The sequence below is a fragment of the Gemmatimonadaceae bacterium genome, assembly GCA_037721215.1.
Classification (GTDB): Bacteria; Gemmatimonadota; Gemmatimonadetes; order Gemmatimonadales; family Gemmatimonadaceae; genus UBA4720.
The window spans coordinates 1-57671 of sequence record JBBJNV010000004.1 but is presented as its reverse complement, the minus strand read 5'-3'; the positions used below and the strand labels follow the sequence as shown (position 1 = coordinate 57671).

Sequence of the window (57671 nt, the reverse complement as noted above, 5' to 3'; positions counted from 1 at the left end):
TGGGAGTTCTGATTGAGGGGAATCCGTACCGACCGCGTCTGTTCGGCCAAGGCCTTGAGCACTGCCTGACGAACCCACCAGACAGCATATGAAATGAACTTCACACCCTGCTCAGGGTCGAACTTCCGGACCGCCTTGAGGAGCCCCTCGTTGCCAATGGCAACCAGTTCACTCAAGTCGAGTCCGTGTCCCTGATATTTCTTGACGTACGAAATGACAAAACGCAGATTCGCGGTGACCAGTCGCTCGGCGGCTTTCTCATCTCCACCCTGTGCGCGTCGCGCGAGCCGACGCTCTTCTTCGGCGTCGGTTATGAGGGGGAGTTTCTGTATGTCCTGAAGGTACTGGTCGAAAGCGGTGGAGGGGGAAGAACGAAAAAAGCCTTTAGACTTGCTCTCAGCCGAAGTCTGCATGGACCCCTCTCAAAATGGTTTGACGAGCCGAAGTTTGCTCGCGAATGACCTGTGAGAGCCACGTTAATGGCGGGGCTGGGTCTGGTCAACAGCCATGTTTCGTGCCAGCGGCAAACCGCCCGAATCAGGGCATGGGCGGCGGATCTTTGGTCTTGGTCCGGCTGGTACCGGACAGGATCCCGATGCCGATCATCACTATGACCCCCACTCCAATCCAGAGCGGCGGCGCTCCGAGCAGGTAGGCCGCAACCGCCAGGCCAATGATGAGAACAATGAATCCGATCAGGTAGGTACTGAATGATGACATTCGTAAATCCCGGTTACGGTTGAGCGCACATCGAGCAATTACAGGGCCAGCGGGTGCAGCACGGCTTCGTGCAGATGCGGTCCAGCCTAGGGCGTTTCGCGTCTCGCAGCGGCTTCAAAAATAGCGGAAACAGCGCTTAGGTCGGGAACCAGGTCGAGCTCCAACATCGCCGAGAAGGGAAGGTGCTCTGTCTCTCGCGCAACGAGTACCGCCTTGCCGTGCTGTCTGCCGAACCTCGTCGCTTCCCGGCACGACGGAGTCCAGATGTCCAGGGTAGCTCCGATCACGTTGCCGCCGGTGTCATCGACAAGGAAACGGCCAATGTACTTCTTTCCCATGAAAACCTCGACGTACCGGGAGAGGGGGAAGATGCGCGGATCCGCGGCCACGATCCCGGGACGCACGAAGCGGCCACGCCTGGTCGTTCCTTGCAGGCAGTACTGCGTGAGCGACACCGGGATCTCTTCTCCAGCTCCGGCCCGGGCGAACCGGCTCGGGTCGGGAATGATGCCTGCGGCTCGCATTCGGATTGCCTCGCCCGCGGTGGCTCTCCTGAACTGCCCTCGCTCCTGAATCACCTTCCGCGCGGTCACTACCAGCGGATCCAACAGCGGCTCGGCGAAAACCGCGACTGGTGAATGCCTGACGACAGTCTGGCCAATCGGCAGCCGTACGGCGCCCGTCTGGATGAAGATGGTGGCAACGACCAGCGCCAGCGCCAGCTGGATCACATTGCCACGTTTCATGCGAAGGCCTCCCTGACGGTGTTCTCGTCTATCGCGACAGCCCAGCCGGAATTGGCCCCGGCCATCGCGCCAATGCGCTCTGGAAGAGCATACTCGATTCTTCCAGAGCGTACCTTCTTGTCGCTCCTCATGAGCTCCATAACACGATCCACAGAGATGCCAGGCGGACACCTGAACGGAAGCCCGGCTGCCCTCAGAACATGCACGATGGCGTCGGCAGTACCCGCTTCCGCCACCCCCGCGAGCTCCGCCGCCCGGGTTTCCACTGTCATCCCGATTGCGACTGCGTCACCGTGGGACACGTCATACGCACTTGCGGCTTCGATAGCATGCGCAACCGTGTGACCAAAATTCAGAATCTTTCTGAGAGCGCCCTCGCGCTCATCATGCAGCACGATCGACGACTTTATTTCTATACTACGGACGACAAGGGCAAACACCGCGTCACTTGCCTCCCCACCACCGGAAAGGATCGCGGGGATCGCTCTTCCTACGCTTTCAAAGTATGCGCTGTCGGCGATTACGCCATGCTTGATTGCTTCGGCCAACCCCGCCCTCAACTGTTCGACCCCAAGGGTGACAAGGGTTTGCGGGTCCGCAACCACCGCCGAGGGCGGGTGAATCGACCCCACCATGTTCTTGCCATGGGGCGTGTCCACACCCGTCTTTCCGCCAATCGAGGCGTCGATCATCGCCAGCAGAGTCGTGGGAACCTGCACGACCGGCACTCCCCGCATGTACGTGGCGGCCACAAATCCGGCCACATCACCCACGACGCCGCCGCCGAGCGCAACTAGGGTAGTATCGCGTCCAAAACCCAGAGAGAGCAATTCATCCGTGAGGCGCCCCCATGTCTCACGGGTCTTGTGCACCTCGCCCGCGGGAATCGTCAGTGTGCCTACTGCTTCGCCGTCAAAGCTTTCCTCCGCCCTTAGAGCGTACAACGGGCCCACATTCGAATCGGTGATGATTGCGTACCTGTGCGCCGGTGCGGCACGCCGTACTATCCTGCCCAGCCGCGCCAGTACTCCATTCTCGACGATGGTCGGATACGGGAGTAATCCCGCCGGGTCTACCAGGTGACTTCCCCGGCACCAGCCCGCGCGTTTGCCAGCCGGGCGAGCGTGAACAGCAGGTCGGAAAGGCGGTTGAGATACACCACCACGATTTGCGGAATCTCCACCTCTCGCTGCAGGTGAATCACCCGACGCTCGGCGCGCCGGCAAACGGTGCGCGCAACGTGCAGCGAGGCAGCTTTCGGAGTACCCCCCGGGACGATGAATGCCCGGAGCGGCTCGAGCTCGCGATCGCACTCGTCCATCTGCTGTTCGAGCTCAAAGATGCGAGCGTCATGAATCTGAGCCTTGTCGAGGTGCTGGTGCATCTTCACGATGTCAGGTGTGGCGAGAAGGGCGCCGATACTGAACAGGTCTCGCTGGATTGGAACGATGACCTCATCGATGCGGGGCATGACATCGGCGGCGCGAACCACGCCGAGCACGGCATTCAGCTCATCGACGTCACCGTAGGCTTCGACGCGCGGGTCGTCCTTGGAGACCCGGCCGCCGCCGAACAGGCCGGTTTGGCCCTCGTCTCCAGTCTTCGTGTAGATCTTCATTTGGAGTAATGTCGCGACAACCTGGCTGCTGCACGAGGGAACGCCGATACCAGACCCATACAACGCGGTCGCCTGAACGTGACTTGTGGGACCGATCATTGGCCTTTGCGCGGCGTTCCGTGAGTGCCTGGGACGCCGCGTCGATCCCGCTCCGGCGGGTTCGCACGGCCACCCTCTGCAGCCATAATCACATGCGCTTCATCACTCGTTTTAACCGGCACCATTTCTTGCGTTTTGTCGGGCGTCGCCGGCCCGCGATGCCACGGTTGGCCCGCATGGCAATAACCGCGGCTGCCGCTTTCGTGGCCCTGGCCGCCCACGTCGCGCCTATTGGCGCACAGGGTACGGATGCATCGGTCATGGGTACGATCCGCGCGTCGGATGGTCAGCCTGTCGACGCAGCACTCGTAATAGTGCGCAACGTCTCGACGGGATTCCAGTCGCAGCAGCAGACTCGCCCCAATGGCGGATTTCTTTTCCCCCAGCTGCCGCTGGGCGGCCCCTACACCGTGTCTGTCCGTCGCCTGGGCTTCCGCGCAGAGGCGAAGCAGGGGTATCAGGTCAATCAGGGCGAGCGCGTTCAGGTCGACTTCACGCTCACGCCGGCGGCGGCCGACCTTGCCGCCGTTGTCGTCAGCGGTGAAGCCGCAACAGGCGCGCGCAAGGAACGGCTGGGGGCAAGCACCAAGATCGGCAGCGGCGAAATTCAGGAGATCCCGACGGCCAACCGGAATTTCACCGACCTCGTGAGTCTCGCCCCGACTGTCAGCAACGGTCTGAACATCGGCGGCAACCGCACGACCGCCGTTGACGTCCGTGTCGACGGCGTGCAGGCGCGCAGCCAGCTCGGCGGAGGAGAGGTCGGTCGCGGCCCGTTCACACTCTCACTCGAAGCCATCCGCGAGTTCGAGATCGTCACGAACTCCTACGACGTTACGCACGGTCGAGGCGGGGCCGGATCGGTCAACGCGGTTACCAAGACCGGTACCAATGATTTTCAGGCGGCCGTTTTCGGCTATCACCGCAACGAAAATCTCGCTGGAGCCCGTGACTTCATTGGGCGTGGTCGCGAATTGCGCCAGCAGGACATAACTCAATGGGGCGGCAGTGTCGGCGGTCCGATCGTGCGGAACAAGGCGCACTACTTCTTCACGTTTGATCGCCAGGATCAGAAAGAACCCTTCTTCGTGCTTGACTTGCGCACACCACAGGACGAGAACGACGCGGGCATCGCGAAGGACTCACTTACCCGCCTGATTGATATCTTGGGGCGCAAGTACGGGATGACCACGAGCGAGCAGGCAGTCGGAGCGTACACTCGCGCGCCGGTCGCGAACACCATCTTCGGTCGGATCGACTGGGATCTCAATGGACGGCACCGGCTGACCATGCGCCACAACTTCAGCAACTGGACCAATCCCCAGAACGGCACCAGCGACCAGGGGCGCCAGCTGCTTTATGAGGCGCGGCACAGTTTCTGGTCGCAGGAGAACCAGGGGCTCGTGTCGCTGAGATCAAACCTGTCGCCGAGCGTTCAGAACGAGCTCAAGTTCGCCGTAACCGACGCCCAGCGCCGATGGTCGCCGAACGTGATACTTCCGCGGGGCGACGTGCGCATCCGCTCGACGTTGCCCAACGGCTCGCAGCGCGAGCAGACGGTCCGCTTCGGCGGACATCGCTATGCCCCGGAGCGCAATCGCGAAGTGCAGTACCAGCTCATCAACACGACCTACCTGCAGCGCGGAAATCAGATCTTTACGTTCGGCGTCGACAACTCCGTCACCTACCTGAACACATATCTGTCGATCGAGACCGGAGGCCTTTTCGACTTCAACAGCCTCGCCGATCTCGAGGCGATGCGGGCTTCGCGCTACCGCCGTGATGTACCCCTCCTCTCGCCGGAGCCGACGTCGAAACAGTACGTGGCCGATTTGGCCGCGTTCGCGCAGACCGAGTGGCGTCCCAGTCCGTGGGTCACCGCAACCGCCGGCCTCCGATACGACGTGACGAGCTTCCTCACCAAGCCGGCGCGCAACGAGATCGTCGAGCGCACGCTCGGGCTCCGAACCGATGTGAGCCCCAGCGACTGGAACAATCTGCAGCCACGCGCCCAGGTTACGTGGGACGTCACGCGCGATGGACGCAATGTCGTTCGCGTTGGCGGAGGCGCTTTCACCTCCCAGGCCGCGTACTACAATCATGTCAACCACATCCTCAAGAGCGGCGAGGAACTGGCCGGCGTCGACCTTCGTGGTGCCGACGTCCCAGTTCCGGACTTTCTGCGCTACCGCGAGGACCGGGGGAGTATTCCCGGCGTTCCCGCCGGAGCGGCGACGACGACTTCGATCGATCTCTTCAGTGAGAACTTCCAGATTCCGTCAACATGGAAGGCGAACGCCACCTATCAGCACCTTTTCGGGCGCTTCCTCTCGGTCTCGGGCACGCTTCAGTATTCCCGCACCGCCGACAACTATCATTACATCGACCGGAACCGGGTGGAGCAGCCTTTCTTCACGCTGAGCAACGAAGGCGGCCGGCCGGTGTGGGTTCCGGCGAGCAGCATCACATCCGCAGGGCAGACATTTCAGCCGGCTTCTTTCAAGACGCAGGAGGTTGGGCGAGTCCTTCAGCTCGTTTCGGCAGGAAAACTCCAGCAGAAAGCGGCAATCCTGGAGGCAGGGCTGAGCCTGCCGCGATCGAGCTCGCTGAATGCGTCGTACACGCTGAATGACACACGCGACAACAGCTCGTACAACTGCTGTGTTTCGCGTACCGCGACGCTGTTCACGCCGAACACGGGTGATCCGAATGACCTCGACGCGCTGCGGGCTCCGTCGGACAACAGCTTTCGACACAAGCTCGCCGTCTTCGGAACGCTGCCGAATCTCTGGGGCTTCCAGATTGGTGGTCGCTACGTCGGAAACAGCGGCCGGCCTTTCTCGCTCGTCGTCAATCGCGACATAAATGGTGATGACGCGGCGGCGAACGACCTCGCGTTTATCTTCGATCCGAACAGTCCGTCAACACCCCGTGATGTCGCCGACGCGCTCCGGCGAGTGATGGCCAACGACAGCAGCATTGCCCGCCACTACATCAGCAGTCGAATCGGTCAGTTTGCGGAGCGGAATGGCCTCCGTGCTCCGTGGGTTAATCGCTTCGACATCGGATTGACGAAACGTCTTGCGACGATCCGCGGGCAACAGGCGGAGCTTTCGGTCGATGTCTTCAATTTCCTTAACCTGCTGAACAAGGAGTGGGGCGGACAACGATTTGCTGGCGGCACACAGTCGCTCTACGATGTCGTCAGCTTCGATCAGACTACCCGACAGTACAAGTACCGGGTGAACGAAAATGTGGGCGTGCTTCGCAGGACCGGTGACCCTTACCAGCTTCAGGCAGGCGTTCGCTATAGTTTTTGACGATAGTACTCCATGTTTCCGCAAGCCCGGCTTCATTCGGCCGGGCTTGCGCCGTGCATGTCACAGGTGCGACAGTGATCGACGCTGCCGCTGGCGTTCGGAGCCTCCAGTGCGCGCTAACGATTGAATCACACCGCATGGCGACGCGCATGCGGGCCACACAACGGGTTACGGGCGACGGGCGTATATTTCCCCAAAATGCACGTCATCTCCGACATCACAATTATCGGCGGCGGTCCGACGGGGCTTTTCGCTTCGTTCTACGCGGGCATGCGCGGCGCAACCGCCCGGATCGTCGACACGCTGCCTCAGCTTGGCGGCCAGCTCACCGCGCTTTACCCTGAGAAATACATCTTCGACGTCGCGGGGTTTCCGAAGGTGCTCGCCAAGGATCTCGTCCGCGATCTGGCAGCCCAGGCGGCCCAGTTCGCGTTCCCGTCTTTCCTGGGCGAGCATGTAACCGGTCTGGAAGAAGAGGATGGTCATTTCGTTCTCGTCACCGATACTGACCGGTTCCCCACCAGGTCGGTGCTGATCGCTGCCGGGATCGGAGCTTTCTCACCGCGGCGCCTGCCACAGCAGTGCGCTGAGCCGTGGTATGGGCGGGGAATCTTCGACAACGTCGCCGATCCCGAAAAATTCCGGGGCCAGAAGATCGTGATCATCGGCGGCGGCGATTCCGCTTTCGACTGGGCGCATCAGTTGAGCGATCGTGCTTCAGCGGTGACGCTCGTTCACCGGAGCGACAAGTACCGCGCTCACGGAGCCACTGTCGCCGAGGTGAATGCTGCGGCGGCGGCGGGACGAACGACGATGCTGCCCTTTCATGAGCTGCACGAGGTCATCGGCGAGGGGGGCCGGCTCACGGGGATCACCCTTCGCGAAGTGAAGACGAAGGAAACGCGGCATGTGGACGCCGACGCGGTGCTGCCGATGCTCGGGTTCATCAGCGACATCGGTCCGCTCGCGGAATGGGGGCTCAACCTCGAAAAACACGAGATTGTCGTGAACTCCCTCATGGAGACCGGCCGGCCAGGTATTTACGCAGCGGGAGACATCACTTCATATCCCGGAAAGCTGAAGCTGATTGCGACGGGATTCGCGGAGGCTGCGACCGCCGTGAACCAGGCCTTCCACTGGATCTATCCGGAAAAGAAGGTGAATCCGGGTCACAGTTCCAATCTGGCGGTGTTCGGGCAGAAGGACGACTAGGGCCTGCGGAAGCGCCGCTACTTTTCTCACATGCAGCCACGTATCGACGCGCACGAGGCAGTCATCATTGCCGGCGCCGGACCAATCGGACTCGCCTGCGCCATTTCCGCCCGCCGGCGCGGCATCGATCCGCTGGTGATCGACGCAGGCGCCATCGTGAACTCAATTGTCCGATATCCGACCGGAATGATGTTCTTTACAACGCCGGAACGGCTCGAAATAGGCAACCATCCGATCGTCTGCGCAGGCGCCAAGCCGAACCGCGAGGAGGCGATGATGTACTACCGCGGAGTCGCGCGAGCGGAGCAGCTCCGCGTGCGGACATTCACACGCCTGGCGAGAGCCGAACGCACGGGTGGTCATGTCATCTGTACTCTCGAGACCGCAACCGGCCCTCAGCACATCACATGCGACCGGCTGGTGCTTTCCACCGGTTATTTCGACCGGCCCAACCAGCTGAACGTGCCGGGCGAAAGTCTTCCGCACGTCCGCCACTATTTTGATGAGGCACACATCAGCTGGGGACTCGATGTCGTCGTCGTCGGCGGCAAGAACTCGGCGGTTGAAGCGGCGCTGCAGCTCTACCGGGCGGGCGCGAGGGTCACGCTCGTCTATCGCGGTCACGCGCTCAAGCCGAGCGTCAAGTTCTGGCTTCGGCCCGACCTCGACAATCGGATCAAGGCCGGCGAAATACAGACACGGCTCGGCGCGACGGTTGACTCGATCGAACCCGGGGCGATGACGATTCGGACCAGCGATGGTGAAACGGAGCGACTGGCCGCGGATCGAGTCTACGCACTGACCGGGTTCACGCCGGAATTCGACTTGTTCCAGTCGATGGGGATCGATCTCGATCCAGTTACCCAGCGACCCTCACTGAATCCGGATACGCTCGAGACCAACGTCGAGGGTATTCACATGGCGGGCAGCATCGTGTCAGGCCGCGCCATCTCCGAAGTGTTCATCGAGAATGGGCGTTACGATGGAGAAAAAATCTTCGGTGGACCTGACGCTCGCAGGCGCGCCACCGAGCTCTACGAGGAAACGCCAAGACCCCTCGGGGAATAGGCGGTCTGCTCCATGATCGGCAGCGCGAAGGCAAGCAGGCCCCGAGCGCTGAGGAGATGCGAATGCGCATCCCCAATCCGGCCCCCCGCGTTCGCGGTCGCTGCCAGGTACGCGTCGACTATCTCCGCGAAAAAACGATCTGGCCAGTTTGCGTGAGCACCGGTGGAGGATGTATCGAATTCCTCCATGTCACGCCAGACCCGCTCACCGTTGACTGCCACTGGAACCTTGAAACGGGCCACCCGCTTTTCCGGGATCTGCACAATGTGCTCAGCGTAGTGCAGAAACGTGACTGTGTCGTGATCGGAGCCGAGCAGCAGGATCTTGCCGTCGAGATCGACAAATCGCTCGAGAGGGGAACCGTGTCCGAACGCATAATCCCACGGCTGCCTGGCAAATAATTCGTCCGCGCGTGCGCCCCACGCAACAAATCGCGCGACGTGATTATTGACCCGGGCTCCGGGATACGTTCTGAACAGCTCGACCAGAGCGCCGTTGCTTCGATCCGAGCGAGCGGTGGCGGCATCGAATGGCGGGAGCTTCTCGAGGATTTCCAGTTCCTGTTCGGGGGTCAGCCCACCGCGGCCAACTTCATCGACGTAGCGCGGGCAGCTGGCGTACATCATCAACGTGCCCGTCGGAGTGAGGACGTCCTTCAGTGCGAGATGAATGTCGTCCGGTCCTCCCGCAAGCTCACCAAACGAACGCACTGAAGCATGCACCATGACGACATCCCCGGCTGACACGCCAAGCGATCGAAGGTCGATACTGAGCTGGTCTCGGCAATACATGACAGTGGCAGGGTGGGCAGTGAGTTGCCGGCAATGTACCAGCGATATCTAACAGCCGGCACCGGGTTTGACGGCCAGCGGTCGCTGGCGCGGTCTGATAAACGCCTGAACGTGTGTTCTGGCTCGAATCTTTCATTCATGACAATCACCGATACACCGACACTCAACCAGCGGCTGGAGCCGACACAATGAATACCATTTACGACTCAGTGATGGATCAGCTCGGAGGCTCGAACATGACGCAACTGAGCCAGCAGCTCGGCGCCGATGAGGCAACGACCCACACGGCTGTGCAAACTGCTTTGCCCATGCTCCTCGCCGGGCTTGCCCGAAACAGCGCCCAGCCCCAGGGTGCCGCGGCGCTAAGCACAGCGCTCGAGGACCACAGGGGTGGAGTGCTCGGCGGTCTTGGAGGGCTGCTCGGTAACGCGCAGTCCGGGCCGGGCGGCGCAATCCTTGGACATATCTTCGGGAGCAGGCGCACGCCTGTCGAGGCGGGCGTGAGCAAGGCGACGGGACTCGATCCGTCGCAGATCGGGAAGCTGCTGATGGTGCTCGCACCGATCGTGATGTCGGTTCTGGCGCAGAAGCGCGCCCAGGCCCCACGGGCTTCGATGCCGGGAACACCGGCGCCCAGCGGCGCACCGGGAGGATATCAGGAAGCCGGAGACCTTGGCCCGATGCTGGACAACGAAGCGCGCGAGGCGACACGCCGTGCTCCGGGCGGACTCGGCGGTCTGATCGGCATCCTCGACCGGGACGGTGACGGCAACCCGCTCAACGACCTTGGCAAGCTGGGAGGCATGCTCGGGCGCTGAACGGTCGCGCTCACGCGCCGGTTCCGCGGGATAAAGCCTGCGTTTGGCGATATGCCGGGCGGCCCGGCAATTGGTTGGCTGATGCCGGCAGTGGACAAAGGTGAGCGTGCTCATATAATTAATGAGCACGCTCACCTTTGTTTTTGTCCTGTGACAAATGCCGATGCCTGAAAACTCAGCCCCCGGAACCCGAAACACATCTGTTGCTCGCGGACGCCCTGCGCGTTCAACGAAAAAGGTCGCGCCCAAAGGGAAAAAGGCTGCAGCCGGACGGAGAAAAGTCGCGCCTCGGGCAAAAAAAGCTGCGTTCGGAACGAAAAAACCTGCGCTCGGAACCAAGAAAGTCTCGCCGGGACGGAGAGAAACGAACAGGGAAGCAACGCGACAGCGGATTGTTGCTGCAGCCCTGCACCTGTTCGAGACGCGGGGATTTGAAGCCGCAACGACCCGGCAGATAGCGCGCCGGGCGAAAATCGCGGAAGGCACGGTATTCAATTACTTCGCAACGAAGGAGGATATTGCACTTCATTTCTTCGAGCTCGAGGTAGATCACGCAATTGCTGCTGTCCGGGCCAGAAAGTCGCTCCGCAAGGCACCTCTCGAAGAAAAGCTGTTCGCCCTCATCCAGAGTCAGATCGAGTATCTCACCCCGTACGAAAATTTCATCGGGGCGGCTTTCGTACAGGCACTCCGTCCTTCGTCAAGGCTCGGATTCAGTCTCCAGGCAATGGCCCTTCGAACCCGGTACATGGCATTCGTTGAGGAATTGATCGAGGAATCACTGCCGAACAGAAGCATCAGCTCCATGACCTGGGTCGCGCCGCATGCGTTCTGGATCTACTACGTGGGTGTGCTGCTGTACTGGCTGCACGATTCGTCTGCGTCGAAGCAGAACACTCTGGCCTTTCTCGAGCGCTCTTTGCGCCTCGGAGTCAGCGTGCTTCGCAAGGGGACGATTGTATGAGCGTCAGCGACGGACCCGCCCGCAGGGGCACTTCGAATGGCAGCGATGAGCGCCGGCGTCACAGGCAGCTATCTCGGGTATCTCGCGCAGAGTGCGTTTCTCTCCGAGGAGAAACGCGGCAGGAAGCTGAAAGCCACCCACACGAAGGCGGCGAGACGAGTCAGCGAGGATCTCATGGCGCTCCGGGGTCCGGCGATGAAACTCGGTCAGACCTTGAGCCTGCACACCGATCTGCTTCACGCGGAAACCCTGGCCGAGCTGTCGAAGCTGCAGATGCAGGCTCCCGGAATGCACCCGTCGCTGGTGCGCGCGCAGTTCAGAAGCAGCGTCGGCCGGGACCCGGAGGAAAGCTATAAAACGTTCACGCCAGAACCGTTTGCCGCGGCTTCTCTGGGGCAGGTGCACTACGCGACGCTGAAAAATGGCGAGCAGGTGGCGGTCAAGATTCAGTATCCGGGTATCCGCGACGCAATCGAGAACGACTTCAAGTGGTTTCGGGCCGTGTCGAAGCCCGCGCAGTTGTCGCAATACCTGCCGGAGAGTGCTGTTGACGAGCTACGGGCGCAGATCATCGCCGAGTGCGACTATGAACGGGAGGCAGAGAACGTGGCCTTCTTTCGGAGGCATCTCGCGCGCCTGCCTTACGTCGATGTGCCGTACGTCCATGCGAAACTCTCGACAGACAAGGTGCTGACGATGTCTGTGGTACGCGGCGAGTATCTCGATTCGTTTCTGGCGAAGCGTCCGTCGCAGCGGTTGAGAAATCTGGTTGGCGAGCGCCTGTTCGAGCTGTTCTATTTTCAGCTGATGGAAATGCAGGCGCTGCATGCGGATCCCCACTGGGGAAAGGCGCGTTCGTACCCTGAAGAAACGTCACTCCCAGGGGCGCCGAGTGCGCCTGGATCCCCTTCGATATCCGGTCCGCCGTCGCGCAGTCCAGACGCGACCCGTCCGCGTTCTGCTCCACATCCCGGTCAAACGGCATCCCGTTCATTCCCGAAGGACTGTCCGGGTTCGGATTGCAGAACGGCCAGCCGTAGTTCCCGCCGTCCCTCACCTTCGTGAACTCCTCCGGCGGATGGCTGTCCACGTACGACTGCATCACCTTCCTGTAGTCGTTCGTCCCCTGAGGCGGGCACCATCTGAGAGTAAGGCCACTTCATTATGACGAAATGCGATATCCCGCCACCTACCGATCTGCGCTTCAACTCGTGGCGTGCATGACGCTCCGTCTGCTCCAACGCACGTGATATGACGGCTAATAGAAGATCGACCCAGCTCATCGCGGGAAGGTCCGCTCAATCGTAGAGCAAACCATTCCAGTGGCGTGTAATGAGTTTCCAGTCTTTCCGTTCAGCGTTATTCCGTTTCGAGGTATAGCGAGCCACTGTACAGACCGACGCAGTAGGAGCGACACGCTCTTGCGGGCAACTCTCCGCCAGGTGCTTCACACGGAAGGCGGCTCGTCGCGATTCAAGGTGTCCTGAAACCGTGCGCGGCGTTCCTGCCCTTCAGTCGGCGAGAGCTTCATCGACGCCCAAACCTTTGCGGCAGTCTCGTCGGACACGAGCGAGACAAGGTCGAGAAACGCTGCCGAGTACACCCGTGGATCACCGACGTAACTTGGCGGAAACCACGGAACGCCGTTTTCGTCGACCTCGTCAATGGGTGCGCTCATGATATCTGCCTGCTCCTCGGTGTCATCGGGAAGGAGCACCCTCTGGAACGCAGCGATGCGCTCGTCGCGCGAGAACGTATTGATGATCTTCACTGGACCTCCCCCTCAGATTCGACGCCACTGAAGGCATGGTGATTGTCGACGAGACGGGATAGGTGACACAAGACCATAAGTCAGCCGACCCGCCGGATGCGGACCTGCATGTCCGGTGGTGTGGGAGGGCAGTAGGAGAGGATTCTCTCCTACTGCCTATCCCGATCGCTCGTTAGCATCAGCGTGTGTTTAGGCATCGAGCACGAGGCACATTCGACCTTGAGGCCTTCCATTGCACGCTGGCGGCGCCACCAAGGTATCGACATGCCACCTAAGGCCAAGCCCCATCCCAACGCAAGAAAGACAGGATCCCACCCGTCGCTCCACCTAAAACGATCACCAGCGAGCATTAGGAGTAAGCCAACCGAAAGGCCACCAACGAATAGCGCTGCCCCCCCACCGATCGAACTTTCGGGTTTCGTTTCGATACGTCGCGGTTACCGCGGCAAGGTCCTCCCGGGTCAGTGCGGAGGTGTCGGACATCGGCGTGATCGGAGGCGTCACGTGGGACAAGAGAAAGGAACCGGCTACGAGGATTGGTTCGGTGAAGCCTAACGATCAGTTAGGACGAAAGCCCGGAGCGGAGCCCCGCCGACGTTGTTGTCCGCCGCGACAATCGTTCGCCCTGTCCCGCCCGCAACCGTGACAGGCGACAACGTGATCAGAACGGCCGCGGCGCGGTTTGCTGGTGCGGTGCCGGCGGGAACGGCGCGGTATTGATAAGTCCCTGGCGCCACGGTGAAATAGGCGGACTGGCCTCTATAGGCCAGTGCAGTCGCACGCGGCGTAGCCGTCGCCAGATCGGCACCCACAGCAGTGAAGAACACGTCTACAGCGCCGGCGGTTGGACTCATGTTGACGAGACGAATCCGGGTCTCGGTAGATGCCGCCGCTGTGTTGATGTCTGTTGTCACGACCGATGTGATCGCGCTTCCGCCCACCCCTCCAATTGCATAAACGGTGACATCCTGGCCATCCGCTACAGCGAAGCTCAGCGTCGCCACGGTTACGGTGGTGTCGGCCGTGCGCTTGAGAACAAAGGCGCGATTCCCCGCCAGCACTGCGGCGTACGGAGCGGTGGCCGGCGCCCCCAGATTTGCGGGCGCACTTACCGCATAGTTGATATCGACTCCGAATACGAGCCCCTCGAGCGAGGCGTTGACGCGGCCCCGCGTTGCATCCGTAATGACGTTGACCAGTCGCACCCGCCCCTGCGGGCCCGACGGTACAAGGGCATCCGGTGCCGTCGTAGTTCCGCAGGCAGACAGGAAAATGGCGAGACATCCCGATACGGCTGCCTTTGCCCGATTCGACATATGCGATTTTCCCATGGTAGTCGATTGTATTTTCATGTTCTATTGAAGCGCGCAGCCGGAGGGGAATGACGAAGGCTCTGTCGGATCTGCGGGAACGTTTGGATTGGCATTCCGGTCGCCAAGCGAGTAGGGGAGCCAGCAGCGCTGGCCGTCGATCGGAACCGCGGGAGCAGCCGCTGGACCCCGAATCGCGTTACGCCGGCGAACGTCTTCCCATCGCAAACCGGTACCAAACAGCTCGTAGCGCCGCTGCACATAGATCTCGGCGAGCAGCTGACTCTGAGTGAGCTGTGCACCAAGAGCCGGCAGACATGCCTTGGGATCGTCGACCCCGCGGCCACCCGTGCAGTCGGTGCGAACAGAATCGAGCGCCGCCTGCGCTGCGGAAAGCTGATTCTGATTGGCCAGCGCTTCGGCTTTGATTAGCAGCGCCTCGTCGGGGTAATAGACGGGGAGAGGCGCCTGCGGATTCGCAAGACGGCTGAACGGATCGAGCTGCGCACCCACCCGGCCGCTGAGAGTCGACGACGGAATAACGAAGTACGATGCCCTCTGGTCCTGCGGGCTCATTGAAAGCCTGAACTGGCGGCGCGGCGCAATACCGAATTCACCGCCCGTCACGCTCGCAAAAAAGTTCACTGTTGGAGACGGAAACGTCAGCACCGACAGCGCTCCCGAACCCGTTCGGGCCACGAGGTTTGCCGCCGCAAGCGCTGTCGCGTCATCGCCACCGATGCGTGCGTAGCGTGCCCGAAAAAGCTGTATGACATTGGGAAGATTCACGCCCGGCGTCAGAATGCTGTTGTTGAAGAACGCACTCGGCGGGGTCGTCGCAATTCCGTTGGCCGCTGAGTCGAGCAGCTGACGAATCACTGTAAGCGCCTCTGCCCGGCTGACGTACACCGGTGTCGTCTGTCCGAAGGTCGCGACCGGAATGCGTTGGTAAGATTGCAACGCCTCGCCAAGCGCCTCGGCTTTGAGCGCGAAGGCGAGCGCGCGAAGTCCGCTGCGTGTTCCCGCGTCGAAACTGCCGGATAAGGCGTCGGCTCCGATGAGCAAATCGTCGGCCGTTCGCACCGTGCGGTAGACAGAATTGAACACGTTGTCCGCTATCGCAGTACCGGGGGCAACCGACCCCTGCTCGGAGTCGCTGATGGATATCAGTGCCGCCGAAACGGACGCGAATTCATCGGTCACGAGCCCCGCCATGTAGGCAAAGTTGCCGTATGAGGTCGCAAAACGTCCCTGAAGCCCGGTTGCAAGTGCGATCACCCCGTCGGGGCTCGTTGTTACCTGGCCTTCGGTTGGTGAGTTGGGATTCTGAAGATTCAGCTCGCATCCCGCGACCGCTGCCGCCGCGCCCACAGCCGCGCAACGCATCATTTTTCGCATGGTGACGTTTCTCCGCGGATCAGAAATTGAGTCGCGCACTTACGGACCACACGCGCGGGATGGGATAGCCCCCGAAGTCGAACCCGCGGTCGGCCGCTGTCGTCTGTACCGACTCCCGGCCTCCCGCGTTCGTGCCGAACAAGTTGATCTCCGGATCGAAACCACTGTAATCGGTCCAGACATAGAGATTGCGGCCGGAGACCGTGACATCCAGGCCTTCCCTGAAGAACCGGCGCACCGGCGCGCCATCGAACTTGTAGCTGGCTGATACCTCGCGGAGTTTCACAAAGGTGCCATCCTCCACCCAGTATTCGAAGATTCCCTGAGTACGCGAGTTAAAGGTCGGCGGCAGCTTCCGCGGGTCTCCATATGGAAGCAGCTCCCGCTCGTATTCCTTTGAGTTGCTTGCAATACCGGCATTCTGCGCACGCGTCGACAGGTTCATGACGTCGTTGCCGAACACGCCATCGAGCAAAGCACGCACGCGCAGCTTTTTGCCGATTGTGACTTCATTCAGCAGGGATCCCATGAAATCCGGATTCGGATCGCCGATGACCTTGTTGAGTGAATCGTTGCAGGTTCCGTTGCTGATTGCGCGACGCTGGGCGAGCGTGCCCAGATCTGCGGTCTGGTTGCTGCGGCGGTATCGGCCGAGCGAGTCGACCAGCAACGCTCCCGTCACGCAATCGCGGGCTGCGTATGAGCCGTAGAACACTCCTGCGGGCTCCCCTGTCCGGATGCGGTTCGGATAGCCGCCGGCAGACTGGAAGTCCAGAATATCGAGCTTCTCGACGAGATTGCGGTTGCGCGTGTACGTGGCAGTGGTCGACCATCCGAACCTGGGCGTGTCGAAATTTCTGGTCTGCGCCAGAAGCTCGAATCCCTTGTTGGACATCGAGCCAATAGGGAAAAACTGGCGCGAGAATCCCGTGCTCGACGCGAGCGGGCGAAAAAACAACAGATCTGATACGAGACGATCGTAGTATGTCGCCTCGATCCCGACGCGTCCGGACAGGAGTCCGAGCTCTGTCCCGACTTCCCACTCCCTCGCGCGCTCGTTGCGTAGGTCGGGATTGCCGAAAACGACGTCGTTTACGAAACCGGGCCGGAGTGCAAATGGAGACTGTGCAAAGGTGACGTATTGTGAATACGCATTGACGATGCCGGGCTGGCTTCCCGCCCAGCCAATCGCGGATCGCAAACGGAGATTATTCAGTCGCCCAGGCTGATTGGCGACGACAACATAGGATGCCGAAAATTTCGGAAAAACCTGCCAGCGCTCGGAAGGTGCGAATGTCGACGATGCGTCGTATCGAACCGCTCCCGTCAGGAAAAGCCGGTCGTTCCATGCAACTTCCTGCTGTCCGTAAAAGCCAAGCGTGCGCAGCTCGATGTCAGTCTGAGCTGCCCTCGGCGCCGACCCGGCACTGACCAACTCTCCGACAGGGGCCAGCCCATTCGCTTCGGCTGTTGTGGTTTTCACGCGCTGCGAGGTGTAGTTGAATCCACCGGTCGTGCGCATCTCGACAGGACCCATTGGTCGCCACGTATACCCGGCCACGCCGTCCTGATTGACGACGCGCGTTCCCTGAAACACGGACAGCGATCGGCCCGTCGCAAGCGGACTGGTGCCGAGGACAGCGTTGCGCGGAATGAATTGTCCCTGTTCGAATCCGGTGTTGTCGATTCCCAGCGTGTAGTCAACGACAAGGCTGGTGATCGGCGTCCACGTCAGCTTGGTAGCACCGATGAAGCGGTCGATGGTCTGCGGATTCCGAATACGATCGATCGCCAGTAACGGGTTGGTCCCAAGGGTTGGCGGCAATGGATAGACACCGTTCACCGGCTGGAAATTCACACTGGTGGGAGCGAAGAAAAGCGAACCCAGCACTCCATAGTTGTTCTGCTCTCCGAACGCCTGAAGCTCGTTCTGAGTCGTGACGTAATTGGCCGTTACGCTACCGATGAGCCGCGACGAAAGATGCTGCTGCAGATTGACTCGCGCGCCCGCACGCTGAGACGACGTCGACCGGAGAATACCATCCTCCTTCGCGAAATTACCGCTGACGAAGTACCGCGTCTGGTCGTTACCGCCTTCGACTGTCAGGTTCTGCTCGCTCCCCATTGCGCGGCGAAAGATGTCGTTCTGATAATTGAAGCGGGCAATCGGGAGGCCTGCCGCATCGAAAGGGTAGAAGTTGAACGGCTGCTGCTCACGCAATTCGTTGGTGGTGAGACGGCTGGTGAAGCTGAAATGCGGCTTGCCGATGGTGCCGCGCCGCGTGAAGATCTGAACAACGCCGTTGTTCGCTCGCGAACCGTACAACGCTGCGGCAGCTGCGCCTCGAATTACTTCGACCCGCTCGATGTCGGCGGGGTTGATATCGGCCAGGCGGTTCTGCGGATTGGATCGCCCACCCAGATCGGCCAGCTGCGCTGACCCGTTGTCGATGATGACGCCATCGATGATGTAAAGAGGATCGGATCCGGAGATGAACGAATTGACACCGCGAAGGCGCACCGACATTCCGCCGCCGCCGGGGCCACCCGAGTTCTGTGAGATCTGCGCTCCGGGAATCTTGCCCTGCAGTGCCTGGTCGAGCGTCACCGCCTGCGCACGGCTGATGAGAGTCGAGTCGATCGACGCAACGCTGGTTCCGAGCTTACGTCGTTCAGTGGCACTCCCAGTGCCGGTGACTACGACCTCGTCGAGGTTGACCGCACTGACCCGCAGCGCGACTGTCACTGTTGCCGTAGCTCCGGCGGCGACACTGACCGGCTGAGTCACCGCCTGATATCCTATCCGCCGTACGGTAACGGTGCGAGCGCCGGCCGGAACACCAGAGAGAGTAAACTCTCCGGCGCTGTTGGTAAGCGCACCAATTCGTGTGCCCGTCACAACCACCTGCGCCTCGGCTAACCCTCTGCCGGACCCGGCGTCAGTCACTCGCCCACGAACGACACCAGGCGAGGCCTGGCTAGTCAGTAATGAAGGAAGTGCAGAAAGAACGAGCGCGAGCAAAACAGCGCAGCGTCGGACGAATGCAGTCGTCATGCGAGTGTCTCCATTTCGGTTCGTCGGTGAGAAGCTTCCCACCGGCCGGCGTATCAGGCGGGCAACGTTAGTATCGGGACTTTGCTTTAGCAATCGGATTCGGCGATGAAGATGACCGATGCAGGCTTTCCTGTAACCGGGTTTATCGGTTCCCTGATTTCGGACATGGTGAGCCCGTTGTCTTTGAATAGCTGCTGCCAGCTCTCCATCGTGCGAAAGTACCATGGTGCAGGATCGGAGAACGCCTCGCTGAAACCGGCCCACGAGCCTGTGCGCCAGCCATCCTCGTACGGCAGATCACCGCAGGCTGTAATCGGGTGCAGCGTCTGGACGATGAAAGCGCCGCGTGTGGCGAGCATCTCAGGCATACGGCAGACAAGGGCACTCACGGATTCCTTTCCAATGAGCGAAAAATTCGCAACGGCCACTTCGACGGTGACATGCAACTCGCCGGCGGCGATAGACTCATACGATGCGATACGAAAATCGCCTCCCCCGGCGCGCTGTGCATCTTCGATCAACTCCGGCACGACATCCACTCCTATTCCCTCGACACCGTGCTCGGCGAGCGCCCGCACGAGCCATCCCTCCCCACATCCAATGTCTAGCATTGTCACGGGCGATCGGCTCAACACCGCATCCACGATTGCTTTGTTCGTGACGAGCTTACGGCTTTCGATCCGGCTTTCCCGGACGGCATCCGTCCAGGGAGCCGCGTTCGTTCGCCATGATTCGATGACTTTCTCATCGCTCAGCGGATCGATGCTCATTGCTCTACGAACGCCCCTGTTGAAACCTGGCCGCATCCAAGCCAGGCATTCCGGATGTGGCGACACCCTTACCGGCGTCGGCCTCGGCCCCATTCACGATTGCGCGAGTGACCGCTTCGCGTAACGGTGTGACATCGCGGAAATAGCCGCGAGCATCAGTGCCGAGATTCTGCCTGTTGGTAAGCAGCACGATGGACAGCTTGTGCTTCGGGATCCCCGCGACCCAGGTGCCGGTAAAGCCGCTGTGGGCAAATGTGCCTTCGGGCATGCCGGCCGGGAACTGCCAGCCGAGATAATGTTCGAATTTGTCGAGCGTCAGGAACAGGTCGACGGTCGCGGGGCGAAGATATCGTCGACCGTTGTACATGCCACGATTGTTGAGCAGATCGAGGAGAACACGAAGATCGGCAGCGGTCGAGAACAGCCCGGCATGCCCTGCAACGCCTTCATTGGCGTATGCGGCGTTACCGTCGTCCACTTCTCCGACCAGAACGCCGTTCCTCCATCCGTCCCACGATGCGGGGTTGCCGCGATACACGTACGCGAAGGTCGAGTCATAAACCATGCGCCGTTCGTAGACATTGCCCGGCTCTGTTGCGGCGAATTCAGTCAGCCCCCGTTTCCGCGGATTGAACATTGTTGTGCGCAGACCGAGGGGTTGATGCAGCTCACGCTCGATAAATCTGTCGATGGGCTGCCCGCTCACTCGCTCGACGATGTAGCCGAGGAGCATGAATCCCAGATCGCTGTAGTGTCGCGCCTCACCGACGCCCCAGCCGAGCGGCATGCGGCGAATCGCTGCGTAGGTCTGGGCGCTGTTGGCAGCCTGATAATACAGTGGTTGCCACTGTACGAGACCTGACGAGTGATTGAGCAGGTGGCGGACAGTGATGCTGTCGAGGTGCGGGCCACGAAAGTCGGGAAGGTACCGGTGGACCGGCGCGTCGACGTCGACCTGCCCGCGATCAGCCAGCAGCATGATGGCGAAGGTGGTCGCCATTACTTTCGTCACTGAGGCGAGATCGAAAACCGTTGACGTACGCATCGGTCGCGGCGACGGCAGCCGCTTGACCGAGTAGTCGTTGAGCTCGGCGTAACCGTAGGCGCGTTCGTGCAGAACTGTCCCGTCTCTGGCGACAAGCAGCACGGCGCCGGGAATCAGTGTGCCGAGCGCGGCCGTGACGAGGGAGTCGGCCGCAGCGATGCCTCGTTGCAGGCCGATGCCGGAAGTCGCCGGTCGCAGGGCACCCTGATTCGCGCTGGTGCAGCCGAGCAGGAAGCACGGGGGAATAGCAGCTGCGATCGAACGAACGCGCGTCATCACGCCGCAATTATGGTGATTGTGCCCGTCCTCGCGCTACGCCCGATGTTAAACCACGGGGCCCTGGTTTCCCCCGGTGACAAGAGGGGCATACCCTGAAACCGACCAACGTTCAAACCGTACTGGCCGCAGGCGCGTCCAATAATCCGCAGGCGCAGGACGTCCACGAGGGACGACGGCGGCAGGTTTCTGAGACAACGGAGATCGCATGAGTACGACACGCAACGGTATCAGGTTGGGTATTGCAATGGCTTTCATCGTAACGGCGTCTTTCATTCCCGGCCACGTACGAGCGCAGGATGGATATACGTCGCCGCGTAACGCCGACATCGATGCACGCGGCGCGCGAAGTGCCGAAATATCGGCCTCCGCGGGGAGTCTCCGTGTCGAAGGGCGTTCCGGCCTCTCGCAGGTGCGCGTCCGCGGCACCGCACGCGCGTCGGAGCGCCAGTGGCTTGAGGGCATCAAGCTCGTCGCCGAGCGACGCGGCGACCTTGTTTTCATCAAGGTGGAAATTCCGGACGACAACCGCACCGTATGGGACGCGATGGGAGGTAACTCGCACTACCGGGGTCTCGACCTTGTGATTGAAGTTCCTCCGTCGCTTGCTCTCGACGTTGGAGACGGAAGCGGTGAGGCCGCGTTCGTGAACGTTGGCGCTCTGACACTGAACGATGGCTCGGGTGAGATCGAGATTCGCGGTGCGAAGGGAAACGTGCGGGTGCACGACGGGTCCGGCACAATCGACGTTGACGGCGTGCAGGGGAATCTGAGAATTCACGACGGCTCGGGTGAGATTCGCGCGCGGAACATTTCGGGGGACCTCACTGTCGATTCCGACGGCTCCGGGAGCATCAATGTGTCCGGAGTGGGCGGCACGATGCGGGTGGAAAATGACGGATCAGGAAACATTGACGTCGATCGCATTGGAGGCGATTTCGTCGTTGATGATGGCGGTGGACGATCGATCAGCCATTCCGGCGTAAGAGGGACTGTGGACATCCCCGACCGGAAGCGGGGCCGGCGCAGCAACCGGTAGCAGGACTGTTAGGTAGCAGGACTGTGAGGTAACAGGCATCGTCGAGCCCGTCTGAATGCTCTGCATGCCGAACGGGCAACCCGGGCGTGATCGCGGCGGATGTCGTGAATGCATTGCGCGATCCTGGGATGGGCGCCGGCGGATGCTGGCCCTCTCCTTGAGCGGCAAGCGCATGGGGCAACGACCGCGCTCATCGCGTGTAACAAGGAAGGCCGAGGAATAAAATTCGAGAAGGTGCCATCGGAGCAGAAAGCTCTGATTCAGAACGCCATGATGCAGCCGGTGGTCCGGCAAGGAGAAGATGGTATGACCTCAGACACTAACCGCAAGACCGCGAGGCGATTGAAACAATTTGCCGCAGTTGTTGCGGCTGCCGCGCTCGCCGCCTGCGCCAGCTCCGGCCAGAAACAAGCCGATGTTTTGTCAGGGGCGGTTACGCCCGTGCAGACCAACGCGGCCGGCCTCGCCGAGGCCAGGGCGGACAGTGCTCGCAATCCTTACACGATGGCCGATATCCATTTTATGTACGCGATGATCGGCCATCACTCTCAGGCCGCTACCATTGCTGCGTGGGCGCCTTCTCACGGCGCGAATGCCTCTGTCCGCCGTTTGGCGGAGCGCATCGTCAACGGGCAGAAGGATGAGATCGTAATCATGCAGCAGTGGCTTTCTGATCGAAGACAGCCTGTACCACGGGCCGGTGCCACCGCGATGAAGATGACGATGGACGGAATGGATCACTCGATGGACCACGCGTCGATGCCAGGGATGCTGTCTCAGGCTCAATTAAAGCAGCTGGACGATGCGCGCGGACCGGAGTTCGATCGACTGTTCCTCACTTACATGATCCAGCACCATCGGGGCGCCGTCTCCATGGTAAAGGACCTGTTCGGAACGTACGGTGCCGGCCAGGACGCGACGGTGTTCAAGTTTGCGTCCGACGTCAACGTCGATCAGGCAACTGAAATCGATCGCATGCAGAAGATGCTCGTCAGCCTTACACTTGGAGTACCTTTCCCTTGACCCGCCCCCGCGGACGTTCGTCTCTTCAGTCCGACCTATGTGAGGCATCATTGATGGAATCCGTACACGTTGTCCGGCGCTCGGTGGCTTTCCTTACCGCCGCCCGGCTGCTGAAGCTGTCGTTTGTCCTTTCGCTCTCGGCGTGCGCCGCCACTTCCGGTTCGGGCACTGCCGGCATGCGGGGATCGGCGCCGAGCCCTGATCCGCGTGTCGGACTTCGTCCCGGAATGATGGACGCCGGCGAAGCAGTATGGAATATGCGGGTGCTCTCGAAGACCCCGCCCTCTGAAAAGTTCGTCGGGCAGACCAATTCGGACCTTGCGTTCTCGGGGAACTACGCAATTCAGGGCAGCTACAACGGGTATCAGGTCTGGGACATTTCGAATCCGTCGGCCCCGAAACTGAAAACAGCGTACGTGTGCCCGGCATCGCAAAGCGACGTCTCTGTTTACAGGAACCTGCTGTTCATCTCTGGGGAGGGTCTGGGCGGACGCATCGACTGTGGCACTCAGGGGGTGAAGGACACCGTCAGCAGCGATCGGTTGCGCGGCCTTCGCATTTTCGACATCAGCGACATCGCGAATCCGAAAAATGTCGGCAACGTCCAGACGTGCCGGGGCTCGCACACGCATTCAGTGGTTGTCGATCCGAAGGACCCCGCGAATGTTTACGTCTACATTTCTGGCTCGGCGGGCGTGCGTTCGCCGACGGAACTCGCTGGCTGTTCACAGACTCCCAACGATCCGAACTCGGCGCTGTTCCGCATTGAAGTCATCAAGGTTCCTGTTGCGAATCCAGAGCGGGCGGCCATCGTAAGCTCGCCCCGAATTTTTGGCGACCTGGTTGCGCCCCCGGAACATGGTGACGCAGCGGAAGACATTGCAGCCGAAGTGAAGCGAGTGGCCGCAGCAAAGGCCCGAGGCGGTTTCACTGCGGTAATTGAAGGCAGAGAACGGGTTGTGTCGTCGCGGTTTATCGCGCCTCTGCTGGCGAGAATCGTCCAGGCTCGCGGTGGGACGGGTCCGGCCACGGGCGCCGACAGCGCCGCGTTGCGCACAGCACTTCCCGGGATGCTCGCCGAAGTTGCCGCCAGGCAGGCTGGGCCTCAACCGGGACCCACGCAATGCCACGACATCACGGTTTATCCGGCGATCGGCCTGGCCGGTGGTGCATGCGAAGGTTACGGCTTCCTGATCGACATCCGTGACCCGGCGCATCCGGTGCGAATGGCCGCTGTGTCCGATTCGAACTTCTCGTACTGGCATTCGGCGACGTTCAACAACGACGGCAGCAAAATTCTCTTCTCGGATGAATGGGGCGGCGGCGGCGGTGCCAAGTGCCGCGCCACGGACAAGAAGGAGTGGGGAGCAAACGCAATATTCACGGTAGTCGGACAGCAGATGCGTTTTCAGAGTTATTACAAGCTCCCGGCAGCGCAGACACCACAGGAGAATTGCGTCGCGCACAACGGTTCGCTGATTCCCATCCCGGGCCGTGACGTGATGGTGCAGTCGTGGTATCAGGGTGGCATCTCGGTTTTCGAATGGACCGACGCCGCACGGCCGAAGGAAATCGCATTTTTCGATCGCGGCCCGTCGGACGCCACCAGAATCGGTGAGGGAGGAACCTGGTCCGTCTACTGGTACAACGGCGCCATTGTGAGTTCCGAAATCGCCCGTGGTCTCGACATCCTCGAGCTGGCGCCGAGCGCGTTTATCTCGCAGAACGAGATCGATGCGTCGAAGACAGTGAAGCTGGACTATTTGAATGTGCAGGGCCAGCAGAAGTTCGTATGGCCGCCGAGCTTCGCATTGGCTCGTGCATACGTCGATCAGCTTGCAAGATCGAACGGGCTCACGGGAGCGAGGATTGCAGCGGTACGCCAGGCGCTTTCGAGCGCCGAGACCGCCTCGGGCACTCAGCGTGGCAGCGCGCTCTCGGTACTGGCGACTCAGCTCGATGGGGATGCTAAAGGCGGAAGCGCGGCCAAAGTGCAGATGCTGGCCGCATCGGTCAGGGAGTTGGCAGCCGCGTCCAGTCGGGGCGGCGGCTCTTAGGTTCTGATGCGGAGCCGACGCCTAAAGCGTCGGCTCCGGTTTTCGTCTGCGTTCGCGCAGCTTACCCAGGAACGTTGCAGCAACGACGGTGGCGCCGATCCGCAGCGGTTGCGTGATCTTGGTAAAAATGTATGCCGCCGTCCATGCGCCCGCTTGTCCCACGCCGCTACCTGGAGTCCAGCCGAGCCGGATCGCGAAATACGAGCCGACGAATACCGCGGTGAAAAGGGCAAGATAAATAACGACCGCAATCGCACCGTACTCGGCGAGAACGTTTTTGAGGGTTTTCCGCATTGTCGCGAAAGTTAGCGGTCACAGCCCAGAATCTGTGCACCCGCGCGCTGTCGGGAACCTTTTGAGTCAATTGGCCCAGTGTTGCGAACCGATAGCGCTCGCCCCCCTCAATTGAAACATTCCGCGGTGCGGCCTGCGGTCATTCCCTGCTCGAGGCCGTCCGATTGTTCCCGAGATATTTCTCGAACCAGTCGAGATTGCTCTGCATCGCAGCGATTTGCATCCTGGGTTCGTTGAGGCCATGGGGTTGCCGCGGAAAGACGATCATCCGCGTTGGAACGCCCTGGGATCTCAGCGCATTGTACAGTTCGTAACCCTGAGAGATCGGAACGCGAACGTCTGCGTCCCCATGCTGAATGAGGGTCGGTGTAGTGACACCCTTGATGTTGAACATCGCCGAATGTTTGCGGTAGGCATCCGGATTGTCCCAGAACTCGCCGCCAAAATAATCGGGGATGAATGAGGGAATGTCAGCTGTTCCGTTGAAGCTCATAAGGTTGGTTACCGGCGCGCCGGCTGAAGCGGCTTTGAAACGCTTAGTCTTCGTGATGATGGTCGACGTCATGTAACCGCCGTAGCTCCATCCCATAACGCCCAGTCGCTCGGGATCGGCTACGCCCATCGCGATCACCTTATCGACCCCGGTCATCAGATCGGCATAATCCCCGAAACCCCAGTCGTTGACATTCGCCCGGCGAAACTCTGTTCCGTAGCCGCTCGAGCCGCGCGGATTTGGCCTCAGAATCGCAAACCCGCGGGAGGCAAGCGTAGCAAGGGGATATGAACCTCGCCCACCGACGTAGCTCTGCTGAAAAACACCGGCAGGCCCGCCATGAACGTTCAGAATGAGGGGAACTCGGCTCCCTGATCGGTAGCCGGCGGGGTAGGTGAGCAACCCTTCGATCTGCTTGCCGTCGGTGCTCGTCCACCGGACAACTTCGGTTCTGCCGACAGCCATCGTGCGGTCTGTATTGGCTTTCGAGACTTGTGTCGGACTTCCGCCGTGCAGGCGAGCGACGAAAACCTCGGGCGGGCGGTCGGGTTTCTGCATCACGAAGCTGAAGGTCGAAGTTTTCTGGTCGAGGCCGATTCCCGCGATCACGCCGTCCGTTTTCTGTATTTCGGTAATGGTCTTTGCGGCGACGTTCAGCGCGTAAAGGGACGTCGCGGTGCCTTTCGCCTCGACGAAATAAATCTTCGAGCCATCGGCCGACCAGCCGGCAATCCCTGGCTGTCCATCGTGCGACATCGGTGCAACGCGCGGTGCTCCGCCGCCAACCGGATAAATGTTGATTTGATCGCTCTGTGCCCAGCGCACCGGAAGATCGCTGACAGCTGCGGCAATCCACTTTCCATCCGGTGAGTAGGAGGGTGTGCCTTCGGCCGCCGCGCTCGACGCGAATGGCCGGACGCGCCCGCTCGCGACCTCGACGATCGAGATATCCGACGAAGTCCAATCGTTGGCGACCGGCGATTTCACATGGCTGAAGACGATGTTTCTTCCATCAGGCGACCAGCTCAGGTCGTCTACGTGACGATTTTCCGCTGTGAGTTTCCGCCCTTCCCGCTTGCCGCTGGCGTCTTTCGCAATCGGGATGACATACAGTCTTGCGACCTTTGTATTTTCGTCGACCCAGCGAAAGTCATTCCTGCCCTTGTCGTCCTTTTCTTCATCGTCGGTCTTTGCATCGGTTGATGCAAATGCGATCCAGCGGCCGTCGGGCGACCACTCGAAATCGCCGACAGAAGATTTCACCTCGGTCAACGGCTCGGCTTCACCGCCATTTACGCGCAGAACATAGAGGTTGTTTCTGTTGTCTTTTCGATTCGATGTGAAGGCAATCGACCCGCCGTCGGGTGACCATTTCGGATTCGTTGACGATTTCTCGCCAAAGGTCACCTGATAATTGGTGCTGCCATCGCTGGACGCGAGCCAGATCTGCGTGACGAACTCGCTCTTGTCGGCGGTCATCACAGCATCGTTGATTGTATAGACTACCCGCTTGCCGTCGGGCGAAAGCCGCGGCGTGGCTACGAGGCGGGTTCTGACCTGCAGAGCCGGCGACCAGGAGGACGGTGCGGTTTGCGCGGAGGCTTGGCTAAATCCACCCAGCATGACCAGCAATGCGCAGGACAGGTACGAAGCTGATCGCATGATGCCATCTCCTTGGGGAAGCTTGAAGTCGTGGTGTGAGGTATACTGCAGCGGGGTCCCGCGGTTGGCAATCGACAGCGGCAGGCAGTGTATGGCCAGTGCTATGCACACATCCAGCCGCCCGCTCGGTACTATCAGTGTTCTTCACCCCTCACCATCAGAAGATGAATCCGCGCAAACTTGTACCTCTGGCAAGTCTCATCTTTGCCGCAGCATTGGACGCACAGCCGCTTGCCCGCCCTCGCACATCCCCGGCTGACTCCGCGCTGGCCCGGTCTATTATGGCCGAGGTTGTGGGAATTCGATCGGTTTCGGGTTCGCCGGAGACAGTTGTTGCGGCCCAGGCGCTCGTAAAGCGCCTGCGCACGGCGGGATTCAGCGAACAGGACGCCCTTGTCACAGGTGCGCCGGATTCTGTCGGCAACGTTGTCGCGCGTCTGCGTGGGCGCGGTAATGGACCACCGGTACTGCTCATGGCACACCTCGACGTGGTGCCCGCGCTTCGGGAGGATTGGTCGACCGATCCGTTCACGATGACTGAAAAGGAAGGCTGGTGGTACGGCCGCGGTACGATCGACAACAAGCAGGGTGTCACTACAATCGTCACCAACCTTATCCGGTGGAAGCGGGACGGATTCATTCCGGAGCGTGACATCGTCGCCGTTCTCACCGGCGACGAGGAAACTCTTTCGGATCAGATCGACTGGTTCGCGTCGGGTGGTGGACGGAAGCTGATCGGCAATCCCGGGCTTGCGCTCAATTTCGATGCGGGCGGGGGCACGATCTACGGCGGCAGGGAAGCGAGGCTAGGCGTTCAGACGAGCGAGAAAGTCTACGTCTCTTATCGCTTGACCGTCCGAAACACGGGTGGTCATTCGTCGCAGCCGCGGCCGGACAATGCGATCTATGCGCTGGCGCGTGCGCTGACACGCGTTGCCGCATATGATTTTCCGATCGAGGTAAGTGCGACCGCCAGGCTGGGGCTTCAGCGCTCGGCGGCGTTCGAGGCGGATAGTATTGCCGGTCTCATGCGTCTCGTCGCGCGAACGCCCATGGACCCGGTCGCCGCACGGCGGCTTACTTCGATCACGCGTTTCAACGCGCAGCTGCGGACTACCTGTGTGGCCACGCGTCTTACTGGCGGACATGCGGACAACGCGCTGCCGCAGATGGCTCAGGCAACAGTGAACTGCAGGATTCTTCCCGGCACCGATACCTCGGTAGTCGTTCGCGCGTTGAGGACTGCGGTGGCGGACACCACTGTCGAGTTTGCGCAGGTGAATCCTGCAACGGTGTCTCCGCCGTCGCCGCTTACGCCCGCGATTCTGGGCGCGATTGAACAGGTAGCCGTGAAGTTCTGGCCGGGGGTGGTCGTGGTACCAGTGATGTCATCTGGAGCGACGGATGGCAGTCTGGTGCGGAATGCCGGCATTCCGGTATACGGAATTGGGGGAATTTTCGCGGAGCCCGACGAGTCGCGAGCGCACGGGCGGGACGAGCGGGTCGAGGTCAGGCGGTTTTATGAGGGGCTGGAATTTGCGAAAGCGATGGTTGAGCGGCTCGCGAAGCAGTAGACGTTTCGGGAGTGCATCGACACGCGTGTACAAGCTGCCGGGAGGTTCGGCGCCTGTGCCGTTTGCCGCCGCACTTACCTAATTATACGCCACCCTCGGATCCGCCTTCGCGTACGCGAGATCGGTAATCAGATTCACCAGCACAAACACCACACTCAGAAACAACACCGACCCGTTAATCGCCGGCAGATCACGCCTCGCAATCGCGTTAACGACATACCGGCCAATTCCCGGCCAGCTGAAGATCGTCTCGGTGAGAATGCTCCCCGTGAGATAATACCCGAAGTCCAGCCCGAGTACGGTAATGATGGGGATCAATGCATTCCTCAATGCATGCCGCGTGATGACGACTCTCTCCTTCAACCCCTTGGCCCGCGCAGTCCTCACGAAATCGCCACCCAGCACCTCGAGCATCGACGACCTCGTGACACGCGCCAGAAACGCTATCGACCGCGAACCGAGCGCCAGCGCAGGCAAAATGAGAAACTTGATTCCGCCGTAACCCGATGGCGGCAGCCACTTGAGATTTACCGCAAAAATCAGGATAAGGATCAACCCTACCCAGTAAACCGGGAATGAAATCCCGATGTAGGCAAATCCCAGCGAAAGACGGTCGAACCAGCCGCCTGGGTTGCGCGCACTCAGCACGCCGATGGTGATTCCCAGCACCGAGGCAAGGAGCATCGCCGAACCCGCGAGCAGCAGGGTCTTCGGGAACCGTTCCTTGATGTCCGAGAGAATCGACCGCTGCGTAATGTAGGAGTTGCCGAGGTCGCCCCTCAGCACGCCGCCAGTGTATGACGCGAACTGTGTGTAGAGCGGTTCATCGAGCTTGAGCTCCTTTCGCAACCGCGCGATCGTTTCGGCATCCGCTCGCTCACCGACCATATCCTGGACCGGATCGCCGGGCGCCACGTACAGAAGCAGGAAGACGACCACCATTACCCCGAACAATGTCGGGATCGCGAGCGCCAAACGCCGGATGATGAAGGCGAGCAAGAGCCGACCGCCCTAACGCTGAATCTGCACGTTAGTCCACCGCTGTCCGGTGAAAATGGTCGGCACCACGAATCCCCTGATCCACGGCTGAACGGCGTACAGCTCCTTGTAAAAAAACAGATAGATCATGGGTGCGTCGGTGTACGCCATCTGATCGGCCTGAGTGTACATGGCGGTCCGCTTTGCATCGTCGAGCTCGCGGCGCGCGCTGGTAACCAAAGCATCGTACTGCGGATTGTTATAGAAAGAGACGTTTCCGCCGACTCCCTTGTTGGCACTGTGCAGCAACGGATACAGGAAGTTTTCCGCGTCGGGATAGTCAGCGAACCAGTCCTTAAGCGCGAGGTCGGTCTGGCCGGCACGTGCTGCCTCACGCATTGAAGACGCGTCGCGCTGCACGAGCTTCACCTTGATACCTGCCTCGAGCAGGTTCGCCTGGACCACCTGCGAAATTCGCGGGAACGGCGGTGTCTGCGACGACCAGAGCTCCAGTGTAATCCCGTTCGGATGTCCGGCGGCAGCAAGCAGCTGCTTTGCTTTGGCCACATCACGAGTGTATCCGCGGCGGGTGGAATCGCCGCCAGGGAGTGCCGGTGGAATCACCCCCGCTGAAAGATTTCCGCGGCCGCTGACGATCGTCTCGAGGATCGCCTTCGAGTCAGTTGCATAGTTGAGCGCCTGCCGCACACGTACGTCGGCCAGCGGCCCGCGGGTCGTATTGATTGCGATATACATCATCCGCAGCGCAGGCGCCGAAAGCAGCATCGCTTTTTTCTCGTCGGTCTGCTCCCAGTTCCGGGTCTCGCCCTCCGGTACATACAACACATCCACATTCCCGCTCTCGAACTCCGCGACCGCCGTACTCGGCTCGGGGACGATGCGCGCCATCAGGCTGTCGGCCTTGGGGGGCCCGTCGAAATAGGCGGGGTTCTTCGCGAATAGCAGATAGTCGTCATGCTTCCATTCGACGAACTTCCACGGGCCCGTGCCGATTGGGTTCTCGCCGAAATTGGCGGCTGGAGAATCAGGGACGATCGCGGCCACCGGCATCGCCAGGAGTTTGGGGAAAATGGCCAGCGGCTCCGTGAGTGTCACCACGACAGTGCTGTCGTTTGGCGCGGCAAGACCGGAAACCGACTTCGCCTTTCCATCGGCGTAGTCCTTCGCGCCGGCGATCGGGAAAAGCGGCCAGCCACGGCCACCCTTTGTTTTCGGGTCCAGCACCCGCTGAAATGTTGCCACGACGTTGCGTGAGGTGAATGGCCGGCCGTCGTGGAACTTTACCCCGTTCCGAAGGTGAAACGTATACCTCAGACCGTCAGGGGAAATGTCCCATGACCGAGCGAGGCCCGGCACCACCTGGGCGTCGGGGGTAAAACGGACCAGGCCGTCGAATACATAGCCGACCGCGCGTCCGGTAGGCACGTCGGTGGAAAGAGCAGGATCGAGCGAGCGCGGGTCGTAGGTGTCACGCGAGTCGATGAGAGTGCGACGCGCTGGGGATGATTCACCGCCAGTGCACGCGAGTGCCGCTGCGAGAGTTGCGAACAGTATCGGCCGGATGCGCATCAGTTGAACCGTTGACATTGTGGGTATGGACGCGAGAACTTATCCAGCCGTCGAGAGGGCGTCAAACATGAGTGAAGACTATTACTACAGGCGCAAACTCAAAGCTGCTGAGCTGATGCCCGCGGTAGGCGTTGGAATTGCCGCTGGACTCGTGGGTTTCTATCTGGTGCAACTGTTAGTCCAGCGCACTCCCCTTGTTCCTCCGCACGCGCCGGTGACCGAGCCGAAACTGCCCGACGCGAAGAGCGGGCCAGCAGGAGCATGGGACAAGCCACCCGGCGGTTGACCCAACGCGTAGATGGCCGCACGATCCTCCGGTTCTGCTCTGTTCTCGTTATTTCGATAGTCTCGGTTCCCGCCTCAGCTCAGGACGTCGCATGCGATCCCGGCGACGTCGAAGTGCGAGGCCTCGAGTTCACTGGCAACACGGCGTTTTCCGATGCCGAGCTGGCGCGGGTGATCGTCACCACACCCTCCGCATTTGCGCGGCGGGCACTGCGACTTCCGTTTACCACACGCCGGTGCCTGGATCGTACAGAGTTGCCGCGAGACCGTGCCCGTCTCGTGGTCTACTACCGCCGCCGCGGATACCCTGAGGCCGCCGTCGATACAGCCGTCAGTGCTTCGGGCAGCAACGGGGTCCAGATAAAGTTCATGATCGAAGAAGGATTACCCACTGTTCTCGAATCGTTTGTCGTGCGTGGGCTCGACTCGGTGGCCGATCGCACCGCAATCATCCGGAATCTCCCGGTGCGCGCCCGCGACAGGTTCGACAGGGTGGCGATCGAAGCTGCGCGCGATACGCTCGCGCGGCGGCTTCGGAATAGCGGATATCCGCGAGCGAAGGTTGCCAACAGTTTTGCAGTCGATGATACCCGCCGCGCAGCCTTCGATACACTGACCGTAACCGCCGGTCCGTTCACCCGAATTGGCGGTGTGAACTTCGAAGTCATTCCATTCGAGTCGAAAGGGCGTCAGGTTCCCGACGAAATTGTACGACGGATCGTCGGACTCGATTCGGGCGATGTCTACCGCGAGGACGATCTCCTCAACGCGCAACGCACGCTTTACAGAACGGAAGCATATCAGCACGTGACTCTGGTGCCGGACACGGCGACGAGCGCAACGGATTCTCTCATCGGAATAAATGCACTACTCGTTGAGAACACGACGCGGTCCGCTCGCCTTGGCGCAGGTTACGGAACGCTCGATTGTTTTCGCGTCACCGGCGAGCTATCGAACTACAACTTTCTGAGGAGTGCCCGCCGACTTGACCTCACCACCCGGGTTTCGAAGATCGGAATTGGCGAGCCGCTCGGCGGAGCGAAGGAGCTGTGTCCACAGGCGAAGCGCGACCCTTTCAGCGCCAAGCTCAACTATTACGCGGGCGCAACACTCCGACAACCGGTGTTCTTCGGGCTCCGGGCGCTTCCGACCATCACGGTGTTCAGCGAGCGCATCTCGGAGTACAACGCGTACCTGCGCACGACTGCGATAGGCGGGATAGCTTCGCTCGACTGGCGCCGGTTCACACGCACGCCGGTTACATTTGCCTATTCGATGGATCTCGGCCGCACCGAGGCACAGCCCGCGCTGTTCTGCGCCGTCTTCAACCTCTGCGATCGCGAGGACCGGCAGCGCGTGCAGCAGACTCAGCGCCTGGCCGTGCTGAGTGCCGTCGTATCGCGCGACAATTCCAACAGCTTCATCTCGCCTACCCGTGGGTCACAATGGCGTGTCGAGGCAAGGCACGCATCGAAGTTCATCCTTTCGGACACTGCTCTGCAGTTCAACAAGCTGCTCGCCGAGCGGTCGCAGTACTGGGGCACAGCAGGCGGGTCGGTGATTGCGTTTCGCCTGCGAGGCGGTGCCGTATTTGGAAGGACACTGCGCTCGGCGACGGGTTTCATCCCGCCGCAGGAAAGGCTGTATGCCGGAGGCCCCACCAGTGTGCGAGGATTTTCCCAGAATGAGCTGGGTTCGGCGATTTACATCTCGCAATCGTACCGTGTCGTGCTGCCCGGCGAGTCGGGATTGGCCGATACCTTGTTCAGAGCCAGCGATACCGCGGCAATCAGAAGGGCAGTGCCCGTTGGCGGAAACAGTCTGGTGGTCGCCAACCTCGAGCTGCGGCTGCGGAGCCCCTTCTACCCGGAGTTGCTGCAGTGGACGTTGTTCACTGATGCAGGCGATGTCTACAATCGCGGGCGTTTCGGGAGCTTTCAGAATTTTGCGATAAAGGTCACTCCCGGCGTTCAGCTCACTGCGTTTTCGCCGGTCGGGCCGATTCGCATTGTGGTGGGTTACAATCCATACGACCGGCCCTCCGGACCGCTCTACTTCGAAGTCCCGCGTAATCAGGACACCAGCAGTGCATTGGCCGAACCGGGTTCGCTGCCTTGCGTAAGCCCGGGGAACGTTCTCCCGGTGCGCCGGGAGGGCGACTTTCTCAGTCAGGCTGAGGGCAGATGTCCCGCCGGTTTCACGCCCCGCACCGATCGCGGGTTTCTCAGCCGGCTGACGTTTGGGCTGGCAATCGGCCAGGCGTTCTAAGGTCTGATGTCACGTCGCCAACGCATTGTCGCCGGAAGCGCGATTGGGCTGCTGACGCTCGTTGTGCTCGCCTTTGCACTCGTGCTGTCGCTCACGCAGAGCCAGTACGGACAGGGGCAGGTGCGGCGCCTGGCTCAGTCGTGGATCTCGAAGAAAGCGCGTGGCACGATTTACATCGGCCGGATCAGCGGCGGCATGTTCAACGGCGTGACGATAGACTCGCTCGAGATCCGTGATGAGGAGGACTCTCTTTTTGTCCGGACCGGCCGCATCAGAGTGAAGTACGATCTTCGGGACCTGCTCGACAGGCGACTTCTGCTTAGCCACGTCGAGGTTCAGCGGCCGGTAGTACACGTTCGCCAGCATAAAGACGGTGTTTGGAATTACCGCCGGATCTTTCCCGAGAGACCAAAGAAGTCACGCACTGCGTCACGTGATTTTGGTGATTTCATCATCGTCGATTCCGCCGACGTTCACGATGCGTCGATTGCTGTCACGCAGCCGTGGCACCCTGCGGTTTACCTGCGCGGATACCAGCGGGACAGTGCAATCACGCGGGCACTCGGATCGCTCACCCGCGTATCGCCGGGCAATCAGTGGCGGACCGAGATCCGGCGCACGCGGGAAGGCATGGCAAGGACATGGCGTTTTTCCGGCGCCACCGGCAGCGTTGCCTACGCACGAATCGCGGATCCGGATAGCATAGGTCGATTCTTCCGGATTGCAAAGGCGCGGGTGACGTCAGCCGATCCGCCGCTCGAGCTGGCAAACGTTGCGGCCGAGATCACGCACATCGGCGATTCGATCTGGCTCTCCGCGCCGCACTTCGATCTCCCCGGATCTACCGGCCGCGCCAGTGGCAAGATCGTGTGGGGCGGTGAACTGCCGACGCGGTATGCAATTCATGTCGTGGGTGATTCTGTCTCGATCCGCGATGTTGCCTGGGTTTATCCAACTCTCCCGACGACCGGCGGTGGACGGATGGAGCTTGATATCAACAACATCGCCAACCCGCGAGTTGTCAACTTCGCGATTTCGAAGATGGACATGCGTACCACTGGCTCGCGATTGATGGGCGCAATGACCTATGGCGTCGGCGGCCGCATCATGGCGGTAAAGAATGTGAATCTCCAGGCAGCGCCACTGGATTTCAGCTTCATAAAGGCGCTGAACGGTAAGCCTTTTCCTTATGACTGGCGGGGACAATTCACGGGTAGCGTGCGGGCGGCGGGGGGTCCACTCAACCGGTTCCGCGTCGACGAATCCCGCTTCGTTTTTGCCGACGCGAATGTCCCCGGTGCCGTGACCAGAGGCAGCGCACGCGGCGAGCTCGACATTCTGTATCCTGCGTTAACCACATTCCGCGGACTGGATGTGAATGTGGAGACGCTCGACCTTCGCACGCTGCAGTACCTGAATCCGCTGTTTCCTGTGCTGAAGGGTACAGTTTCAGGGGCGTTGCGGCTCGACTCATCCTGGCTCGATGTACGCTTCTCGAACGCAGACCTGGTTCATCACGATGCCGATGCCCCTGTGTCGCGCGTGACGGGCGGCGGCCGTGTGAGTTACGGCAAGCTGGCAATGACCTATGACATGGATCTCGTTGCCGCACCTGTGTCGATGACGACTCTTGCACGCTCGTATCCGGACATCCCGCTGCGCGGCAACTATACCGGCCCGATGACGATAAGTGGCAGCCCCCAGGCACTGCGTGTGATCACGACGCTCACGGGAGTTGGCGGCACGATCGGCTATACCGGCACCGTGGACAGCAATCTCCCATTGTATGGCGCCAGCGGAACCGGTACAGTCACAAACCTCGATATGAGGGCGCTGCTTCAGAATCCCAGGGCGCCTCGCACATTGCTCGGGGGCGGCTATACTCTCGATTTTGTCGGCGACTCCCTCGTCACTGGCAACGGGACAATCGGTGCCTCGCTCGCGGGAACGGTTGACCAGCTGCGGATTGTTTCGTCCACGGCGCGCGTGCGCCTCGAGAACGGCCTCGCCCGCATCGATACGCTGCTGGTGCGCAGCGATGTAGCGCACGGCAGCGCGTCCGGCACCGTGGGCCTGCGCCCCGGGATCGAGGGGCGGCTTGGCTTCACAGTGTCTGTCGATTCGCTCGCCGATGTAAAACGCTACGTCGCAAGCGCGACCGCAATCCCCGGCGACTCTTTGCGTGGCTCGCTTCTCGTCACCGGCGAGCTCCGCGGAACTACGGAAAAGCTGGCGATTGCCGGCACTCTTTCGGGCCGCGGGCTGTCCGTAGACAGCAGAAGTATGCAAGCATTGCGGGGGGAATTTGCTCTGGCCGATATCATGAATCAGCCGACGGGCAGTATAACGCTCAACGCCGATACAATTCGCGCCGGCCCGTTCGGGTTCAGTAATCTTACCGCGCGCGCAAATGTGCTGTCCGGAACCAGCGCAACGTTCGATGCCCGGCTGGCGACCGAAGGCAGTGTCGTCTCGACGATCGCCGGAAGTGCTGCCCGCGCTGGCGACATTACCCGGTTGGTAGTGGACAGCGGCGCAGTGACGGTCTCGAGCGGAAGCGTTTACCGGCTCGAAGCGCCAAGCCGATTTACGATGTATCCGGGCGGCGGGTCGCTCGACTCCCTGCTCCTTCGTCATACCAGCACCGCTCGGCTGGCGGTGCGGGATGTGCGGCTCACGGGCGACTCCGTGCGCGGGAATGTTCGTACCGACAGTGTCGACCTCGGCGTACTCGAAGCCTTCGTGCCGGGATTCGTCAGAGCAAGCGGGTCACTCCTCGCAAACTTGGACGTTCGTGGCACCGTCAAGCAGCCGATCATCGACGGCCAGTTCCGGGTAAAAAACGGCGCGGCAACGCTTACCAATGTGGGGTTGACACTGGCGCGGGTGAACGCGGATATCCTTCTCGAGCGCGACACGGTGTTCATCCAGCGCATGACCGCTGAGACGAACCGCGAGCGGCGAGGCACCCTCGGAATTGATGGAACTGTCAGTCTCGAGGAGTACAGCAACCCGATCTTCTCGCTTCGCGCACGGGCGCAGAACTTTCACATCATCGAGAAGGCGGGACTGGCCTCGCTCGACATCTCCACCGACAGCGTGCTCACCCTCAGGGGCCCGTATCGGAATGCGCGAGTGACGGGCGCAATAAGGGTGGATCGTGGGACCGTCTACATTCCCGAGCTGATCACGAAACAAATCGTCGATCTGAGTGACCCCGAGTTCGCTGGCATTGTCGATACCCTGTTATCCCGCGACCGTAAACTGCTCCCCGAAACGCCGAGCGATTTCGCGCGCAACCTCACGCTGGAAAACGTGGCGGTGAACATTGGCGATGGTGTCTGGCTCCGCTCTTCCGAAGCAAACGTCAAGCTCGGCGGATCGCTCAATGTCACGCTGGGCCGAAGCCGGCCGACAGGCGACCGCTCGCAGCTGGCGCTCGAAGGCTCACTCAATGCAGTTCGCGGCACATACCGCCTCAATCTCGTCGATCCATTCGTGCAGCCGACGTTCGAAGTTTCCAGCGGAAGCCTTCGTTTCTTCGGCACACCGGAACTGAATCCGACTTTGAACATCACGGCAATACACACTATCCGGCAGCCCCGGCAGCAGACCGCCAATCTGCGGGACATCAGGGTGCGAGTGACGATCGGCGGTACACTTGCCCAACCAGTGCTCAGTCTCGACAATCCGGATAATCTGCCGTTGTCGCAGTCCGATTTGCTGAGCTACCTGATCACCGGTGAGCCGGGCATCGCACTCGCCGGGACGGACGGCCTTTACAGCTCACAGATCGCGTCGTTCGCGCTGCGGTACGGTGGCAACCTCATAACGAGTGCAATTCCGCGAAATCTGCTGGACATTGTCGAGTTTCAGACGGCGCGCGTCAATAATCGGGGCGGCCTTCAGGCGCAGGCGAGTGACCCGTATGTGAACAGCCTGCTGAATACACGCGCAATACTGGGAAAGCAGATTGGCAACCAGCTGTTCTTTGGATTGAGCACTGGACTCTGCGTCGTGAATGCCAATAACTTCTTCGAGAATTTCGGATTGAAGCTCGAGTATCGCTTCAACCCAGTCTATTCCGCGCAGGCTGGTGTCGAGCCGGGCTCGAGCGATCTCACATGCGCCCGAAACTCCACGCAGATCCAGCAACAGACACCCCGACAGCTGGGTTTCGATTTCTTCCGCACATGGAGGTTTTAGCCGTGCCGGATCTTCACGACAAGGAAGGGATGGGCTACCGGACCTGCGGAAACGAAGAGCGCGCTTCCGAAGGATATTCCTGCTCCGGGTGCGGTACGTTCATCTGCGTGATCTGCAGCTTTCGCGGAATAATGCGATGCCGCAAATGCTCGTTGGATCACGTCGAACCGGAGAATCCTCCGACCCCGGCCCGCGAGATTCCTGTTATCGACTGGCCTGAACATTGAGTGGCGATATCGTTGTCGCTACCACCCCGCTCGCGCCCCTGGTTGCCGAGCCAAGGGCCTCGGCAACCCAGGTATCGCAGTTGCTGTATGGACATTGCGCCACAGTGACGACTCGCGATGGCATGTGGATTCGCGTTACCGGCGGCGATGGTTACGAAGGGTGGATTCACCAGGGTTACGTCGAGACCTGCGACGGCGCAGATACCGCAGAGTGGGGCTGGAACGCATCTGGCGAGATGTCACTCGGCTGCGGTATCCGCAACGAGCAGGGTACCACGCTCGATCTTCCTCTCGGCGCACTTATTGGGCGCGCGCACCGGATTTCCGGGCGGTCCCTCGACCTCGAGCACCGGCGCGAGACATTTGCAAGAGAGCCGGAGGCGATCGTTGCGTCAGCCATGGGGCTGTTTCCGGGGACGTATTACCAGTGGGGAGGCATATCACCCTGGGGCGCCGACTGTTCGGGGCTCGTGCAGAGTACATTCGCGCTTCACGGGATAAAGCTGCCGAGGGATGCGTGGCAGCAGGCCATGGAGGGAGAAGCGGTTGACGGAGGCCTGGACGGTCTGAAACCGGCCGATCTGCTTTTCTTCTCGGACCGTGACGATCGTCGCATCACTCACGTGGCGATTTCTACTGGTTCGTCGAACATCGTCCACGCCGCACTGGGGCGCGGTGGCTATAGTCTCGAGCGACTGTCGGCCGACGACGACTATTCGCGCGGGCTGGCAGCCCGATTCCTGTTTGCGCGGCGAATCATCAGTTGAGTCTTCCTGTCAGCTGAACATCCCATGCGGGGGTGGCATTACAACAGGAGTTGCTGCCGCCACATAGAGTCGCACATCGGCCGTGTGCTCTCCGTCCAGGGCGACCTGCATCGTATACAGGCCCGGCGAGTTGAGAGGCAGATCGATGACGCCGATAATCGGCAGGTCCATCTCGAACGCCGGGTTGGGACCCGGAGCCACATTCAGCTCGCCGTCAGAGGACCACAACACCTCGCCTGACGGATTCACCCAGCTGAATGTGAGTGTGTGCGTACCTGTGTCTTCGACGCTGCCTTTGAGCCGGACGACAAAATGCGTGCGCGGGTGGACCGAAGGAAATCCTCCAACCTGCAGAGCGTCGAAAACGCCAAGAACGTTTAGCTTTCCTTCCTGAGAAACATTGGCGCCATCGGCGAACACTGCAAACGAAATGTGCATTCGCGCAAAGTAGCAGGCCGCGCCGGGCACTAGCTAGGTTTCGCCCCATGAATGACCACCCCCAGACCCGATTCGGGAAAACGGATGCGCTGCTGTTGTTGATGGCGATCATCTGGGCCGTGAATTTCAGCGTCATCAAGTTCGCGACCGGCGTTTTCTCTCCGCTGGCGTTCACCGGTCTTCGGGTAGCATTGGCAGCGGCGGTTCTCTTGCTGATCACTGCAATCCAGCGGAAGAAGTGGCCACAGCGTCGCGATATACTTGTCCTCATCGCCCTGGGGGTCATCGGGAACGGGATCTATCAACTCCTGTTCATCGAAGGCCTCTCCCGCACCAAGGTTGCGAATGCGGCGTTGATGATCGCTGCAGCACCGGCGTTCATTATGATCGCAAGCAGAATTCGCGGGCTGGAGCGTCTGAAGTGGCGGACTATAGCCGGTGTCGGCGTTTCAATCAGCGGTGTCGCGCTGGTGATTCTTGGCAGCACGCGGACAGAATCTCCCAGTGGGACAACGCTGGGCACCTTGCTCGTATTCTCCGGTGTTTTCTGCTGGGCGATCTTCACCGTTTTCCTGCAACCCTACGCCAAACGCGTGGATCCAGTCCAGATATCGGCACTGACGATGCTTGGCGGAACACTGCCGATGTTAGTCGCAACCCCGCGTGCACTGCTTGCAACCAATTGGGGAGCCATCGGACCCGGGGCGTGGGGTGCTCTTTTTTACGCAAGCATCGTCTCGATGGTGATCGCGTATCTGTTCTGGTATCGCGGCCTGCGCGTGCTGGGGCCGACCCGTACCGCCGTGTATGGAAACCTTCAGCCGGCAATCGCCATCGCGGTCGCGTGGATTTTTCTTCATGAGGCGCCGACGATGTGGCAGGGGATCGGTACGGGTACGATCATGACAGGACTGTTTTTGACACGCTCATGAGGGTGGTTCTGTTCGACATAGACGGGACGCTGCTTAAAAGCGGAGGAGTTGGCCGGGTATCAATGGAGGCAGCCCTCAAAGAGGTGTTCGGAGCCTCTGGCGACGCTGCCTACCACTACGATGGCAAGACAGACCGGCAGATCGTTCGCGATTTGATGCGTCTCGAAGGATTCGCTGATGCGAACATCGATTCTCAGATGGACCAGTTGCTCGCATCTTATCTGGCCGGTCTGGAACGTGGGCTGGCCAGCGGCGATCGAACGGTGCATGTGTTTGAGGGGGTGTTTGACCTGCTCGATGCACTCGAGAAGCTGGATGCGGTGGTGCTCGGTCTGTTGACTGGCAATATCCAGCAGGGGGCATATGCCAAGCTGAGGGCCGCGGGTATCGACGTCACCCGCTTCCGTGTGAATGCTTTTGGGTCCGATCACGAGCTGAGACCGGAGCTGCCCGCCGTTGCGCAGCGGCGCGCACGTGAGTTCCTCGGCGCCGACATAGAAGGCAATCGCATGATCGTTATCGGTGATACGCCCGCCGATATACGATGCGGCGAGTCGATTGGCGCGAGTGCCATTGGGGTCGCGACCGGCCGGTATACGGTGGATCAGCTCGCCGAGCACGAACCTTATGCTGTATTCGAGAATCTGGCGGACACTGATGAGGTAGTTCGGAGAATCATGGATGCGTGAAGTTGAAGTGAAAAGTGTGGTCGAGGATATCGACGCGTGCCGTTCGCGTGTTGAAGCAGCAGGCGGGCGTCTGGTCTTCGCAGGCTCGCTCGCGGATGTGCGCTACGATTCCGAGGCGGGTGCGCTGGTGGGGCGGGATCATGTGCTTCGCCTCCGGATTTACGAAAGCGATGGGCAGCGCCACGGTCATCTGGATTGGAAGGGCTCGACGCGGTACGAGGATGGGTACAAGGTTCGCGAGGAGCTGTCGACGCCCGCCGGCGATCCCGCGGCGCTGGCTGAAATGCTGAGCAGACTGGGATTCGTCGTCGTCAAGGAAATTGACCGGACCATAATGCAGTACGAAGTGGTGGGCGCCACCGTGCGATTCGAGCAGTACCCGCGAATGGACGCCCTCGTCGAGGTCGAGGGCCCCCCCGGGGCAATCGAGGATGCAATTCGGATTACGCAGTTGCCGAGGGCAGGGTTCACTGCCCAGCGGTTACCCGATTTTGTGGCCCGGTTTGAGGAGCGCACCGGGCAGAGAGCTGCCGTGAGCAGAAGAGAACTGGAAGGGAGGTACGACTTCCGGAACGGCGATGGGTGACCGTTCGAGATTCGAACCCAGGTAGTCGCGGCTGAATGCCTCGTTCTTCCTGGCCTCGGCAGGCGAGCCAAGGGGATGAGTGGTGCCGGAGGTCAGCCAGACTATCGAATCCAGCCACGGTGTAAGTGCCCTGACTTCGTGTCCGCTGATTATTACTGCGCACCCATTCTGGGCGGCCATTCGCAGGCCGCTGCCCACCATGTCGCAGATCAGCGGATCCAGACTTCGAAAGGGTTCGTCGACTATCAGGCATTTCGGCCTGCGGGCAATGGCGAGGCCGATTTCCGCGCGGCGGCGCTCACCGCTGGACATCTGACCAGGCGGGGAATCGAGGAGACCCTCGAGGTGCATCAAGACGATGGATTCGTCGGACGCTGCCGTGGCGAATCTCCGGTGGACGGCTTCCATATGCTGCCGGAGTGTAAGCGACGATGCGAGATTCCCTGAATCGGCAAGGTAATAAAGTCCACCCTTGCTCAATCGATGCAATCGCGGGCGAATGTATTGGATCCCATCGAATCTGACCCAGCCGCTGTCCGGCGGAATCAGGCCAGCGCAGATTTTCATGAGGGTTGACTTGCCCTCCCCCATGCGTCCCAGCAGGCCAGTGATTGTTCCGCTATCCGCCGTAAGCGTGGCGGCTGAAAGAATCTTCCGACCACCGAGGCGCCTGGCGATGCTATCCGCGTGAAGAATCGTCACCGTACCGCCAGCGATACAAGGTGCGCCGACAGCTCGAGCGTGGCGGCCGTTGCGATCCAGAGCACCGCGACCATCGACCGAGGGACACCAAGATTCTGGAGAAACAGCAGCTCATGGCGTTTCAATGCGTCGAACACCCCGAGCCCTCCTGCAATCGCGAACAGCAACAGCGCGGCGGGCGGATCGAGTGCCAGGACGACACCCCCGCTGACGACGCCCAGGAAGATGTGCACGGCCACCCAGAACCCGGCCGCGCGCCGGACATATCTCGCGGCGAGCAACCGGTCGGGCATGCCTGATGCGAGCTTGTCGGAATGCACGTGGTGAAGTGACACGTCCAGGAGCCGCGTGGCAACCCCCGTTGCGGTTCGCCTCGATCAAGCCCCGAAGCTCAAAAAAACAACAGAGGGGACAGCGGCCGCTGTCCCCTCTGCTACGAACGCCGACGCGATACGCGCGCCGTAACAATCCTGCAGCTGCTGCTACATTACCGGCTTATCGGTATCCGCTGTTCCTGACGACACCGTGAACAGAAGCCGCGCCGTATACGGAGCCGGCCGGCCGGCCTTCATCGCCATGATCTGCTCGCCATACATCTTCCGAGCTTCGTCGACGCTGCGTTTCCCCGTAACGATGTCGTTGGCGAGGTTCAAAGCGAGGAAATTGGCGCCTTCCTTGTCGCACCTTGCCGACATCTCGCCTGATGTACGCTCCATCACCACGCTGCCGTCGTACTCGCCGAGCTCGTCGTAGCTGGACGCCGGTGCCCGATAGTCGATCCATTGCTGCATGACATCAGTGTGCGGCCCGGGGAAGTTGTGCTGGTATTCCGTGCGATACACAATCGTCCGCTTCCACGGCCCAGTGCGGCCCCAGACCACCATATCCGAGGACATTGCGGCCGGCGCACCGTATTTGTTCGTCAGAAAGGCAATCGCCTCCCGCGACGCTTTGGGCCACGTACTCGTCATGCGCTGCACCTGGGCTCGGTTCATTCGGCCCTGGCCTCTGCCCTGTGCCTGCGACTCGGTTGTCACCGCGTCCTCCGGTGCCGTCCCGCCAGCGGCGCCAAGCATCGCAAAAACCGTAGTACCCGCGAACAGCATCCCAATGCTTCGTACCATCAATTCCCTCATAATTCTTCTCCCTGGTCAGTCTTGCGGTTTGAACAGCATCGCACGAAAACGCAACAGCCATGCCTTTTCTGCAACACAGGATAGTATCAGTTTGTACCAATGGTGGCTCGCTTGCGCTGCCGAGTCCGACTTTTTTTCTCCTGCAATGCCGTTTTGCTGGATTTGAACACGCGCTGTAGCTTGGATTACCCGGCGTCCGGTTGCTCGCCTGCCATATCAACATCGTTTCGGGGACTGAGATGAGAAAGCATTCCGACCTCACTGACAGGATTCGCTACCGTATCCTCGCTGGCCTGCACCTGGGGCATCTCGAGCACGGCTGCAGCGTTCCTGGAATTCGGCAGCTCGCCCGCGACATGGGAGCCGATCATCGTTCGGTGGCGAACGCGTATCGCACTCTCGAGCAGGAAGGGCTGGTCGAAATCCGGGGCAGGTCTGGAGTCTACCTGTCGAGGCAGGCATGGATGCCTGAGACCGGGGCCATCGCGGAAGCGTCATGGATGGCAGACCTGATGGTCGACGCGTGGCGCCAGCGTGTTCGTATACCTGATCTTCCCGACCTGGTACGCAGGTACACAGAAGCAGGCCGGCTTCGGTGCCTGTGTGTCGAGTCGAGTGAAGATTGTCTGGTTGCTCTTTGCGATGAGCTGAGCGAGGATTTCGGGCTGGATACAACGCCGTTTCGCTTCGCAACGGCCGGTGACAGCGGCGCTGAGCCGTCAGCGGAGCTCGAGAGCCTTCGCGATGCCATCGTAGCTTCCGATCTGGTAGTGACGCTTACCTTCCACGCCGGACCCGTTCGCGAAATCGCGAGGCAACTGGGTAAGCCGATCGTCGTGGTCGCCGTCCACGCTGAACTTTCGGGAGCCATCGACCGATGCCTTGCGGAACGACCGCTGACCTTCGTCGTAGCGGATCCGCTTTTCGGAGACCGCATTTTCGCAATGCACGGCACCGATGAAACGGTCCGTGACAGGATACGGGTCGTGCTTGCCGAGGACGACGGGGCGATTGCCGAACTCGACCGATCCGAACCTGTGTTCCTTACGCGTGCAGCCTCGGCTTCACTCGGAGAATGCGGGCTTCGCCCGCTGCTTCCCCCATCACCATCCATTTCCACGGAGGCAGCATGTGAACTCTCCAAAGTCATTATCCGCCTGCGTCAGGTGCCAGTGAACAACGAGGGTTCCTCTTCCAAAGCGCTGCTGCAGAAGTACGAACCCTGACAGCGTATTTCTGATCCAGAACTCCAGGCCACCTTTCAGACGCGAAGTATCCTGATAGATTTACTCGGCAATGAAGCCGGGCTTGAAATTTGGTCTCGCCGCCCTCGTTTTCGCGGCGCTGACGTCGGCGGTCGGGGAGGCGCAGGAGAACCCCGCAAAGCGACTTTCGAGTATCGTCGGTGTTGCCATTGAAGAGTATGGTAAGGCATTCGACGAGAAAGGCCGGCTCGTATCACAGGTCGAGTACGCCGAAACGACGTCGTTTCTCGAGGACGCGCGGCAGGTGGCGCAACGCCTTCGTGGCTACAATGCACGCGCCAGCCAGGCCCTGCTCGATACGCTGACCACCGCGGTGCTGGCCAAGCGTGCTCCACCCGAAGTGAGCCTGATTCACGCCCGCTTCAATGGTGCACTTGGGGCGGCCGGTGCCCTGGACCTGCCCACCGCCGCCCTCGACACCAGCGCGGGACATGCCCTCTACACTGCCAACTGCGCTTCCTGCCACGGCGACCGCGGTCTGGGTGATGGCCCTGCCGCCAGATCCCTCCCCATCGAGCCCCCACCGATCGGATCGTCCTCGGGTCTTCCCGATCTCAGCCCGACGCTCGCATATAACGTCGTGACCGTCGGTATTCGCGGCAGCCCGATGCCGTCTTTTGCAAGCCTGTCGCCGCAACAGCGCTGGAATATCGTCAACTACGTGTACACGCTGCGGGGCACGCAGATGCAGATTCCCGCCGCTGCCGACGCAACCGCAGCGCCCGGCGACGAAGCCGCGCGCTCGGTTCTCGCACTGCTGGACAGTGCCCTCGATTTCGCAAGAGCGGGTCGAACTGCCGACGCCGGTGACAGGGCGTTCGACGCTTACATCGCGTTCGAACCGCTGGAAACCCCGGCCCGCGCGAAGCAACCCGGGCTCGTCGCCTCGATGGAACGACAGTTCGCCGACTTCAAGGGAGCGTTGCGCGGGAAAGACCTGAGTATCGCCGAGCGTGCGCGGGACGCGATTGCCCTCGACCTGCCCCGCGTCGTGGCGCTCACGCGTCCAACGGAAGGTAGATGGGGAACGTTTCTTCAGTCGCTCCTGATCATCCTGCGCGAAGGCTTCGAGGCAATTCTGGTGATCGGCGCCGTCGTCGCATTCCTCATCAAGACCGGTCATCGCGAACGCCTTCGCGCAATCTGGACCGGCGTTGCGGCCGGGCTCGCCGCGAGTGTGCTGATGGCGATCGTCCTGCAGAGTTTCTTCGCGCGACTCCCTGCCAGCCGCGAGATCATCGAAGGGATGACGATGCTGATCGCTGTCGCCGTCCTGTTCTCCGTCAGTTACTGGCTGATTTCCAAGGTCGAAGCTGCCAAGTGGCAGAAGTTCATCCGTGAAAAGGTCAATACCGCATTGGATCACGGCGGCGGCAAGGCACTGGCAATCGTTGCTTTCCTCGCGGTGTTTCGCGAAGGCGCTGAGACGGCATTGTTCTATCAGGCGCTCTTCAGTGAGGGCGATGTCGCCATCCCCCTGGTGCTTGGAATGGTTGCGGGATTCGCCTTGCTCGCTGTGATCTTTACCCTCTTCTACCGGTTCGGTGTGAAAATACCGATGCGGCCGTTTTTCGCCGGGACAAGCGTGCTCCTTTATTATCTGGCTTTCGTGTTTCTGGGGAAGGGTATACGCGAGCTTCAGGAAGGAAATGTGGTACCGATTACGGTACTCAACGCAATGCCCAGCATCCCGGCGATGGGAATATTTCCAAGCGCGGAAACACTGGTGGCACAGGGGGTTCTTCTCCTGCTGCTGGTGTTTGCGCTGCTGAAAACCTTTCTTCCCGCTCGGGACTCAGAGGAACCCGCGAACGCTGCGTAGTCAGTTCGCAAAGTTCATTGCCGGAACGGCAACGGCTGCCTTCACCGAAGAGCGACCGTCGCCGCCGTGCTAGCCCCCGCCCAGCACTTCGCGGGCATCCTCCAGCATATGCGACGGCACCATGACGTCGACACCGCGTGCAGTAGCCCCCGAAAATCCGGGGCCGAAGATGCCGATGATGTCATTTCCGCGGGCCACCGCGTCGATACCCGCCGACGCGAGTTGCTGCACCCCGAAGTCGGCCTCCAGGCCTGAGCTGCAGGTAGTCACCGTAACCCATGTGGGGGCATTTTCGGGCATCGATAACCCCGGTTATCTGTCTCTGGCTGCAGCGGTATCAGTGGCCGCCACGGTATCAGTGGGCGCCGCGCTTGCCATTTCATTCACCACCAAATCGATCTCAGGCCACCAGCCAAGGCTGTAGCGCGCGAGGGTTTGGAGATACCGCGCCCCGTCGTCACCATGCTTGTCCAGAACTACATCCGCCGCGCGCCGCACCGACGAAGCGTCGGCGTAGGGCGGCTCCAGATCCTCGGAGATCTTCCCATCGGTGTGCTCGACCCCGGCGGCATCGAGGAAAGTCACCTGGATTGCCGGCTCGAGATCGACGTACAGCAGTTGCAGCAGATCCAGCTCATCCTGCGAGTCTTCGGCACGTACGCGTACGACTTCACGCGCGAGACGGTCCACGGGCCAGGTCCTTAACGTTGCCGCACGGAACCCGCCGCCACGTTTCACAAGCCGCTGGACGTAGCGTTCGCGTGCCTCGGGTGTCGTACGCAATGCGTAGAGTACAAGCGCGACGCGGCGTTCAGGGATCAACGTTCGATATGGAGACGGAGTTGCCATGCGAGGAAAAGTAGCCATTCCCCGGCGGCCTGACGAAATGACCGCTGTCAAAGCGCATTCCCGCGATTAGAGTAATGCATGTGTGGAATTGCCGGTGCATGGGGAGCGATTGACGGAGCCGGCGTAACCGGCGAAATGCTGGAGGTGCTGCGGCATCGCGGGCCTGACGCACGCGGAGTTCACGCGGCCGCTGCCGGAGCCATCGGTTGCGCCCGGCTCGCGATCGTGGATGTCGCGGGCGGCGACCAGCCGCTCTACAATGCTGGCGGCTCGACGGCGGTGGTTGCCAACGGTGAGATCTATAACCATCTGTCGCTGAAAGAGGCTCTGGGAAATACCTACCAGTTCACGTCAGGCTCGGATACCGAGGCAATCATCGCCTTGTATGAAGCATACGGCGTCGAAGCAGCTTCGCGACTGAACGGCATCTTCGCGTTCGCTATCGCCGACGGATCGAATCTCGTGCTCGGCCGGGATCCGCTGGGTGTCAAGCCCCTTTACATGGGATCCCATACAAATGCAGGCGAACAAAATGAGCTGGTCTTTGCGTCGGAGCTGAAAGCGCTGCTCGGACGTGCCTCCGAAGTCCGCCCTTTGCCCCCTGGGTGTACGTTCACGCCGCAGGAAGGCGTTCAGCGATACTACAGCGTGCCGGAGGGCTGGATAGGCGATCGGCCAACGCGTCGACCCATGTACGCCGACATCCGGAGCAAGCTTGAGTCGGCCGTGCAATCGCAACTGATGGGCGATGGTCCCGTTGGCGTGTTTCTTTCGGGTGGACTCGACAGCAGCCTCGTGGCGGCGATGGCACGCCCGCATATTGGCGAGCTGCACACCTTCGCGGTTGGGATAGAGGGAAGCGCCGACCTGATCGCTGCCCGCCAGTGCGCCCGGCACATTCAGTCACGCCATCATGAACGGATCATCACACCACTGGAGATCGCTGAAAAGCTTCCCGAGATAATCTGGCGGCTGGAGTCGTACAGCAGCCCTCTGGTACGAGCGGCGATACCCAATTATTTCTGCGCCGAGCTCGCGTCGAATCACGTAAAGGCAGTGCTGACAGGCGAAGGGGCCGACGAGCTGTTCGCCGGCTACGGGTATCACATGGATTACAGAAATCCATCGATCCTCCACCGCGAGCTCCATCGCAGCGTGCAGGAGCTGCATCGAACCAACCTTCAGCGCGCAGACCGGATGTCGATGGCGCACAGTGTCGAAGCGAGAGTTCCCTTTCTCGATACCGGCGTCGTTCAGTGCGCCATGGATATTAGCCCGCAGCTCAAGATTGTCCGGCCAAAGCCATGGAGCCGACGGGTCGGCAAATGGGTCCTGCGTCAATCGTTCAGCGGGCTTCTCCCCGATCCGCTGCTCTGGCGGCCCAAGGAGACATTCAACCGGGGCAGTGGTGTCGACGCCGCAATGCCGGCGATTCTGGCGTCATTCGCCGGGAAACAATCACTTCCGGAGTATCGCGCGGCAAATCCGAAAGATCGGATCGCCGACGCTGAGGAGATGGTCTTTCACCAGCTCCTGTTCAGCGCGTGCGGAGGGGCTCGGGTGTTACTCGACAACGTGTACCACTGGAAGCCCGATGTTCTGAAAGAGCGACACTCGGCGGCTGCGAAGCTGGCAAGGAAGCTCGCGCCCGCGTACAATAGGCGCGGACACAGCTGAATGACTGCATCGGCGCGCAGACGCGTTGCATGTACAAAAATCTCACGCCGATCCTGGAGCACCAATTGACACCTCACCGATTTTTGCTGCGAGCTGCCTCAATCGCCGCGGTATTCGCCGTCGCTGCGCTGTCACCCCGCCACGTGTTATCGCAGGGTGCAACTCCCGGTGCCGCCGACTCCATCAAATACAGGTACGCGACCACCGCGCGCCTCGATGCGTTGAAGGCAGAAGCGGTCAAGGAAATCGATGCCCGGGCAAAGCTCATCCAGGTGATGGTCGATCAGGTGTTCTCATACGGCGAGCTGGGGTTTCAGGAATTTGAGACGTCGAAATATCTGACTGGCATTCTCGAGCAGAATGGGTTCAAGGTCGAGCGCGGTGTCGCGGGAATTCCAACGGCGTTCGTCGCGCGCTGGGGTTCGGGCAAACCGGTGATATCGCTGGGCTCGGATATCGATGACATCCCTCAGGCGGGGCAGAAACCCGGCGTTGGCTACAGGGACGCGATGATCGCCGGTGCGCCCGGGCATGGGGAAGGGCACAATTCCGGAATGCCGCTCAACATCGCGGCGGCGATTGTCGTAAAGAAAATCATGCAGCGGGAGAAGCTCCCCGGCACTCTCGTTCTCTGGCCCGGAGTTGCCGAAGAGCAAATGGCGGGCAAGGCGTTCCTCGTGCGGGCCGGTGTTTTCAGGGACGTCGATATCACGCTGTTCACCCACGTGAGCAATTCGCTCTCAGTCGCGTGGGGGCAGTCATCGAACAATGCGCTCATATCCGCAATCTTCAAGTTCAAAGGGTCGAGTGCTCATGCGGCTGGCGCGCCATGGCGTGGGAAGAGCGCGCTCGACGCCGTCATGCTGATGGCGCAAGGGTGGGAAATGAAGCGTGAGCATCTCACTCTGCAGCAGCGCTCTCACTATGTGATTCCCGATGGCGGCGATCAGCCGAATGTAGTTCCGAGTACCGCGAGCATCTGGTTTTACTTCCGGGAACGCGATCATCCTCGCACGCTCGCGATGTTCGAGACGGCGAAGAAGATGGCGCAGGGCGCGGCGATGATGACCGAGACCGAAGTCGACACTGTCATGATGGTTGGATCCGGATGGAGCGCGCATTTCTCGCGGCCTGTCGCCGAGGCGATGTATCAGAACATCGCGAAGGTCGGCATGCCGGTGTGGGATGAAAAGGATCAGGCGCTCGCGAGGGGAATTCAGCGAGAGCTGAGCGCTCCGGACAGCGGACTCATTACCCAATCCGGAAGACTGAACGGGCCGGTAAACGAGGCGACGCGCATGGGGGGAGGGTCAGACGATATCGGCGACGTGAGCTGGAACGTGCCAACCATCAACCTCAACTTTCCGTCCAACATTCCCGGCCTGCCCGGTCACAACTGGGCAAACGCTATTTCAATGGCGACGCCGATTGCCCACAAGGGTGTCGTCGCAGGAGCAAAGGTTCAGGCGATGACGATGCTGGACATACTGCTGACGCCGAAGATCGTAAGCGACGCCTGGGAGTACTTCAACACGGTTCAGACCAGGGCTGTCAAGTACACACCGTTTTTTGCCGCGACTGACAAGCCTGCAATCTGGTTGAACGCCGATATCATGTCGGCGTACCGGCCCCAGATGCGAAAGCTCTACTACGACTCAAAAAAGTTCGGTAGTTATCTAGAGCAGCTTGGCATCACTTATCCCACACTGCGTGAAAAGGCGAAGCCTTGACCGAGCGAATCCGTGTGCTTAAGCCGCCTGTCGTTTTGCGTAAATGCCTGGCGAGGTAGGCGTCACGTTCCACCTCGCGTACATGATCGCCACGCCCCCCGCCGCAAAGATCAGAGCGATCACCTGCGCAATCGTCAGAGCCCCGCCGAACAACCGGTCATCCTTGGCTCGAAAAAATTCCACGATGAATCTCTCCACACCGGCAAGCGCGCAGTAGAAACCCATCAGCCAGCCTCGCGCATGCTTGTGATCGCGGAAATGCCACAGAATGAGAAACATCACGAAGCCCATGCCGACTTCGTAGATCTGCGTGGGATGTACAGCGATCACCTGATTCTGGGGCGTTCCCGGCGGAAAGCCAACGCCAAACATGCTGGACATGTTTCCGGCTGTCGAAGGCGGCGCACCTTCCGGAAATACTGTGGCCCAAGGGCCATTGAACGGGCGCCCGTAATCATCACCGACCGCCCAGCAACCGGTTCGCCCCACGGCGTAAGCGCCTGCGAGTGCAATACCCGATACATCGCTCATCCGCGCCAGGCCCAGCTTCTTCACTACGACCAGGGCCGAGACGGCGAGGATGCCGCCGATAAGGCCACCCCAGAAAACAAACCCCGCCCTGCTGACGAGCGAGCCGGCGTCCTGCGTCAGGATTGCATAGTAAATCTTCGCACCGAGCAGGCCACCAATCACTGCGGCAAAAACCATGTCGCCTGCAGGACCCGGATCCTCCCCGCGCCTGTCGAGCTCCTGCTGGAGGATTATCTGCCCGATTACAAAGGAAAGTAGTATCGCGAGCCCGAACCCTGTTATCTGCAAAGGGCCCAGTTCGTATGCGAGCGGATGATGAACGATCTGTGCAAAGATACGTGGCATCGCGTGAATGAAAATTGTCAGGCCGCGATCAGGCCGGGGATCGGCTGGCTCGCATGCGCGTTGAGATCAAATCCGGCATGCTCGCCACGTTCGTGACGAAACAGACCGGCGCGTGCGATCATCGCTGCGTTGTCCGTCGCCAGGCGCGGCGACGGCGCAAATACGTTAGCACCAATCTGCAACGCCCGCTCGGCGAGCACACTCGAGAGGGCCGTATTGCAGGCCACGCCGCCGCCAAGAACAATCCGCGTGCGGGAGTATTCACGTGCAGCACGCAGAGTCTTCTCGACGAGGGAGGCAACGAGTGCGTCCTGAAAACCGCGCGCAATGGCAGACCGGTCAACGTCGATATCGGAACTGCCGCGGACGGCATTCAGGGCGGCAGTCTTCAATCCGCTGAATGAAAACGCATAGTAGTCCTCGTCGCCGGGAGTGTCCGAGCGCCGCACCATCGGCGGCTTGAATCGAAAACGCGTTGGATCGCCTTCGCGCGCCAGCCTCTCAACATGACGGCCGCCGGGATAGGGAAGCCCGAGCATTTTCGCAACCTTGTCAAATGCCTCGCCGGCCGCGTCATCGCGAGTGGCGCCGAGCAGGCGGTAACGACCCCACGCTTCGACATCGAGTAGCATCGTGTGCCCACCCGAGACGAGCAAAGCTGTGAAAGGCGGCACCGCACTTTCATGCTCAAGCGATGTCGCGAACAGGTGCCCCTCCATGTGGTGGACCGGAACAACCGGGATGCCTTTAGCGAATCCCAGTGATTTTGCGTAGCACACGCCCACCAGCAATGCGCCGACGAGGCCTGGGGCAGATGTCACTGCGATGGCGTCGATGTCCTCAAGCCTGACATTTGCTTCGTTCAAAGCTCGCTCGACTACCGGAACGATACTCGTCAGGTGGGCGCGGGATGCAATCTCCGGAACCACACCTCCAAACACACGGTGGATGTCCTGCGAGAGGATCACAAGGGAACGCTGCTCGACATTGTTGCCACTGCCATCGATGACCGCCGCGGATGTTTCATCACACGAGGTCTCGATTCCAAGTATCAGGGGCAACGACTACTCTGCGCTTTCGGCAATCAACCGCTCGATCAGCGCGCGGTTGTCGGGTGAATTCCAGTCAGTCGCACCGATCAGTTTCTTCCGGATTATTCCGTCTCGCCCGAGGATCACGGTTTCGGGGTAACCTGTGGTCTGATACTGTCGGCTGATAGCCTTGGCGGGATCGTGAAGAATCTCGAAAGTGAGTCCATACTGTTCGACGAAATCCCGGACGAGCTGTTCGGTACCGGGATCATCGATGCTGACCGCCACAATTCGCAGACCCTTGTCCCCGTACGCCTTGTGCAACAGCTCCATGCTCGGCATTTCAATGCGGCATGGCCCACACCATGTTGCCCACACATTCAGCATCACTACCTGACCGCGGTAATCCTCGAGTGACTTCGATTCCGGCTGCGACGCCAGAGTGCTCGCGGTGAAGTCAGGGGCCCTGGATCCAAGGCCGAGCGGTGACATCTCATCGCCCAGCATCTGGCGCCCGACAATTGCGATCGCAAGCACGGCGACGAGTACGCCGAGTACCGTCGCGAATTGTTTTCGGCTGGTCATTCAGGATCCTTGCGAAAAGCCATATGGAATATCTCCGTATTCCGAGGTTGCCGTTGTTGTGTCGTCACGCCGTTTCGACGCAAAGTCCGCGAAGCACCCCGATCTCGCGACACGGATCGTCCGAGGTAAATATCGCACTGCCGGCCACAAACGTATCAGCGCCGGCACGCCAGACTTTTTCTATCGTCTCACGTGAAATGCCGCCATCGACTTCGAGTGCCGCCCCGCATCGCGAGTCGTCGAGCATGCGGCGCGCCCTCGCAACCTTTCCCGTCGAGGCATCAAGGAACTCCTGACCGCCGAAGCCGGGATTGACAGTCATGACGAGCACAAGATCGATGTCGCCGACTACTTCGCGCAGCGGCTCGAGGGAGGTCCCGGGATTCATCGCGACTCCCGCGAGACACCCGTGCTCCCGTATCAGGGCAAGCTGTCGCTGCAGATGAGGTGCGGCTTCCGAGTGAATCGTCATTCCCGTCGCGCCGGCATTTGCGAAGCTCTCGAAATACCTCTCGGGCTCCTCCACCATCATGTGAACGTCCAGATGGAGCGTCGTGATGCGGCGAACCGTCGCAATCATCTTCTCACCGAAAGTAATGTTGGGCACGAATCGGCCGTCCATCACATCCATGTGAATCATGTCTGCCCCGCCGGCGACGCACATGGCGATTTCGTCCGCCAGTTTTCCAAAGTCAGCGCTGAGCGCCGATGGCGCGATCCGGACCTTCACCAGGCACCGCCCGGCAAGCTGCTCGGCGACAGACGCGAAAGCGAGTCGGGCGGTACCAGTGTATCAATTGGCACAGCCTGAGGAACCGGTGGAAAACGCGAGATTGTCAGATTGACGCGGCCGCCGGCTGAGATCTTCTGACCTGGCGCCGGAACCTGCCCAATCACGGTGTTCTCAGGTTGTATCGAGCTCGTGTCGCGTGTGGTGCCGCCAACCTGAAGGCCGAGCTGTTCGATGGCCGACCGAGCGTCAGCGAGAGTCCTGCCGGTGAGATCCGGCAGCCCTACGGTCGCAGGGCCCTGACTGATGCCGATGTTAACCACCGCCGGCAACTGAAGTGTCGCACCGGCGGCCGGCTCACTGTCGATCACGGCCCCACGTGGCTGATCACCAGTTCGCTCCATCACCGATCCCATCTGAAAGCCCGCGTTCTCGATCGCAATTCGTGCCTGCTGCTGGCTCAGGCCGACGACATTGGGTACCGTCGCACCGCGCTGGCCACCGCTGATCGCAACCGTGACATCAACCCCGCGTTTCTGAAGACTGTTCGCTGGCGGATCCTGCTGCAGGATCTGATTCTCGGGGGTTGTCTTGTGAAAGCGTGTGTCGCCTTTGACTACCGGAAACCCGGACTTTTCGAGAGCCGCCGCTGCCTCATCGTAACTCATCCCGACAACATTGGGGACGCGCACGTTGTCGGGCAGTACGTCGGCCGGGAAGGCGAAAAAAAAGAGACCCACATAGGCGATCATGAACCCGAACATCGCAACCAGGAGGTAGGGAAATGCGCGCTTCGGCAGCGCGCGGAAACCCACTTACTGACCCCGTCGCAAACGCGCGGCAAACGCTCCGTCGGAACCGTGAACCTGCGGGAGCACTCGCAAAAAGCCTTCGTCAATTGTGTCAGGAGGCACCGATCCCGCCGGCGGCGCTTCGAGCGTGAAGGCAGAGTTCCGCGCCAGGAATCGCGCGATCTGCTGCTCGTTCTCCTCTGCTTCGAGAGAACACGTACTGTAAATCAGCAGTCCGCCCGGCCTTACCGCTGTTGCAGCGGCGTCGAGAATACCTGCCTGGAGTGCGGCCATGACAGATATGTCCGAGACCTTGAGGCGCCATCGAGCATCGGGATGCCGCCGGAACGTACCAGTGCCGGTGCACGGAACGTCGATGAGCACCGCATCCATTTCCTTCACCACCGGGAAGTGCGCATCACCAGCCACAACGAAAAGATTGTCGGCTTCGAGGCGAACTTTGTTCTCTATCAGTCGCTGGAGCCGGTGCACTGAGCGGTCAACCGCGATCACCGCTTTCGCAAGGCGAGCAAGCTCGAGCGCTTTCCCACCCGGAGCCGCGCAAAGATCAGCTACTGTGGAATCGGGAGCGATCGCGGCGTACTGTGTCACCAGCGTCGAGCCGGGATCCTGGACGAAAAACAACCCCTGTCTGAAGGCGCCGAGCTCGTTGAGAGAAATCCCGCCGCTTATAAGGAGACTGTCGCGCGCGAGCGGCGCATCTTCAACATCTACTCCGGCTGATTCGAGCATCGACTCCAGTTGTTCGCGCACGATGCCGTACGGCCGGATGACGAGGGGCGCCTCCGCATTGTTCTTCATCAGAAGAACCTCCGTCGCCTCGTCGCCCCACCGGGACAGCCAGCGCGCAATCAGCCACGACGGATGGGAATACTTCACAGCCAGCGCCTCGAGAGAGTCTGCCGGCACCGGAACTCGCAGGCTTTCGCTTTCTCTGTCGATGCGGCGCAGGACCGCGTTCATGAGTTTACTGGCGCCGATTCCATGTCTCACCTTGGCCAGTTCAACAGTCTGCGCAATTGCCGCGTACGCCGGGACGCTGCCCATGTGCAACAGCTGATATACGCCGAGCCGCATCAGATCCAGCAAATCGATGTCGACACGCCCCAGGCCCAGACGAACCCGCTCGGCCAGGATAGCGTCGAGTGCATTGCGCTGCCTGAGGGTGCCGTAAACAAGCTCCCGCAGCCATCGCCGGTCACGCGCGTCGAGCGGCGCGGCCCGGCGCTCGAACGCCGAGTCGAGCATTTCGCCGGCGTGAATGTCGGCCAGAATTCCCGCCGCGATAATGCGCGGGCTGGTGACTCCGCCAATGGCTGCGCTCTGAACGGCACCGCCCGGCGATGTCATGTGTTGAACATGCCGGTAAAAGGCGATGAAGGTACGGCGATCTCTCGACGCGGCATCCTCCCCGCGAGATACGCCAGACGCCCGGCCTCGACTGCCTGTTTCATCGCAGATGCCATTTGCACCGGATCCGAAGCAGCTGCAATCCCGGTGTTCATCAGAATCCCGTCGACGCCCTGCTCCATCACGATGCATGCATCCGATGCGGTACCGACCCCCGCATCCACAATTACCGGCACATGGAGCCGGTGTTTGATAGTGCGAATCGCGAATGGATTGAGCATTCCGAGGCCGGAGCCGATAGGCGAGGCAAGCGGCATCACCGCCACTGCGCCGGCGTCTTCGAGCCTCAAGGCTGCTATCAGGTCATCGTTGGTGTAGGCCATGACCTTGAATCCCTCGTCCGCCAGCGCGCGGGTGGCCTCGAGGAGCCCGGCTGTATCGGGAAGCAGAGTCTCGAGGTCGCCGATCACCTCGAGCTTGACCCACTCGTTGAAACCCGCAGCACGCGCGAGATGCGCATAGCGAATTGCCTCGTCGCTGTCATAACAGCCAGCGGTGTTGGCCAGCAGAAAAAAATGATCAGGGTCAAGATGGCGGAGTATTCCTTCGTCGTTGACTCGATTCAGATCTACTCTCCGCACCGCAACCGTCACCACCTCCGCCCCCGAAGCATCAATAGCCCGGATCATGTCGAGATTTGTGGCGTACTTGCCGGTGCCCACCATGAGTCGTGACCGGAATTCACGGCCTGCGATTGTCAGCGGCAGCATGCCGGGCGACGTCTCGACCGCCGTTCCTGTCATTCAGCCACCGCCAACGAAGTGCACTATCTCGACGATATCGCCATTGTCGAGGGTAATGAGAGGGAAGGCGGCGCGATCGCGGAGAATCTTTCGGTTGAGCTCGACGACAACCAGGCGGGGCTCGATGCCGAGAGTCGCGAGCAGTGCGGCGACCGTGCTATCGGGGCGTGCCTCGTGTGGCGCTCCGTTCACCGTCAGGGTGATCGTCGCGCCC

General features: G+C 60.7%; 51 protein-coding genes (1 of these 51 running past the window's edge). 21 read left to right on the top strand and 30 right to left on the bottom strand.

Going from position 1 to position 57671, the window contains the following annotated elements:
• From WKF55_02885 to WKF55_02865, 5 genes are all read right to left on the bottom strand, one after another.
• Window positions 1–413 carry the 5' end (the start) of an RNA polymerase sigma factor RpoD/SigA gene (locus tag WKF55_02885; protein MEJ7758520.1) on the bottom strand. Its footprint begins 481 nt before the window's first position, so only the first 413 of its 894 coding nucleotides appear in the window; the start codon lies at window positions 411–413; the stop codon falls past the left edge of the window.
• Between the two features lie 124 nt (window positions 414–537).
• On the bottom strand, window positions 538–720 hold the full coding sequence (locus tag WKF55_02880) for a hypothetical protein (protein ID MEJ7758519.1): 183 nt from the start codon (window positions 718–720) through the stop codon (window positions 538–540).
• Window positions 721–806: 86 nt separating this feature from the next.
• Window positions 807–1466, bottom strand: a complete 660-nt coding sequence (locus tag WKF55_02875) for a 3D domain-containing protein (GenBank protein MEJ7758518.1) — start codon at window positions 1464–1466, stop codon at window positions 807–809.
• Window positions 1463–2509 carry a 3-dehydroquinate synthase gene (aroB, locus tag WKF55_02870; protein MEJ7758517.1) on the bottom strand — a complete coding sequence of 349 codons (1047 nt, stop codon included), beginning with the start codon at window positions 2507–2509 and terminating at the stop codon, window positions 1463–1465. The genes WKF55_02875 and aroB overlap by 4 nt, the downstream gene beginning before the upstream one ends.
• A gap of 29 nt (window positions 2510–2538) precedes the next feature.
• A complete protein-coding gene (locus WKF55_02865) occupies window positions 2539–3183 on the bottom strand; it encodes a cob(I)yrinic acid a,c-diamide adenosyltransferase (protein MEJ7758516.1) in 645 nt (214 codons plus the stop codon).
• Window positions 3184–3359: 176 nt separating this feature from the next.
• Between WKF55_02865 and WKF55_02860 the strand changes: the two genes are divergently transcribed.
• From WKF55_02860 to WKF55_02850, 3 genes are all read left to right on the top strand, one after another.
• Complete coding sequence (locus WKF55_02860) at window positions 3360–6503, top strand: carboxypeptidase regulatory-like domain-containing protein (GenBank protein ID MEJ7758515.1); 3144 nt, start codon at window positions 3360–3362, stop codon at window positions 6501–6503.
• A 198-nt stretch (window positions 6504–6701) separates the two neighbouring features.
• Window positions 6702–7715, top strand: coding sequence for an NAD(P)/FAD-dependent oxidoreductase (locus tag WKF55_02855; protein ID MEJ7758514.1), 1014 nt, complete (start codon window positions 6702–6704; stop codon window positions 7713–7715).
• A gap of 30 nt (window positions 7716–7745) precedes the next feature.
• Window positions 7746–8783: a YpdA family putative bacillithiol disulfide reductase gene (locus tag WKF55_02850; GenBank protein ID MEJ7758513.1), complete on the top strand. Its 1038-nt coding sequence runs from the start codon at window positions 7746–7748 to the stop codon at window positions 8781–8783.
• On the opposite strand, the gene aac(3) is transcribed toward WKF55_02850, so the two are convergent.
• Complete coding sequence (gene aac(3), locus WKF55_02845; GenBank protein MEJ7758512.1) at window positions 8750–9574, bottom strand: aminoglycoside 3-N-acetyltransferase; 825 nt, start codon at window positions 9572–9574, stop codon at window positions 8750–8752. The two genes, WKF55_02850 and aac(3), sit on opposite strands and share 34 nt — an antisense overlap.
• A gap of 188 nt (window positions 9575–9762) precedes the next feature.
• Between aac(3) and WKF55_02840 the strand changes: the two genes are divergently transcribed.
• The 3 genes from WKF55_02840 (at window position 9763) to WKF55_02830 (ending at window position 12421) form a co-directional block, all read left to right on the top strand.
• Window positions 9763–10392: a DUF937 domain-containing protein gene (locus tag WKF55_02840; GenBank protein ID MEJ7758511.1), complete on the top strand. Its 630-nt coding sequence runs from the start codon at window positions 9763–9765 to the stop codon at window positions 10390–10392.
• Window positions 10393–10555: 163 nt separating this feature from the next.
• Window positions 10556–11356 carry a TetR family transcriptional regulator gene (locus tag WKF55_02835; protein ID MEJ7758510.1) on the top strand — a complete coding sequence of 267 codons (801 nt, stop codon included), beginning with the start codon at window positions 10556–10558 and terminating at the stop codon, window positions 11354–11356.
• 36 nt (window positions 11357–11392) lie between these two features.
• The gene (locus WKF55_02830) at window positions 11393–12421 is read left to right on the top strand and encodes an AarF/ABC1/UbiB kinase family protein (protein ID MEJ7758509.1); all 1029 of its coding nucleotides are present in this window, start codon (window positions 11393–11395) and stop codon (window positions 12419–12421) included.
• A 382-nt stretch (window positions 12422–12803) separates the two neighbouring features.
• On the opposite strand, the gene WKF55_02825 is transcribed toward WKF55_02830, so the two are convergent.
• From WKF55_02825 to WKF55_02800, 6 genes are all read right to left on the bottom strand, one after another.
• Entirely contained in the window at window positions 12804–13127 is a 324-nt protein-coding gene (locus WKF55_02825) for a hypothetical protein (GenBank protein MEJ7758508.1), read from the bottom strand.
• A 551-nt stretch (window positions 13128–13678) separates the two neighbouring features.
• Window positions 13679–14479: a DUF4397 domain-containing protein gene (locus tag WKF55_02820; protein ID MEJ7758507.1), complete on the bottom strand. Its 801-nt coding sequence runs from the start codon at window positions 14477–14479 to the stop codon at window positions 13679–13681.
• Between the two features lie 3 nt (window positions 14480–14482).
• The gene (locus tag WKF55_02815) at window positions 14483–15835 is read right to left on the bottom strand and encodes a RagB/SusD family nutrient uptake outer membrane protein (GenBank protein MEJ7758506.1); all 1353 of its coding nucleotides are present in this window, start codon (window positions 15833–15835) and stop codon (window positions 14483–14485) included.
• Between the two features lie 19 nt (window positions 15836–15854).
• Window positions 15855–18890 (bottom strand): TonB-dependent receptor, encoded by a 3036-nt coding sequence (locus WKF55_02810; GenBank protein ID MEJ7758505.1) that lies wholly within the window; start codon window positions 18888–18890, stop codon window positions 15855–15857.
• An 86-nt stretch (window positions 18891–18976) separates the two neighbouring features.
• Window positions 18977–19660 (bottom strand): methyltransferase domain-containing protein, encoded by a 684-nt coding sequence (locus WKF55_02805; protein MEJ7758504.1) that lies wholly within the window; start codon window positions 19658–19660, stop codon window positions 18977–18979.
• Between the two features lie 4 nt (window positions 19661–19664).
• Complete coding sequence (locus WKF55_02800) at window positions 19665–20981, bottom strand: serine hydrolase (protein ID MEJ7758503.1); 1317 nt, start codon at window positions 20979–20981, stop codon at window positions 19665–19667.
• A gap of 208 nt (window positions 20982–21189) precedes the next feature.
• Between WKF55_02800 and WKF55_02795 the strand changes: the two genes are divergently transcribed.
• The 3 genes from WKF55_02795 (at window position 21190) to WKF55_02785 (ending at window position 25100) form a co-directional block, all read left to right on the top strand.
• On the top strand, window positions 21190–22020 hold the full coding sequence (locus WKF55_02795; protein ID MEJ7758502.1) for a hypothetical protein: 831 nt from the start codon (window positions 21190–21192) through the stop codon (window positions 22018–22020).
• Window positions 22021–22326: 306 nt separating this feature from the next.
• Entirely contained in the window at window positions 22327–23043 is a 717-nt protein-coding gene (locus WKF55_02790; protein MEJ7758501.1) for a DUF305 domain-containing protein, read from the top strand.
• 53 nt (window positions 23044–23096) lie between these two features.
• Entirely contained in the window at window positions 23097–25100 is a 2004-nt protein-coding gene (locus WKF55_02785; GenBank protein MEJ7758500.1) for a hypothetical protein, read from the top strand.
• Window positions 25101–25121: 21 nt separating this feature from the next.
• On the opposite strand, the gene WKF55_02780 is transcribed toward WKF55_02785, so the two are convergent.
• Together WKF55_02780 and WKF55_02775 are read right to left on the bottom strand one after the other, a co-directional pair.
• Entirely contained in the window at window positions 25122–25394 is a 273-nt protein-coding gene (locus WKF55_02780) for a hypothetical protein (protein ID MEJ7758499.1), read from the bottom strand.
• 139 nt (window positions 25395–25533) lie between these two features.
• Window positions 25534–27549: a S9 family peptidase gene (locus WKF55_02775; GenBank protein MEJ7758498.1), complete on the bottom strand. Its 2016-nt coding sequence runs from the start codon at window positions 27547–27549 to the stop codon at window positions 25534–25536.
• Window positions 27550–27713: 164 nt separating this feature from the next.
• Here WKF55_02775 and WKF55_02770 point away from each other — a divergent pair, with 164 nt between their 5' ends.
• On the top strand, window positions 27714–29123 hold the full coding sequence (locus WKF55_02770; protein MEJ7758497.1) for a M20/M25/M40 family metallo-hydrolase: 1410 nt from the start codon (window positions 27714–27716) through the stop codon (window positions 29121–29123).
• 78 nt (window positions 29124–29201) lie between these two features.
• Here WKF55_02770 and WKF55_02765 read toward each other — a convergent pair whose 3' ends face one another.
• Both WKF55_02765 and WKF55_02760 read right to left on the bottom strand, forming a co-directional pair.
• The gene (locus tag WKF55_02765; protein ID MEJ7758496.1) at window positions 29202–30122 is read right to left on the bottom strand and encodes an ABC transporter permease; all 921 of its coding nucleotides are present in this window, start codon (window positions 30120–30122) and stop codon (window positions 29202–29204) included.
• Window positions 30123–30134: 12 nt separating this feature from the next.
• Window positions 30135–31691, bottom strand: a complete 1557-nt coding sequence (locus WKF55_02760; protein MEJ7758495.1) for an ABC transporter substrate-binding protein — start codon at window positions 31689–31691, stop codon at window positions 30135–30137.
• A gap of 67 nt (window positions 31692–31758) precedes the next feature.
• Between WKF55_02760 and WKF55_02755 the strand changes: the two genes are divergently transcribed.
• From WKF55_02755 to WKF55_02740, 4 genes are all read left to right on the top strand, one after another.
• Window positions 31759–31977 (top strand): hypothetical protein, encoded by a 219-nt coding sequence (locus WKF55_02755; GenBank protein ID MEJ7758494.1) that lies wholly within the window; start codon window positions 31759–31761, stop codon window positions 31975–31977.
• Entirely contained in the window at window positions 31974–34244 is a 2271-nt protein-coding gene (locus WKF55_02750) for a BamA/TamA family outer membrane protein (GenBank protein MEJ7758493.1), read from the top strand. Before WKF55_02755 ends, WKF55_02750 begins: the two co-directional genes overlap by 4 nt.
• A gap of 6 nt (window positions 34245–34250) precedes the next feature.
• Window positions 34251–38450 carry a translocation/assembly module TamB domain-containing protein gene (locus tag WKF55_02745; GenBank protein ID MEJ7758492.1) on the top strand — a complete coding sequence of 1400 codons (4200 nt, stop codon included), beginning with the start codon at window positions 34251–34253 and terminating at the stop codon, window positions 38448–38450.
• Window positions 38451–38673: 223 nt separating this feature from the next.
• Window positions 38674–39444: an SH3 domain-containing C40 family peptidase gene (locus tag WKF55_02740; GenBank protein MEJ7758491.1), complete on the top strand. Its 771-nt coding sequence runs from the start codon at window positions 38674–38676 to the stop codon at window positions 39442–39444.
• Window positions 39445–39453: 9 nt separating this feature from the next.
• Here the strand turns inward: WKF55_02740 and WKF55_02735 are convergent, their stop codons facing one another.
• The gene (locus WKF55_02735; GenBank protein MEJ7758490.1) at window positions 39454–39882 is read right to left on the bottom strand and encodes a hypothetical protein; all 429 of its coding nucleotides are present in this window, start codon (window positions 39880–39882) and stop codon (window positions 39454–39456) included.
• Window positions 39883–39929: 47 nt separating this feature from the next.
• Between WKF55_02735 and WKF55_02730 the strand changes: the two genes are divergently transcribed.
• Genes WKF55_02730 through WKF55_02720 form a run of 3 tightly spaced genes read left to right on the top strand, consistent with a single transcriptional unit; the run spans window position 39930 to window position 42089 of the window.
• Window positions 39930–40814, top strand: a complete 885-nt coding sequence (locus WKF55_02730; protein ID MEJ7758489.1) for a DMT family transporter — start codon at window positions 39930–39932, stop codon at window positions 40812–40814.
• The gene (locus WKF55_02725; GenBank protein ID MEJ7758488.1) at window positions 40811–41503 is read left to right on the top strand and encodes an HAD hydrolase-like protein; all 693 of its coding nucleotides are present in this window, start codon (window positions 40811–40813) and stop codon (window positions 41501–41503) included. The genes WKF55_02730 and WKF55_02725 overlap by 4 nt, the downstream gene beginning before the upstream one ends.
• A complete protein-coding gene (locus WKF55_02720) occupies window positions 41496–42089 on the top strand; it encodes a CYTH domain-containing protein (protein MEJ7758487.1) in 594 nt (197 codons plus the stop codon). The genes WKF55_02725 and WKF55_02720 overlap by 8 nt, the downstream gene beginning before the upstream one ends.
• Here WKF55_02720 and WKF55_02715 read toward each other — a convergent pair.
• The 3 genes from WKF55_02715 to WKF55_02705 all read right to left on the bottom strand — a co-directional run bounded on the left by WKF55_02715 (window position 41985) and on the right by WKF55_02705 (window position 43915).
• On the bottom strand, window positions 41985–42791 hold the full coding sequence (locus tag WKF55_02715; protein MEJ7758486.1) for an ATP-binding cassette domain-containing protein: 807 nt from the start codon (window positions 42789–42791) through the stop codon (window positions 41985–41987). The two genes, WKF55_02720 and WKF55_02715, sit on opposite strands and share 105 nt — an antisense overlap.
• A complete protein-coding gene (locus tag WKF55_02710) occupies window positions 42788–43126 on the bottom strand; it encodes a hypothetical protein (protein MEJ7758485.1) in 339 nt (112 codons plus the stop codon). The genes WKF55_02715 and WKF55_02710 overlap by 4 nt, the downstream gene beginning before the upstream one ends.
• Before the next feature lie 147 nt (window positions 43127–43273).
• On the bottom strand, window positions 43274–43915 hold the full coding sequence (locus tag WKF55_02705; GenBank protein MEJ7758484.1) for a hypothetical protein: 642 nt from the start codon (window positions 43913–43915) through the stop codon (window positions 43274–43276).
• Between the two features lie 251 nt (window positions 43916–44166).
• Here WKF55_02705 and WKF55_02700 point away from each other — a divergent pair, with 251 nt between their 5' ends.
• Both WKF55_02700 and WKF55_02695 read left to right on the top strand, forming a co-directional pair.
• The gene (locus WKF55_02700) at window positions 44167–45153 is read left to right on the top strand and encodes a GntR family transcriptional regulator (protein MEJ7758483.1); all 987 of its coding nucleotides are present in this window, start codon (window positions 44167–44169) and stop codon (window positions 45151–45153) included.
• Window positions 45154–45223: 70 nt separating this feature from the next.
• Window positions 45224–47014 carry a cytochrome c/FTR1 family iron permease gene (locus WKF55_02695; GenBank protein ID MEJ7758482.1) on the top strand — a complete coding sequence of 597 codons (1791 nt, stop codon included), beginning with the start codon at window positions 45224–45226 and terminating at the stop codon, window positions 47012–47014.
• Between the two features lie 69 nt (window positions 47015–47083).
• On the opposite strand, the gene WKF55_02690 is transcribed toward WKF55_02695, so the two are convergent.
• Together WKF55_02690 and WKF55_02685 are read right to left on the bottom strand one after the other, a co-directional pair.
• Window positions 47084–47314 carry a hypothetical protein gene (locus tag WKF55_02690; GenBank protein ID MEJ7758481.1) on the bottom strand — a complete coding sequence of 77 codons (231 nt, stop codon included), beginning with the start codon at window positions 47312–47314 and terminating at the stop codon, window positions 47084–47086.
• 12 nt (window positions 47315–47326) lie between these two features.
• A complete protein-coding gene (locus WKF55_02685) occupies window positions 47327–47881 on the bottom strand; it encodes a hypothetical protein (GenBank protein ID MEJ7758480.1) in 555 nt (184 codons plus the stop codon).
• Window positions 47882–47941: 60 nt separating this feature from the next.
• Between WKF55_02685 and asnB the strand changes: the two genes are divergently transcribed.
• Window positions 47942–49540 (top strand): asparagine synthase (glutamine-hydrolyzing), encoded by a 1599-nt coding sequence (asnB, locus tag WKF55_02680; protein ID MEJ7758479.1) that lies wholly within the window; start codon window positions 47942–47944, stop codon window positions 49538–49540.
• Between the two features lie 65 nt (window positions 49541–49605).
• Window positions 49606–51270 carry an amidohydrolase gene (locus WKF55_02675; GenBank protein MEJ7758478.1) on the top strand — a complete coding sequence of 555 codons (1665 nt, stop codon included), beginning with the start codon at window positions 49606–49608 and terminating at the stop codon, window positions 51268–51270.
• Between the two features lie 18 nt (window positions 51271–51288).
• Here WKF55_02675 and WKF55_02670 read toward each other — a convergent pair whose 3' ends face one another.
• The 8 genes from WKF55_02670 to thiS form a co-directional block, all read right to left on the bottom strand.
• The gene (locus WKF55_02670; protein ID MEJ7758477.1) at window positions 51289–52146 is read right to left on the bottom strand and encodes a prolipoprotein diacylglyceryl transferase; all 858 of its coding nucleotides are present in this window, start codon (window positions 52144–52146) and stop codon (window positions 51289–51291) included.
• A gap of 17 nt (window positions 52147–52163) precedes the next feature.
• Window positions 52164–53207: a tRNA (adenosine(37)-N6)-threonylcarbamoyltransferase complex transferase subunit TsaD gene (gene tsaD / locus WKF55_02665; protein MEJ7758476.1), complete on the bottom strand. Its 1044-nt coding sequence runs from the start codon at window positions 53205–53207 to the stop codon at window positions 52164–52166.
• A gap of 3 nt (window positions 53208–53210) precedes the next feature.
• The gene (locus WKF55_02660) at window positions 53211–53762 is read right to left on the bottom strand and encodes a TlpA disulfide reductase family protein (GenBank protein MEJ7758475.1); all 552 of its coding nucleotides are present in this window, start codon (window positions 53760–53762) and stop codon (window positions 53211–53213) included.
• A 64-nt stretch (window positions 53763–53826) separates the two neighbouring features.
• Window positions 53827–54492 (bottom strand): ribulose-phosphate 3-epimerase, encoded by a 666-nt coding sequence (rpe, locus tag WKF55_02655; GenBank protein MEJ7758474.1) that lies wholly within the window; start codon window positions 54490–54492, stop codon window positions 53827–53829.
• Window positions 54489–55307, bottom strand: coding sequence for a PASTA domain-containing protein (locus WKF55_02650; protein ID MEJ7758473.1), 819 nt, complete (start codon window positions 55305–55307; stop codon window positions 54489–54491). The genes rpe and WKF55_02650 overlap by 4 nt, the downstream gene beginning before the upstream one ends.
• Window positions 55308–56654 (bottom strand): 16S rRNA (cytosine(967)-C(5))-methyltransferase RsmB, encoded by a 1347-nt coding sequence (rsmB, locus tag WKF55_02645; protein MEJ7758472.1) that lies wholly within the window; start codon window positions 56652–56654, stop codon window positions 55308–55310.
• A complete protein-coding gene (locus WKF55_02640) occupies window positions 56651–57457 on the bottom strand; it encodes a thiazole synthase (GenBank protein MEJ7758471.1) in 807 nt (268 codons plus the stop codon). Before WKF55_02640 ends, rsmB begins: the two co-directional genes overlap by 4 nt.
• The coding region (thiS, locus tag WKF55_02635) for a sulfur carrier protein ThiS (protein ID MEJ7758470.1) at window positions 57458–57671 on the bottom strand (214 nt) is incomplete at its 5' end. It abuts the gene before it with no gap.

Bases quoted from the DNA above. Each gene is read 5' to 3' on its own strand.
- WKF55_02770 (MEJ7758497.1), top strand. From the start codon at position 27,714: ATGAATCCGCGCAAACTTGTACCTCTGGCAAGTCTCATCTTTGCCGCA.
- rsmB (MEJ7758472.1), bottom strand. From the start codon at position 56,654: ATGACATCGCCGGGCGGTGCCGTTCAGAGCGCAGCCATTGGCGGAGTC.
- WKF55_02720 (MEJ7758487.1), top strand. From the start codon at position 41,496: ATGCGTGAAGTTGAAGTGAAAAGTGTGGTCGAGGATATCGACGCGTGC.
- WKF55_02860 (MEJ7758515.1), top strand. From the start codon at position 3,360: ATGGCAATAACCGCGGCTGCCGCTTTCGTGGCCCTGGCCGCCCACGTC.
- WKF55_02795 (MEJ7758502.1), top strand. From the start codon at position 21,190: ATGAGTACGACACGCAACGGTATCAGGTTGGGTATTGCAATGGCTTTC.
- WKF55_02810 (MEJ7758505.1), bottom strand. From the start codon at position 18,890: ATGACGACTGCATTCGTCCGACGCTGCGCTGTTTTGCTCGCGCTCGTT.
- WKF55_02790 (MEJ7758501.1), top strand. From the start codon at position 22,327: ATGACCTCAGACACTAACCGCAAGACCGCGAGGCGATTGAAACAATTT.
- WKF55_02695 (MEJ7758482.1), top strand. From the start codon at position 45,224: ATGAAGCCGGGCTTGAAATTTGGTCTCGCCGCCCTCGTTTTCGCGGCG.
- WKF55_02830 (MEJ7758509.1), top strand. From the start codon at position 11,393: ATGGCAGCGATGAGCGCCGGCGTCACAGGCAGCTATCTCGGGTATCTC.
- WKF55_02880 (MEJ7758519.1), bottom strand. From the start codon at position 720: ATGTCATCATTCAGTACCTACCTGATCGGATTCATTGTTCTCATCATT.
- WKF55_02730 (MEJ7758489.1), top strand. From the start codon at position 39,930: ATGAATGACCACCCCCAGACCCGATTCGGGAAAACGGATGCGCTGCTG.
- WKF55_02755 (MEJ7758494.1), top strand. From the start codon at position 31,759: ATGAGTGAAGACTATTACTACAGGCGCAAACTCAAAGCTGCTGAGCTG.
- WKF55_02800 (MEJ7758503.1), bottom strand. From the start codon at position 20,981: ATGACGCGCGTTCGTTCGATCGCAGCTGCTATTCCCCCGTGCTTCCTG.
- WKF55_02815 (MEJ7758506.1), bottom strand. From the start codon at position 15,835: ATGCGAAAAATGATGCGTTGCGCGGCTGTGGGCGCGGCGGCAGCGGTC.
- asnB (MEJ7758479.1), top strand. From the start codon at position 47,942: ATGTGTGGAATTGCCGGTGCATGGGGAGCGATTGACGGAGCCGGCGTA.
- WKF55_02685 (MEJ7758480.1), bottom strand. From the start codon at position 47,881: ATGGCTACTTTTCCTCGCATGGCAACTCCGTCTCCATATCGAACGTTG.
- WKF55_02840 (MEJ7758511.1), top strand. From the start codon at position 9,763: ATGAATACCATTTACGACTCAGTGATGGATCAGCTCGGAGGCTCGAAC.
- WKF55_02690 (MEJ7758481.1), bottom strand. From the start codon at position 47,314: ATGCCCGAAAATGCCCCCACATGGGTTACGGTGACTACCTGCAGCTCA.
- WKF55_02780 (MEJ7758499.1), bottom strand. From the start codon at position 25,394: ATGCGGAAAACCCTCAAAAACGTTCTCGCCGAGTACGGTGCGATTGCG.
- WKF55_02775 (MEJ7758498.1), bottom strand. From the start codon at position 27,549: ATGCGATCAGCTTCGTACCTGTCCTGCGCATTGCTGGTCATGCTGGGT.
- WKF55_02700 (MEJ7758483.1), top strand. From the start codon at position 44,167: ATGAGAAAGCATTCCGACCTCACTGACAGGATTCGCTACCGTATCCTC.
- WKF55_02745 (MEJ7758492.1), top strand. From the start codon at position 34,251: ATGTCACGTCGCCAACGCATTGTCGCCGGAAGCGCGATTGGGCTGCTG.
- WKF55_02725 (MEJ7758488.1), top strand. From the start codon at position 40,811: ATGAGGGTGGTTCTGTTCGACATAGACGGGACGCTGCTTAAAAGCGGA.
- WKF55_02660 (MEJ7758475.1), bottom strand. From the start codon at position 53,762: ATGACCAGCCGAAAACAATTCGCGACGGTACTCGGCGTACTCGTCGCC.
- WKF55_02670 (MEJ7758477.1), bottom strand. From the start codon at position 52,146: ATGCCACGTATCTTTGCACAGATCGTTCATCATCCGCTCGCATACGAA.
- WKF55_02705 (MEJ7758484.1), bottom strand. From the start codon at position 43,915: ATGGTACGAAGCATTGGGATGCTGTTCGCGGGTACTACGGTTTTTGCG.
- WKF55_02820 (MEJ7758507.1), bottom strand. From the start codon at position 14,479: ATGAAAATACAATCGACTACCATGGGAAAATCGCATATGTCGAATCGG.
- WKF55_02865 (MEJ7758516.1), bottom strand. From the start codon at position 3,183: ATGATCGGTCCCACAAGTCACGTTCAGGCGACCGCGTTGTATGGGTCT.
- WKF55_02835 (MEJ7758510.1), top strand. From the start codon at position 10,556: ATGCCTGAAAACTCAGCCCCCGGAACCCGAAACACATCTGTTGCTCGC.
- WKF55_02785 (MEJ7758500.1), top strand. From the start codon at position 23,097: ATGGAATCCGTACACGTTGTCCGGCGCTCGGTGGCTTTCCTTACCGCC.
- WKF55_02805 (MEJ7758504.1), bottom strand. From the start codon at position 19,660: ATGAGCATCGATCCGCTGAGCGATGAGAAAGTCATCGAATCATGGCGA.
- WKF55_02760 (MEJ7758495.1), bottom strand. From the start codon at position 31,691: ATGCGCATCCGGCCGATACTGTTCGCAACTCTCGCAGCGGCACTCGCG.
- WKF55_02855 (MEJ7758514.1), top strand. From the start codon at position 6,702: ATGCACGTCATCTCCGACATCACAATTATCGGCGGCGGTCCGACGGGG.
- WKF55_02735 (MEJ7758490.1), bottom strand. From the start codon at position 39,882: ATGCACATTTCGTTTGCAGTGTTCGCCGATGGCGCCAATGTTTCTCAG.
- WKF55_02640 (MEJ7758471.1), bottom strand. From the start codon at position 57,457: ATGACAGGAACGGCGGTCGAGACGTCGCCCGGCATGCTGCCGCTGACA.
- WKF55_02875 (MEJ7758518.1), bottom strand. From the start codon at position 1,466: ATGAAACGTGGCAATGTGATCCAGCTGGCGCTGGCGCTGGTCGTTGCC.
- WKF55_02850 (MEJ7758513.1), top strand. From the start codon at position 7,746: ATGCAGCCACGTATCGACGCGCACGAGGCAGTCATCATTGCCGGCGCC.